The sequence below is a fragment of the Pseudomonas sp. S36 genome (genome assembly GCF_016647875.1).
Taxonomy (GTDB): domain Bacteria; phylum Pseudomonadota; class Gammaproteobacteria; order Pseudomonadales; family Pseudomonadaceae; genus Aquipseudomonas; species Aquipseudomonas parafulva.
The window spans coordinates 112,096-160,503 of sequence record NZ_JACVVG010000008.1; the positions used below are offsets into that span (position 1 = coordinate 112,096).

Here is a 48,408-nt window from a genome sequence, read left to right on the forward strand (position 1 = left end):
CAGTAGCCTTGCATGCAGGGGCGGTCAGGCCGCGTAGTTCGCGGACCATTGCTCGAGAATCGTGTGGTAGGGCGTGATGAAGTGCGCTTCGGCAAATCGCCCTTGTTCAATGGCCAGCCGGCTGCGCTCTTCGCGGTCGTACACGATGCGCGTCAGCGAGTAATCACCGTGCTCGAGGCTGGGCTGGTAAGTGGCGCCCGCCACGGCATTGGCATTGTAGATTTCAGGCCGGTAGATCTTCTGGAAGGTGTCCATCGTGCTGACGGTGCTGATCAGTTCCAGGGCGGTGTAATCGTTAAGCAGGTCCCCGGCGAAATAGAAGGCCAGCGGCGCCACACTGTTGGGCGGCATGAAGTAGCGAACGCGCAACCCCATCTTTGCAAAATAGTCATCGGTCAGGGAGTACGCGTCCTGCTGGTACTCGTAACCCAATACCGGGTGCTGGTTCTCGGTGCGACGGTAGGTGCGGCTGCTGGAGACACTCAGGCAAATAACCGGCTGTTTTTCAAAGTGCGTCCGGTAGGCATCCGATTGCAGGAAGTGTTTGAACAGCTTGCCATGCAACTCGCCGAAGTGCGCAGGGGTGCTGAATGCCTTCCGGTCGCGGTTGTGCTCCAGCAGAACGACACTGAAATCATAATCGCGCACGTAGGACGAAAAGTTATTGCCGACGACGCCTGGCAGGCGGGCCCCTGTTTGCTGGTCGACAACGGTGGTTTTAAGAATTTCGATCAGGGGCAGGGCGGTACCGCTGCGCCCGCTGCCGATCGCCATTTCGACAGAAACGATATCCAGTTCTACGCGGTAGCGGTCGGCGTTTGGGTTGTCCCAATGGGCCAGGGCATTGAAGCGGTTATTGATCATGCCCAAGGTATTGCGCAGGTTTTCCTGGCGCTGCTCACCCCGCGCCAAGTTGGCAAAGTTGGTGGTGATGCGGGTGTTTTCGCAGGGGCGATAATGTTCGTCAAAACTCACGCTTTTAAGGCTGAATGTAAACGGGGAAGTTGTCATGATCACGAGGTCCACTCAGATGCCAAGGCCTTCAAATTGAGGGGCATCTTAAAGTGGCGCATTGGCCAGGCGGAACTGAAACGATTTCAGCCCGCCTTCAATCCTGTTCATGACGTGACCGGCGCACGGTTTCAGGCCGGGGTGGCCACCTTGTTGAACCGCCGCGCCAGAAACGGCGTGATATCCAGCGGCAGGGCTTCGTCGTGGATCACTTTGTCCAGCATGACCCCTGTGATGGCCGAGGTCAGGATGCCGGTGCGGAAATGCCCGCAGGCATTGAAGTACCCCGGCATGTCGTCCACGGGGCCCAGAATCGGCAGTTCATCTGGCGAGCCTGGCCGCAGGCCGGCCCAGGTGCGCTTCAGGTTGACGTCGGCCAGTGCCGGCACGCAACGGGTTGCACCCTGCACCAGGCTGCTGATCTCCGGGAATGTGGTGGTGACGTCATAGCCCTTTTCCTCGGTGGTGCTGCCTATCAGGATTTCGCCGTTATCCTTCTGCGCCATATAGCAATCGCTGGTGGTGATGCAGCCGTTCAGCAGCTTGGGCAGGCGCTCGGTCAACACGATCTGGCCTTTCACCGGCTTCACCGGGATGGACAGCCCTGTAGCCCATTCACTCAGCTCGGCGGCCCAGGCACCGGCTGCGTTGATCAGGGTGCTGCAATGGAAATCCCCCGCCTGCGCCGTGCGCACGCCCTTGACCCGCCCACCTTGGTGCAACACGCCTGTCACCGGAGTGTTGAGGTACAGGTCGACGCCGTTCTGCCGCGCCGCTTCCATATACGCATCGCCCAGGCGATAAGGGCTCACCTGGTGGTCGCAGAGAAACTCCAGGGCGCCATTGGCCTGGTCGGTGACGGCGGGCTCCGTGTCGCGCAAGGCCTTGCGGTCCAGCCAGCGCACCTGCGCCTGCAGGTGCGGGATGTGCCGCACGATGTGCTCGGCGTACAGCTGGTCCTCGTCGTCCTGGATCACGTACTTGAGGCCAGTGCGCTCGAACTTGAAGTCCATGCCATGGCGTTCGATCAGTTCCTGGTGCAGCTGGGGGTACAGCGCATTGGACTGTAAGGCCAGGTCGAAAAAACACTGGGGCAGGATGTGCGGCGTACTCGAATCCACCGCCACTGCCGCGCCATGGGCCTGGCGCTTGGCCTGGGACGAGAGCATGCGAAAGAAGATGACCCCGCAGCCCAGGCCCACCGATTCGCCGATGGCCCACAGCCCCCCGGCCGAGGCGCGGGTGGCGTTGCCAGGGCGCTTGTCGTCGATCAGCGCAATGCGCAGGTTGCCGCGCTTTGACAGCTGGTACGCACACGAAGCGCCAATTACCCCGGCGCCGGCGATTACGATGTCGTAGGTCTTGTTCATGTCAGGCCTCCGTGCCCAAGTGCTTGAATGCGGAAAACGGGACGGGGTCCACCGGGAACCTCGGCCTTAACCAACCCACGTCGGCACGGCCGGTGGCGGCGCGCAAGCGGTCGCTGCAATAGCCCACGCACATACGACCCTGGCAGTCGCCCATGCTGACCCGGGTGCGCATTTTCAGCCCGGCCATGTCCTGCACGCCCTGCTGCAGGGCGAGGTCGATGGCATCCCGGGTGACCTGTTCGCAGCGGCAGATCACCGTGTCGGCCTGTGGCAGCTCGACTTGCGCGGGGCCCCGTGCGGTGTAGCGCTCCACCCCGGAGCGAAAGCGGCCAATGCCCGCCAGTTGCGCCAGGTAATGCTCGCGCCGCTCGATGGCCTGCTCGGCGTTGAGCACGCCGCGCTGGTGCAGAATAGACAACGCCGCTATACGCCCGGTCAGCATCGCTGCCTCACCCCCGCGGATGCCAGCCATGTCGCCGGCCAGGTGAATGTGCGGCACGTTGCTCTGCTGCCACGCGTTGCATTCAGCACGCAGGTAGCCGTCTGCGCTGTAGCCATGGGCCAGCCCCAACTGCTGGCTTAGCTGGGTGCGCGGAATGAAGCCATAACCCACTGCCAGGGTTTGCACCGACTCGCGCTGCACCCGTTTCAGGTCGGCCTGCCAGGCCTGGTCGTAGGGCGCAACGCTGACCTCGCTCAACTCCCCCTCACCACGCGCCGCCACCACGCCCCAGCCGTAGTGCATGGGGATGCCATGCAATTTGAGATAGCCCAGCATGCTCAGGCCATCGAGAAACAGCTGCGGCTTGTTCATCAGCGCCAGGGTCTCCCGGGCAATGCGGGAGAAGGCACAGGCCTCAAATACACCTGTTACTTTGGCGCCGGCTGCATGCAGTTGGCAGGCAACCAGTGGCAGCAACGGGCCGGTACCGGCAATCAACGTACGGCCCAGCGGCTTCACCACGTTGCTCTTGATCTGCAACTGCAACCCGCCCAGCAGCATCACCCCGGGCAAAGTCCAGCCCGGGAATGGCACATTGCGTTCGTGGCAGCCTGCCGCCAGTACCAGTTGTTCATAGCCCACCGGCTGCAGCTGCTCCTGCTCGTCGAGCACCATCAGGTTCTGGTTGTCGGCGCCTACCACGCGGCTGTTGAGGCGCAGGTCGATGTGCCTGGCGCAGGTGGCAAAGTCTGCGTGCAGCTTGCCCAGGGCCTTGCTGTAGCGTGCGCCCAGGTAACCCACGTCTACACCACCTCTCAGTGGCCCGCGAAACACCACCCCACCAGGGCGCGACGCTTCGTCGATAAGCACACTGCCCACCCCCTCGTTGGCCAGCTCGATGGCGGCAGCCATACCGGCCGAGCCACCGCCGACAATTACTGGGCGCATGCTCATGCCGGCACCTCGCTGCAGATCGGGTTGACCAGGGTTTCGACACGCATGCCCGGGCGTACCACGGTCTGGCAGGCGCGACGCTTGGCGCGGCCGTCGATGGCCACCAGGCAGCAATGGCATACACCCATGCCGCAGAACGCGCCACTGACCTGGCCGTGGTCGTTGCGCGCCAGCTGGCGCAAGCCCACGGCGTTGAGCACGCTGAGCACCGTTTCGCCTGGGGCTGCGTTGACGGGTGATCCGTTGATATGGAGGGTGATGGGGTCAGCCGCAAGCGGCTGGATATCGAGGGTTCGTTCCATGAAGTACTCCTGCAATCCGTGTGCATGGGGTGGCACAGAGTACGGAAGATAGTTGCAGGAAAAATTGACCTGGAGCGGTGAATTAGTTGGATTCTATTGTAGGTAAAAACATGAGGTGACAGCCGGTCAATCCGCGTGCAAGGTCAGCATCAGCCTTCGGGAAGGCTGATGCCACAAACGAACTCATCGGAACCTAACCGGTGTGATCCGTACTCCACAACGTAATCCGCACCGCGTCGGCGGACCTCCACAGTTGCGATAGCGTGGTCGGCGTACACATCCACCAAATGCCACGGATGGCGATCACGCAATACGCCCCACCCAAACACCCAGCCTTCTTTGAAAGGGTCTTTGGGCAGGTTTTTCGCAAGGCTGCGAATGGTCATGAAAGGCTCCTGATAACACCCGAACTCACGGCAGGTACAGGATGGTGTAGGACGCGTCACACTTGGGGCCGAGCACTACAGGTTTCTCGAACAGCGTAGTACCGGTCAGCCCGACGCCGTAATGTGCACCGCTGGCTTTTTCCAGGCGAGCCCACAAACCCAGGTCATGGATTTCGATACGCGTGGCCACGCGGGCATGGTGGCCGAGTTCGTACTCGATGCGCTCTACAACATCTTTGGCTTCTTCTTCTGTCATGCTGTGTGCTCCTCGCCAAACCAAGTACCGCCCACACCCAGGTGAACACCTGGCATGAGCCCTCACAATTAATTAGAGCCCAAGACAGCCGGGTTGGTTCTTTTACCCGACGGACGTGAGGTGCGCGTGCCACCCACCTTAATTTCTGAACTCTTCAAAGTAGCGCCGCCTCAATTGAGAAACATCTTGAGGCAATATTTCGATGCTCCCACACAGCCAGCAAGGTCAAGGTCCCATCACGTTTGTATTGATGCACTTTCTGGGTGGATCCCATCGCACGTGGGGCCCCACATTGCCGTTTCTTGACCGCGAACACACCTGTGTGGCGCTGAATACGCCGGGCTACGGCGATGCGCGCGACGTTACGGGTTATACGGTCGAGCAGATGGCAGACCATGTAGACCTCAGCATTCGTGAGCTCGGGCTGCAGCGTTGCATTCTTGTGGGCCATTCCATGACCGGCAAGGTAGCCGTGGTGCTGGCTTCGCGCCGGCCAGCCTACCTGCAAGGGCTGGTGCTGGTTGCGCCATCGCCACCCGGGCCACAACCGATGAGCGACAGCGACCGTGACCGGCAGCGTGCCTACGGCGCCTCCAGGGAAGAGGCAGAGGCGTTTGTTGATGAATCCAGTTTTCACCGTTTGCCCGAAGCCCTGCGCGAAGTCGCCATTGCCGATGCCCAGTCGGTGAACCTGGAGGCCTGGCGTGCCTGGGTTGACCACGGCAGCCGCGAGGACTGGCAATACCGCATCGGCACCCTGCCTTACCCAGCGCTGCTGATATGCGGCAGCGATGACGTGCAGGTCCCCGGCCCAGACGAGCAGCAGCGCACCACCTTGTCGCATTTCCCGGACCACTTGCTGCTCACGCTCCCCGGCGCAGGTCACCTGATGCCCCTGCAAACCCCGCAGGCGTTGGCCCACCCCATGCTCAAATTTGCTGAACGTATCGCTGCATCTACCCCTGAAGGAGAACGTTGATGGACTTAGGCTTGAGTAACCGTGTAGCTCTCATCAGCGGCGCCGCTGGCGGGATAGGCCTGGCAACCGCACACTTGTTGGCGGGTGAGGGTGTAAAGCTGGTATTGACGGATATGGACCCGGACAAGCTGAAAAAGACTGCAGCTGACCTGCAGGGCGAGCCCCTGCTGATTGCCGCAGACATGACTGACCAAGGGGAAGTCGACGGGCTCGTGCGCCAAGCAGAAGCCCACTTTGGCCAAGTGGATATCGTCGTGCATACCGCAGGGGTAACCGGTGCCAAGGGCGACCCGCTCGAGCTGGCGGATGCCGACTACCAAGAGGCCTGGGACACTGACTTCTTCAGCGCTGTGCGCATCGCCCGGGCAGCCATACCGGCCATGCGCAAACGGGGTTGGGGCCGCCTGGTGTGCATCACCTCGGAAAACGCCGTCCAGCCGTATTGGGAAGAGGCCGTGTACAACGTGGCCAAGGCCGCGCTGGCAGCTTTCATCAAGAACCTGTCGTACAAGGAAGCAGCCCACGGTGTGCTGTGCAATACCGTATCCCCGGCCTTCATCGAAACAGGCATGACCGACGGCATGATGAAAAAGCGTGCCGAGGAAAAGGGCGTCAGTTTCGACGAGGCGGTGAAGAGCTTCCTGGAAGAAGAACGCCCGGGCATCGTGCAACAGCGGCGTGGCCAGCCAGAGGAGGTAGCGGCAGCCATCGCCTTGCTGGTATCCGAGCGGGCCTCCTTCATCAATGGCAGCAACCTGCGGGTTGATGGCGGGTCGGTACAGAGCGTTCAGAACTGACCAGTGCCATGCAGCGGGTTGCAATGCGGCCCGCTGCGGCGCCGTGGCACAGCTCAAGGCCTCAGCCGGAAACAGGCTCGATCAGTTGGGCGCCTTCGCAGCGCACGTTACCCACACTGGCATCCACTTTGTACCAGGTAAAAGCTGAGGCTGGGCGGCCGGCGCTGTGCACGATGGCCTCTGCCCGTTGCGCTGTGGTGCGCGGATCAAGCCATTCCCTGGCCAGGGTTGGTGTAAGCACCAGCGGCTTGCGGGCGTGAATAGCCGCAAGTCCTCCATCTGCAGCCGTAGTAAGCACCACGAAACCACCACCCTGTTCAGGCCTCGCATCTGCTAGGGCGGCGAAGAACAGCGCCTCCCCGTTGGCCGCCTGTATATGGTAGGGCTGCTTGCCTTTCAACGCGCCAGGGTCGCTGAGCCACTCGAACCAGCCATTTGCCGGCGCCAAGGCGCGCCCATTGGGCCACAGCGCTTTGAAGAAAGGCGATTGCGTGACCGTTTCGGCCCGTGCATTGATGGGTCTCGGGCCCTTGCCAGTGGCCCAGGGTGGCGCCCAACCCCACGGCACATTGCTCACACTCAAGCCACCTGGCGCTTCACGTATAACCGCCGCCTGGCTGCGCGGCGCTACGTTGTAGCGGTTGATCGGCGCTTCGTCATAGCCATTGATTACCACCAGGTCCAGGGCCAGCTGGCGCAAGTAGAAGTCCATGCTCTCGTAGAGCGAATAGCGCCCGCACATGGTTAATCTCCCGTCGCTGCTGCTGGCTCGCCAGCAATGCAGGGTATTTGATCTGTATGTATATACAGTTTGTTCTGCATGCGCAGTAAAGGCCAGCGGCCGTGCAGCTATACCGACGGGCGGGTTTGCGCAACGTGGCAGAGAAGAGGGGGATGACGTGTGCGTCTGCCCTGGGTGACTGCTAGGCTGACACTACCTGTCGGTGTTTTTGGCTGAACCTCGCGTAGCAGAGCGGGTCATTATTGAAAGGGTTCGCCAGTTGTCGTGTTTTGCGTTGCCAGTTTCTGAAGGTTGGCTCGCTCAGGTCAGGCTCTTCAGGTGAATCACTGCGGCAATGGAGGCAGGCTATGGATTATTCCAGCATGGTTGAATCGTTGAACAAGATGCTCAAGGCAACAGCGGATGCGCGTGAGCGTCGCGGTGAGAGTGTCGAGGCAAAGGTTGTTGCCGAGGAACAGGCTGATAGCTGTGAAACGGAGCAACTGGAACAACTGTCGTGGAAAGCCGACAGTCGCCCCAGAATGAACCGCTTGGTAGTCGCTCGCGACGGCCGTTGTACGCCGTGAGCGCTCTGCCGCACCGGCGTTCTATGAGTTACTCATTGAACTGGATGACCATGCGGCCTTTTATCTTCCCTTCGATCATTTCTTCGAAAATCTGATTGATGTCTTCTACCGGTCGCAGGGTGACCTTCGGTTCGACCTTGCCTTCTGCAGCAAACTGGAAGGCTTCTTCCAAGTCCTGACGCGTACCGACCAGCGAACCGATTACCTGGATGCCGTCCAGTACCAAGCGTGGAATATTCAGGTTCATGGATTCTGTAGGCAAGCCCACCGCCACCAACCGCCCGCCTGCGCGCAGGGCGTCCACGGCTGAGTTGAATGCAGCCTTGGCTACAGCGGTTACAACCGCAGCGTGAGCGCCACCGGTTTTGGCCTGGATGACCTTGGCGGCGTCTTCTTCAAGCGGGTTGATGACCAGGTCTGCGCCCATCTCGCTGGCGAAGCGCAGTTGCTCCGGGTTCACGTCGATGGCGATCACCTTGGCGTTGAACACGTTCTTCGCGTACTGCAGGGCTAGGTTGCCCAGCCCACCGAGGCCGTAGATGGCGATCCATTGGCCGGGGCGAATGTTGGAGGTTTTCACGGCCTTGTAGGTGGTAACACCGGCGCAGGTAATGCTGCTGGCAGCGCCAGAATCCAGCCCGTCTGGCACCTTGACGGAGTAGTCGGCCTGCACAATGCAGGCTTCAGCCATGCCGCCGTCCACGGTGTAGCCAGCGTTCTTCACATCACGGCACAGGGTTTCGTTACCACTGGTGCAGTACTCGCAGTGGCCACAGCCTTGGTAGAACCAGGCCACACTGGCGCGGTCGCCCGGTTTGAGCGAAGTAACGCCCGGGCCCACTTCCTGAACCACTCCGATGCCTTCGTGACCCAGCACTACGCCGGTCTTGTCACCGAAGTCGCCATTTTTCACGTGCAGGTCGGTGTGGCACACGCCACAGCACTGCATTTTCAACAACGCTTCGCCGTGCTCGAGCGGGCGCAGGGTTTTCTCCACGACTTCCACGCGACGGCCTGGTGCAACAACAGCAGCTTTCATATGAACCTCCGTGTTTATCCGGTTTGGCTTGCACAACAGCGGCTAAGCATAGCCCCTGTGTGCGGCGGTAAAACTGCTACAGGTCATGGAAGCGTATGAGGGCGGCTGGTAAATCGCGCGCAAAGAAAAGCCCGCGGCAAGGAGGCGGCGGGCTGCAAGAACGTACGGAGCAGGGTCAGAATGCCAATGCAGATGTCAGTATTTCGTGAACGGCAGGTGATGAGAGCGTTCAGGCCAGCAATTGATTCGGGCGTATGCGCCGGCAGGGTCGCAGGCATAAAAGAGCCCGCCACAGTGGGCGGGCAAGATGCGCTTGGAGGGAACAGGCTCAGGTTGCAAGTGGCGAGTTAAGCCTGCATTAAGCGCTGTATATTTGACCCGTCGGCAGCCTCAGCTTATACAGGCGTGCCCATTTACACAGGAGCCCCCATGCGCGACGACGATGACCTGCACGAACCGGAGCATGATCACTTGCTCGACCACGAATTTCTTTATGAGGGCTATGAGCCGGAGGCCGATGCCCAAGGCGCTGAGGATGAACTGGATGCGCAAGCTGCGGATGATCTGGACGCTGACGAGCGCGATCACCCGGCCTGGTTTGATGATTGTGACGACGACTGACTCAACGTCCGTCTACGGAGAACCGCCCAGGGCCGCTGACAGCCAGCGATAACAGGCCGCCCATGATGGCGAGGTTTTTCAGGAACTGGGTCATGTTGGCGCTGCGTGCAGGCTCGATCATCGTCCAGAACGGGTGGCCCAGCAGTGCAGTGCCCAATACGAACAGCGCGAACAGCAACGCCAGCGGCCGGGTATAGAAGCCCAGGATCAACAGGATGCCAACCGCGAACTCCATGCAGACGGCGATGCCTGCTGCCAGGGTAGGGGCCGGGGCCCCCAGCGAAGCCATGTAGCTGACTGTGCCGTCAAAACCGGTCAGTTTGGCCCAGCCGGAAAACACGAAAAGGGTCATGAGCAAAACGCGGGAGAGCAGCAGGACGAGGTCGCGTTGACCTTCAAGCATCGAGTAGCGCATGGCGGGCTTCCAGTGGGCGGGGACAAAAACCACTGTAGCAGGTGCGCGAAACATTGCTGCGCCCAGCAAAAAGGCGCCCGTTGGGGCGCCTTTTTAATAGGGAGTGGTGCGAGTGGCGGGACTCGAACCCGCAAGGCTCACGCCGACAGATTTTAAGTCTGCTGTGTATACCAATTCCACCACACTCGCACGCTTGAAAGGGTCGCAGTGACCAGCTCGCTTCCTGGCAGAAGGGCTTCGCAATCAAGCGCGCTTTATAACCCATCGTTATAGTTGAGTCAACTCTAGCACCTATGCTCAACACAGGAGCGTTTGGTCAAATGGAGAATTGACAGGCTGTTGTCGATGGCCCACTGTAGCCCGATCACTGGATCCAAACAGTAGGGCCAGGTGTTGCGGGGCCAGGCTTCAGCGCTTGGTATGTCGTCCAGGGCGACGCCCGATTTTTCATTTTGTCCCTCCCGCTGTGCCAGTGGAGTTCTCATGGTTTCAGCCGATTGCCCGATTACCCCGGTGATACCCGCCTCGCGATATGAACAGCTGGTTCAGTCAGTGGTGGATTACGCCATCTACATGCTCGACCCTGCTGGCCATGTGGTGTCGTGGAACGCCGGCGCCGAGCGCATCAAGGGCTACACCGCCGACGAGGTGGTTGGCCGCCATTTTTCGATCTTCTTCCCCCCGCAGGATTGCGCTGACGGCCGGCCCGAGCAGTTGCTGCGCCAAGCGCTGGAAAGCGGCCGGGCGCAGGATGAGGGCTGGCGGGTGCGCAAGGACGGGACGCAGTTCTGGGCGCTGGCGGCCCTGGATGTGATCCGTGACGACGAAGGGCAGGTTGTGGGCCTGGCCAAGGTCACCCGGGATGTAACAGACCGTCGCGAGGCTGCGCTGCAGCTCGATAACGTTCGGGCACAATTGTTCGAGGCGCAGAAGCTCGAAGCGCTCGGCCAGTTGACGGGTGGCCTGGCCCACGACTTCAACAACCTGCTGACCATCATCATCAGTTCTGCGCGCATGGCGTTGACTTCAGACGACCCGGAGCGCCCCAGGCGCATGTTGCAGAACATCCTGGAGGCCGGGCAGCGTGGTACCGACCTGACCCGCCAGTTGCTCAGCTTTGCGCGCCATCGCAAACTCGATGTGGCCAGTATCGACCCCAGCAGCTTGCTGGATGCCACCCGCGGCCTGCTGGAGCATGCGCTGCCTGATGCCATTCGGCTTGAGGTGCAGGTACAACCCGACCTGCCGCTCATTGAGGTGGATGCCGGGCAGTTGCAGATGGTGCTGCTCAACCTGCTGTTCAATGCGCGGGACGCCATTGCAGGGCCGGGGCGCATCGGCTTGACGGTTGGGGTAGTGGGCTTGTCGGGGGAAGTGGAGGGCCTGCACGGCCGTTTTGTCTGCTTCCAGGTTCAGGACAGCGGTGAGGGCATCGCGGCGGACGTACTGCCGCGCATCTTCGAGCCGTTTTTCACCACCAAGGCGTTCGGCAAAGGTACTGGGTTGGGCCTTAGCCAGGTGTATGGCTTCGCCAGGCAGAGCGGCGGGGCCATCAGCGTGCACAGCGTGGCCGGGGAGGGCACGTGCATGCAGCTTTATCTGCCAACCTCTCATGGCCATACACACAGCCTTGCGCACAGGTAGCGAGCATGACACACGAACTCAAGCGGCTGGTGACGGGGATCGAAGGGCTTGATGCACTGCTCAGGGGCGGGCTGGTGGCCGGCGCGGCCTACATCGTTCAGGGGCCACCGGGTGCGGGCAAAACCATTCTGGCCAACCAGCTGGCCTGCGGCCATGTGCGTAGCGGCGGGCGGGTGCTGGTAGCCACCTTGCTTAGCGAGTCTCACGAACGGCTGTTCCAGTACTTGGGCACGCTGGATTTCTTCGACCCGGCGCTGGTGGGTGACCAGATTCAGTTCGTCAGTGCGTTCGATACCCTGGAGCAGGAAGGGCTGGACGCGGTGGTGCGGCTGCTGCGTCAGGAGATTGCCCGGCAAAAGGCCACGCTATTGGTTGTGGACGGGGTGCTCAACGCCCGCGCACGTGCTGAAAGTGCACTCGACACCAAGAAGTTCGTGTCCGCCCTCCAGGGCCATGCCGCTTTCGCAGGCTGTACGGTGCTTTTGCTGACCAGCGCGCGGATGGAAGAGGGCAGCCCGGAGCACACCATGGTCGACGGTGTGATCGAACTGGGCGAGCACATGGTGGGTAGCCGCGCCGTGCGCAGCATTCAACTGCGCAAGACGCGCGGCAGCGCTGCATTGTCCGGGCGCCATGAGTGCCTGATCGATGGCACTGGCATGCGGGTATTCCCACGGCTTGAGTCGTTGTTCAGCCACCCCAGCCAGCACGGCAGTTGTGCCCCAGGGCGTGTCAGCAGTGGTGTGCCCAGCCTGGATGACATGCTGGATGGCGGCCTGGCAGCAGCCTCTGTAACCCTGTTGATGGGCCCCTCCGGCATTGGCAAGACTTCGCTGGGCCTGGCATTTCTCAGTGCCAGCACGAAGCAGGTGCCAGGGTTGCATTTCGGTTTCTACGAACCGCCAGAACGCCTGCGCAACAAGGCGGCCTCATTGGGCTTCGATTTTCGTTCGATGGAGCAGGAGGGTAGCCTGCAGTTGTGCTGGCAGCCTACTACAGAAGGCCTGCTGGACCAATTGGGCGCACGCCTGATCGAGCAGGTAGATGCCATGGGCGCCAAGCGGGTGGTGATCGACAGCCTGGGTGCTTTCAGCCGGCTGGCCATGGAGCCCACCCGCCTCAACGCGTTTTTCCGGGCATTGACCGGCGAGCTCAGGGCGCGCGATGTGAGTGTGATGCTCACGTGGGAGATGCGCGATATTTTCGGGGCAGAAATCAGCGCCCCGGCGCCCGACCTTTCCAGCATTGTCGACAACCTCATGCTGATGCGCTTCGTGGAACTCGACTCAAGCCTGCGGCGCATGCTCTCCATACTCAAGGTGCGCGATGGGCAGCACCATACGTCCCCACACGAGCTGATAATAGGCACGCGGGGTATAAGCCTGCACAAGGCCTTCGAAGGGGCCAGCGGCATGCTTTCGGGCACGGCTGTGGCGAACCCCAGCGGATGATGGCCAGCCCATGAAAACCATCCTCATCGTCGATGACGAATACTTGATCGCCGAGATTCTGGGCTATGCCCTGGAGGATGAAGGTTTTCAGGTGAGAAAGGCCAGCAACGGGGTCAAGGCGCTTGCAGCGTTGAAGGATGCACCGGTGCAGCTGATCATTACCGATTACATGATGCCGCTGCTCAATGGGGAGGAACTGGCCCGTGCGCTGCGCAAGGACCCGGCGTGGCGCACGCTGCCGATCATTCTCATGAGCGGTGCCCAGGCCAACCAGGGCTGCCCTGATTTGTTCGCAGCCGTTTTTGACAAGCCTTTCGACATGGACCGCATGATCGCGACGGTTCGCGACCTGCTGGGCAACTGATCGGCAAGCAGGCGCGTCCATGCTGCCTGGCGTGTGCCTTGGACGTTAGTCTTCGTGCTTTTCCGGGGCTGGGCTGCCGGCCTGAATGCGCTTGAAGATCTCTTCGCGGTGAACCTGGACATCTTTGGGGGCATCGATGCCTATCCTCACCTGCATCCCCTTCACGCCCAAAATGGTGACTTTGATGTCATCGTTGATGACGATGCTCTCGCCAACCTTGCGGGTGAGTATCAGCATGTAGTTCTCCTTGGTGATAAAAAAGTCCGCTGAGCCAGTGCCCTGGCGGTGGGAGCGTGTCCCTCTTCCTTCTCATTAAAGACGCTTTCGGCGGCTAGTAATTCCCCTGGGGAGACAAAAACTGTCGCTTGTTCAGGAGGCAGGCGCCGAGGCAAACCCCTGCGGGTCTGTCGGCCAAGGTGCTCGGTGGCAAGAATAGGGGGCTTGCTGGCCAATGGGAAATTTCTTTGCATGATGGTGGGGATAGACGGGGTTAATGCTAAACCCCGAGTACCACCGGACACCTGTAGGAGCGAGCAAAGCTCGCGATGCGCCGCGCAAGCGGCGCCTAACACAGCCTCACCCCGCCTGCTGTTCCTCCAACGCCTGCAAAAACAGCAGCAGGGCAACCTCTTCCGGGTCCAGCCCCTTGCGCACCCGGTTTTTGGGCAGCGCGGCCAGGCGGCCGAGTGCGTAGTGTTCAAGCACGGCCGGGTGAATATAACAGCGCCGGCAAACGGCCGGTGTATTGCCCAAGCGCGCGGCCACCTCGCGCACGATCGACGCCACCTGGCGCTTGGCCTCGGTTTCCGGCTCCCAGGCAAGCGGCTTGAGCAGGTCAAGGGCCAGGCTGCTGCCTGCCCAGGTGCGGTAGTCCTTGGCGGTAAAGTCGGCGCCGGTGAGCGTTTGCAGAAACTGGTTCACGTCGCTTGAGCCAATGCTGTGCCGTTGGCCCTCGTCATCCAGGTACTGGAACAACGCCTGGCCCGGCAGCTCCATGCACCGTTTGAGCAGGTTGGCCAGGCGCCGGTCGCGCAGGGTGACGTCGTGTTCCACACCGCGCTTGCCGCGGAACTGAAAACGAATGGTGCTGCCTTTCACCTCTACGTGGCGGTTGCGCAGGGTGGTCAGGCCGTAGGAGCGGTTGTCGCGCATGTAGCGCTGGTTGCCGATACGGATCAAGGTGTGGTCCAGCAGGCTCACGACCAACGCCATGATCTTCTCCCGGTCCAGCCCCGGGCGGGCCAGGTGGGTTTCCAGTTGTGCCCGCAGTTTCGGCAGCACCTGGGCAAAGGCGAGCATGCGCCCGTACTTGTGCTGGTCCCGGGTTTCGCGCCATTGCGCATGGTAGCGGTACTGCTTGCGGCCCCGGGCATCGCGGCCAGTGGCTTGCAGGTGGCCCTGCGGGTCGGCGCATATCCACACATCGGTGTACGCGGGCGGTATGACCAGCGCCGCGATGCGCGCGAGGACCTCGGGGTCGCGCACGCGCTCGCCGTCAGCGTCTTGGTAGATGAAGCGGTCCCGCCAGCGGCGGCGGGTCAGGCCAGGCTGGCTGTCGTCTACGTAGTGCAGGGATGCGGGAAGCGGGCAGTCAAGCATGGGCGGCAGGCCTCGATCAGGTCACTGATCAATGGACATCAGCCGCTTGGCCGTTGCTCCATTGAAATGCTCAGCCCAGCAGCGCCACCGACTTGATCTGCGCGAACAGCAGCTGGCCGGGGTGCAGGCCGAGCTGGTGCGCCGAGTAGCGGGTAACGCGAGCCAGCAGGGCATTGCCTCCGGCGTCCAGGCTGACCAGCACATGCGCCGGGTTGTCGGCAGGGCGGGTTTCGCACACCCGTACCGGCACGCGGTTGAGGATGCTGGACGCACTGTCGGCATCCAGCGCCAGGCTGACGTCCCGGGCCTGCACCTTCACCCTCAGGGTGCTGCCCATCACGTGGGCCGGGTGGGCGAAGCGCAGCAATGGGCCGCTGCTGCCAGGCAGGCGCAGGTCGAGCAGGTCGTACTGCGGGTCATGGCCAACCACCAGCCCTTCGAACACCACGCCTGCGTCTTCGCTCTGGGCCAGCGACAGGTCAAGGCGGGCGAGGGTTTCGCCGATGGGGCCACTGGCAACCGCCTGGCCTTGTTCCAGCAGCACCAGGTGGTCTGCCAGGCGCGCCACTTCGTCCTGGGCATGGCTGACATACACCAACGGGATGTCCAGTTCATCATGCAGTCGCTCCAGGTATGGCAGGATCTCGCGCTTGCGTGGCCCGTCGAGCGCGGCCAGCGGCTCGTCCATCAGCAGTAGCCTTGGGCTGCTGAGCAGGGCGCGGGCGATACCTACCCGCTGCGCTTCGCCGCCGGACAGGGTCGCCGGCCGGCGCGCCAGCAGGTGGCCTATGCCCAGCAGCGCGCTGGCCTGCTCAAGGCTGACCTTGCGCTGCGCGGGTGCGACGCGGCGCCAGCCAAACTCCAGGTTGCCGCGTACGCTAAGGTGTGGGAACAGGCTGGCTTCCTGGAACACATAGCCCACTGGCCGCAGATGCGGCGCCACGAAATGGCCCCGGGCGCTGTCTTCCCAGACTTCGCCATTCACCTCCACGTATGCGCTGGTGGCGCGTTCAAGGCCGGCAAGGCAGCGCAGGCAACTGGTCTTGCCCGAGCCGGAGTGGCCGAACAACGCGCTGATACCGCGCCCGGGCAGGTGCAGGTTTACGTCCAGGGTAAAGTCGTCACGTGCCAGTTTCAGGCGCGCCACAATCGCTTGGGTCATGTCAGCTCCAGCCAGCCTTGCCGCGTCGCCCGGCATACAGCAGGAGCAGCACCAGGAAAGAGAACACCAGCATGGCGCCAGCCAGCCAGTGGGCTTGCGCGTAGGCCATGCCTTCGACGTGATCGAAGATCTGCACCGAGACCACGCGCGTCTTGTCAGGGATGTTGCCGCCAATCATCAGCACCACGCCAAACTCCCCCACGGTATGGGCAAAGCCGAGGATGCTGGCCGTGACGAAGCCTGGGCGCGCCAGTGGCAGCACCACATGCACGAATGTGTCCCACGGGCTGGCCCGCAGTGTGGCGGCCACTTCCAGCGGGCGCTGGCCAATGGCGCCGAAGGCATTCTGCAGGGGCTGTACCACGAACGGCATGGAATAGATCACCGAGCCGATGACCAGGCCGCTGAAGCTGAACACCACGCTGCCCAGGCCCAGTGCCGCCGTGGCCTGGCCAAGCCAGCCGTGGGGGCCTAGTGCGATGAGCAGGTAGAAGCCGATGACCGTAGGGGGCAGCACCAGTGGCAACGCCACCACCGCGCCCACGGGCCCTCGCAACCATGACCGCGTGCGGGCCAGCCACCAGGCGATCGGCGTGCCAACCACCAGCAGAATCAGGGTGGTCAGGCTGGCCAGTTTCAAGGTCAGCCAGATTGCACCCAGGTCACTGGCGTCCAGTGGCATCAGATTTCATAACCGTAGGACTTGATCACCGCAGCGGCCTTGGGGCCCTTGAGGTAGTCGACCAGCGCCTTGGCGGCCGGGTTGTCCTTGCCCTTTTCCAGAATCACCGCGTCCTGGCGGATAGGGTCGTGCATCGACGCCGGAACGATCCAGGCCGAACCGCTCTGTACCTTGCCGTCCTTGTAGATTTGCGACAGGGCCACGAAGCCCAGTTCGGCATTGCCGGTGGAGACAAACTGGAACGCCTGGGTGATGTTCTGACCTTCCACCAGTTTAGGCTTGGTGGCCTCGGTCAGGTTCAGCTTCGCCAGTACCTGAGTGGCGGCGAGGCCGTAGGGGGCGGTTTTCGGGTTGGCAATGGACAGGTGCTTGAACTGGTTTTTCTGCAGCACGTCGCCTTTTGCGTCGACGTACCCAGGCTGCGCAGACCACAGGGCCAGGGTGCCAATGGCATAGGTGAAGCGCGAGCCTGGCACGATGGCTTTTTCTTCTTCGAGCTTGGCCGGGGTGCTGTCGTCAGCCGACAGGAACACTTCGAATGGCGCGCCGTTCTTGATTTGTGCGTAGAACTGCCCGGTGGCGCCGTAGGCGGCTACCAGCTTGTGGCCGGTGTCTTTTTCGAAGTCCTGGGCAATGGCCTGAATGGGGGCGGTGAAGTTGGCTGCAACTGCAACCTGAACTTCGTCTGCCCAGGCAGCGTTGAGGGCGAACAGGCCGGCCAGTGCAGTGACCAGTTGAGACGGGCGAATACGCATCGATACAGCTCCTTGGGGTTATCGTTATAACCTCAACTATATAGCGATAGGCCATGAAGCGGGAAGAGGGTAGATAAAGCGCTGTTTAAACGCCCACCACCGCCAATGCGCGTGCGGCGATTTCACGCGTCAGCACAGCGGCCGCTTCGTGCCGGCCCAGCCGCAATGCCTGGCCGGCCCAGAGGTTGCTGAAAGCGCTGTCGCCCTGCGGGTCGGTGATTGCCCGCAAGGGCATCAATGCACCGCCGGCCAATGGGAAGCGGGGCGCCAATGCGCTCATGGGCCCCAGCTCGCGCATGATGCGGTTGTTGATGCCGCGTGCCGGGCGGCCCGTGAACAGGTTGGTCATTGCCGTGTCGCTGGCCGGGGCGGTGTCCAGCGCCTGGCGATGTGCTGGCGACACCTTGGCTTCGGGGCTGAACAGGTAGGCAGTGCCGATTTGTACCGCACACGCACCCAGCGCCAGCGCCGCCACCAGGCCGCGGTGGTCGGCAATGCCGCCTGCGGCGATCACCGGCAGGTCGACCGCATCAACCACCTGCGGCACCAGCGCGAAGGTACCGATCTGGGTGGTGATGTCCTCGCTGAGAAACATGCCCCGGTGGCCACCCGCTTCGGCGCCCATGGCAATGATGGCATCGCAACCGTGGCCCTGCAGCCACACGGCCTCTTCAACGGTGGTTGCGCTGGACAGCACCTTGGCACCCGTGGCCTTCACCCTCTGCAGGTGGGCGGCAGAGGGCAGGCCGAAGTGGAAGCTGACCACCTCCGGGCGTACCTGCTCCACCAGCTGGCAGCTTTGCTCGTCAAACGGTGCACGGTTGGACACCGGCGTTGGCGCATCGAAGTCAGCGCCCAGCTCCCGGTAGTACGGTTCGAGCGCCTGCTTCCAGCGTTGATCTGCTGCGGCATCCGGGGCGGGCGGGGTGTGGCAGAAGAAGTTGAGGTTCAATGGGCGGCCCGGGCAGGCTTGGCGAAAGGTGGCCACTTCTTGCCGTACCTGCTCGCCAGTGAGCATTGCACACGGCAAAGCCCCCAGCCCGCCTGCCTCAGCCACGGCGATCGCCATGGCCGAACCTGTCGCCCCCGCCATCGGCGCCTGCAAAATGGGCACTTCGATACCCAGCAAATCGAGGATACGGCGATCAGGCCAACGGCTCATGCAATGCTCCTTGTGGGGCGGCGGGCAGGGGGACGGCTGCGGTTGTCAGAGGGCCTTGCTGACCTGGATGTCGCTGATCTTGTCGGCGTCCTCGCCATGGATCTTGCGCAGGGCGTCCAAGGCCTGAGCCTGCGAATCATCCTGCATCAATGCGAAATCCCAGCGGCGCTGGCCGTCGAGTTTGTATTTGATCACGTACTTGATGGTCTGGGTCATGGTGGCCTTAGCTGAGTTTCGACGATGAACGGCGGATGATCTTGATCTTGTGGGTCAGGCTGGGCTTGCGCGTGACCGAGATCGGGCGCGTGGTCACCGTGTCGAGAGTGATGTTCCAGAAGCCGGTGCTGGGCACGGTGATCTTGGCTGGAAACTTGTCGAAATGCCCGCCGTGGTAAGTGTGACGGCCGCCGTTCTTGAAACTGCGGAAGTTGGCGTCGTTCATCAGGCGGATATTGCAGCGCTGGGAACACTCGACGACGACGATGTCGTCCTCGTTGAGGTGCTCGCGCTGGTGTACGAATTTCATGTGGGGCTCCGCAAAGTCTGGTTCTGCAAATGCGCAAGATACCACGATGTGCACGCACGCCGCCGCCCCGCGCAACGGGCGCGGATAAATCTGCCAAAGCAGGGAGCAAATGCGCCCGGGCACGGTCGAACAGGGCTGGTAATGGTTGAGGTGCAACAGATGAAGTGGATGGTGGCAGCGCTGACCCTGGCGTTGGCAGGTTGTGCCAGCGTGTCGGACATTGAACAGTCGCACGAGACGATGGACGTTATCTCGGGCAAGACACCCCGCGAATTCGCCGATTGCGTAAAGGTCGGGCTTGCGGATTCCCGCGGGCCGCTGGTGGAAGAAAAACGGGGTGATGGCCTGCGGCTGATCGTGCCGCAAAAATTCTCGCCAGGCGATGGCCCGGCCGCGGTGCTGGATATTGGTGAGCGGGGCAGTGGCAATGGCAGCAGCGTGAAGCTGCACGAGCGCCTGAGCAACTTCCCGTTGCGCCCAGGTGATGTGCGCAAGGCAACCACCCAGTGCATTTCAGGAAGTTGATCTAGCGCAACGGGTCGCGCTCCTTTTGCTTATATGTTTTAGGTCTAAGCATATAACAATAGAAAAGGAGATTCGCGATGACACCCTTCAAACGCGCGGTGCTCGGCAGCCTGCTGGCGCTGAGTTGGCCGGCTGCCCAGGCGGCCGATGGCCAGAAGGTATTTACCCAGGGCGGTGCCGACCCCGCCGCACTGGCGTGCATCGCCTGCCATGGTGCAGACGGCGGGGGCATGGCGGCAGCCGGCTTCCCGCGCCTGGCGGGGTTGCCGGCCGCTTACCTGAGCAAGCAATTGCGCGACTGGCGCACCGGTAGCCGCCGTCAGGCGGTGATGGAGCCGGTGGCCAAGGCCTTGACCGAGGATGAAATCAAGGCAGTCAGCACCTACCTGGCCAGCCTTCCTCAAGCGCCAGCCGGCAACCTGCGGCGCCAGCAAATTGCCAATGACCCGACCGAACGGCTGGCCCTGTACGGCGACTGGAGCCGCCAGATCCCGGGGTGCGTGCAATGCCACGGGCCGGGTGGCGCAGGGCTCGGCGAGCACTTCCCGCCACTGACCGGCCAGCCTGCCAGTTACCTGGTGGCGCAACTGGACGCATGGCGCGACGGCAGCCGCAGCAATGACCCCAACCAACTGATGGTAGGCGTGGCCAAGGCCATGACCGCTGACGAGATCAAGGCCGTGGCCGAGTTCTTCGCCCGTTCTGCCAGCCAGGAGGTCAACCCATGAAGCTGCTGATACCCGCCACGCTCCTGCTTGCCGCCGCCACCAGCCAGGCCAGCCCCGTCACCATGGAAGACCAGACCCAGCTCAACGTGCCCGATGCCCAGCGCGCGCCGCAGTTCGTACCGCCCGTCGAGGGCGAGCTGCCCGACAATGCGTTCGGCAAGATGGTGCGCGACGGGCATGCCCTGTTCGTCGACACCCGACGCCTGATGCCCGATGCGGTGGGTAACGGCATGAACTGCAGCAACTGCCACCTGGACCAGGGGCGCATGCCCCATTCAGCGCCGCTGTGGGGTGCGTACCCGATGTACCCGGCCTATCGCAAGAAGAACAACAAGGTAAACACCTATGCCGAGCGTATACAGGGCTGCTTCCAGTTCAGCATGAACGGCAGGCCGCCCGCGGCCGACAGCCCGCAGATGACCGCTTTGGCGGTGTACTCGTACTGGCTGTCGACCCAGGCGCCCACGGGGGTGGAACTGGCCGGGCGCGGTTACCCGGAGGTGCCACAACCCACGGGTGGCTACGACTTCGCCCGTGGCCAACAGGTGTACCAGGCGCAATGCGCGATTTGCCACGGTGACCAGGGCGAGGGCCAAAAAGTGGCTGGCGAGTACGTGATGCCGCCGCTGTGGGGTAAGGACTCCTACAACTGGGGCGCCGGCATGCACCGCATCAACACCGCGGCGTCGTTCATCAAGTACAACATGCCACTGGGCAAGCCCGGCAGCCTCACCGACCAGCAGGCCTGGGACGTGGCGGCCTGGATCAACCGCCATGAACGGCCCCAGGACCCGCGCCTGGTGCAAGGCTCCGTCGAGAAGACCCGGGTGAAGTTCCATGCCAATGACGGGGTCAACCTGTACGGCCAGAAGGTGGACGGTGTACTGGTCGGGCAGGGCACTGGGGGGTGACGGATCGAGCAACTGGCCTTGCCGCCGTTCAGGGGCGGGGCCGGTTGTTTTATCGCCAGTGGGCGCAGCAGGGCACATGAAAGTTGGGGCCCGCTTTGAACTATCCCGCCCGCGTTCCCTCTATTTTCCCAATGTGTGGCCGCGGGTGGGGCATTGTAAGGTGACCGCCGCCTGATTAGACTGCGCCAATCCACAGGCCCTAGCCTTTTTAAGGACGTTTATGATCAAGAAATGCTTGTTCCCGGCAGCTGGCTACGGCACCCGCTTCCTGCCTGCTACCAAAGCCATGCCCAAGGAAATGCTGCCGGTGGTCAACAAGCCACTGATCCAGTATGGCGTCGAAGAAGCGTTGGATGCAGGGCTTAGCGAAATCTCCATCGTCACCGGCCGTGGCAAGCGCGCCCTGGAAGATCACTTCGACATCAGCTACGAGCTGGAAAACCAGATCAAGGGCACTGACAAGGAGAAGTACCTGGTAGGCATCCGTCGCCTGCTGAACGAGTGCTCGTTCTCCTACACCCGTCAGACCGAAATGAAAGGCCTGGGCCACGCCATCCTCACCGGCCGCCCGCTGATCGGTGACGAGCCGTTCGCCGTGGTACTGGCCGATGACCTGTGCGTGAACCCGGAAGGTGACGGCGTACTGACCCAGATGGTCAAGCTGTACAACCAGTTCCGCTGCTCGATCGTTGCCATCCAGGAAGTCGACCCGCAGGAAACCAACAAGTACGGTGTGATCGCCGGCGACATGATCCGTGACGATATCTTCCGCGTCACCAACATGGTCGAGAAGCCAAGCCCGGAGGACGCCCCGTCCAACCTGGCCATCATCGGCCGTTACATCCTGACCCCGGACATCTTCGACATCATTGCCAACACCGAACCTGGCAAAGGTGGCGAAATCCAGATCACTGACGCGCTACTGCACCAGGCACGCAACGGTTGTGTAATCGCCTACAAGTTCAAGGGCCAGCGTTTCGACTGCGGCGGCGCCGAAGGCTACATCGACGCCACCAACTTCTGCTTCGAAAACTACTACAAAACCGGCAAGGCCTACTAAGCGGCAAGCTGCAAGCTGCAAGCTGCAAGCTACAAGCCGAGCTGCTTTTTCTTGCAGCTTGCCGCTTGAAGCTTGCAGCTTTTTTTTGGGGGGTAAAACGTGGCTTACGATTTTGATCTGTTCGTGATTGGTGCGGGTTCGGGCGGGGTGCGTGCCGCGCGCTTTGCCGCAGGCTTCGGCGCCAAGGTGGCCGTGGCCGAGAGCCGTTACCTGGGCGGCACCTGCGTCAACGTGGGGTGTGTGCCCAAGAAGCTGCTGGTGTACGGCGCGCACGTGGCCGATGAGCTGGAACAGGCAGCCGGTTACGGCTGGTCGCTAGAAGAAGGGCACTTCGACTGGGGCACGCTGATTGCCAACAAGAACCGCGAAATCGAACGCCTCAACGGCATCTACCGCAACCTGCTGGTCAACAGCGGCGTCACCTTGCTGCAGGGCCATGCGCGCATTACCGGCGCCCATGAACTGGAAGTAGAGGGCCAGCGTTATACCGCCGAGCATATCCTCATCGCCACCGGTGGCTGGCCGCAAGTGCCGGATATCCCGGGCAAGGACCTGGCGATCACCTCCAACGAAGCCTTTTACCTCAAGGACCTGCCCCGCCGCGTGCTGGTGGTGGGCGGTGGCTACATCGCCGTTGAGTTCGCCGGTATTTTCCAGGGCCTTGGCGCCGCCACCACGCTGCTGTATCGCGGCGACCTGTTCCTGCGTGGCTTCGATGGTTCGGTACGTACCCACCTCAAGGAAGAACTGGAAAAGCGCGGCCTGGACCTGCAGTTCAACGCCGATATCCAGCGTATCGACAAGCTCGAAGACGGCAGCCTGAAAGCCACGCTCAAGGATGGCCGCGAGCTGGTGGCCGACTGCGTGTTCTATGCCACCGGCCGGCGCCCCATGCTGGACAACCTGGGCCTGGAAAACACCGGCGTCGAGCTGGGTGAGCGTGGCTATGTGCGCGTGGACGACCAGTACCAGACCACCGCACCGTCGATCCTGGCCATTGGTGATGTGATCGGGCGCGTACAGCTCACCCCTGTGGCCCTGGCCGAGGGCATGGCCGTGGCGCGGCGCCTGTTCAAACCCGAGCAGTACCGGCCGGTGGATTACCAGAACATCCCCACTGCGGTCTTCAGCCAGCCCCCCATCGGGACGGTCGGGTTGACCGAGGAGCAGGCGCTGGAAGCCGGGCACAAGGTCAACATCTACGAAAGCCGCTTCCGCGCCATGAAGCTGACCCTCACCGATATTCAGGAAAAGACCTTGATGAAGCTGGTAGTGGACGCCCAGACTGACAAGGTGCTGGGTTGCCACATGGTAGGCCCGGACGCGGGGGAGATCATCCAGGGCCTGGGCGTGGCGTTGAAAGCCGGCGCCACCAAGCAGCAGTTCGACGAAACCATCGGCGTGCACCCAACCGCTGCCGAAGAGTTCGTCACCCTGCGCACCATCACCCGCTAACCAAAGCCCCCCACAAAACCCGTAGGAGCGAGCAAAGCTCGCGATTGGGGCCGCCCAGCGGCCCCCACCCCCCGTAACTTCACCAATCGATCTAACCCCCACCCCCTTCATAGCCAAAACCAATCATCAACATCATGTTTGCCAATGAGCCTTTATCGGGACCAGCGGTTAGGATTCTCTCCGTCAACTGATTCCAACCCATGAAGGAGCTACTCATGCCTATCATCAACAGCCAGGTCAAACCGTTCAACGCTACTGCCTACCACAAGGGCGAATTCGTCCAGGTCAGCGAAGCCGACCTGAAAGGCAAGTGGTCCGTGGTGTTCTTCTACCCGGCCGACTTCACCTTCGTCTGCCCGACCGAACTGGGTGACCTTGCTGACAACTACGCCGAGTTCCAGAAGCTGGGCGTGGAGATCTACGGTGTGTCCACCGACACCCACTTCACCCACAAAGCGTGGCACGACACCTCGGACACCATCGGCAAGATCCAGTACCCGCTGATCGGTGACCCGACCCACGTCATCTCCCGCAACTTCGACGTGCTGATCGAAGAAGCTGGCCTGGCAGACCGCGGTACCTTCGTGATCAACCCAGAAGGCCAGATCAAGATCGTCGAACTGAACGACGGTGGTGTTGGCCGTGATGCCGCTGAGCTGCTGCGCAAGGTCAAGGCTGCACAATACGTAGCTGCCCACCCAGGCGAAGTGTGCCCAGCCAAGTGGAAAGAAGGCGAAGCCACCCTGGCACCGTCGCTGGACCTGGTTGGCAAGATCTAAGGCCATGTGGCAACCGCGGGCGGTGTGCAGCCGCCAGAGCTGAATGCAGCACCGCCCCGTCAAACGCCCGGGCGACCTCGCCTGGGCGTTTTTGTATCCGAGTTTTGTAAAAGGAATCGCCCGTATGTTGGACGCCACGCTTAAATCGCAACTGAAAACCTACCTGGAGCGGGTCACCCAGCCGATCGAGATTGTTGCCTCCCTCGACGACGGCGCGAAGTCCCGCGAATTGCATGACCTGCTGGTGGAAATCGCCAGCCTGTCCAACCTGATTACCTTGCGCGCCGACGGCGACGACGTGCGCCGGCCTTCGTTCTCGCTGAACCGCCCCAACGGCGAGATCAGCCTGCGCTTTGCCGGCATCCCCATGGGCCACGAATTCACCTCGCTGGTGCTGGCGTTGCTGCAAGTGGGTGGCCACCCGTCCAAGGCCAGTGCTGAGGTGATCGAACAGATCCAGGCGCTGGAAGGCGAGTTCACCTTCGAAACCTACTTCTCGCTGTCCTGCCAGAACTGCCCGGACGTGGTCCAGGCGCTGAACCTGATGGCCGTGCTCAACCCCAACGTGCGGCATGTGGCTATCGACGGCGCGTTGTTCCAGGCCGAAGTGGACGCACGCCAGATCATGGCGGTGCCCAGCGTTTACCTCAACGGTGAAGTGTTCGGCCAGGGCCGCATGGGCCTGGAGGAAATCCTCGGCAAGATCGACACCGGTGCAGGTGCACGCCAGGCCGAGAAGATCAACGCCAAGCAAGCGTTCGATGTACTGGTGGTGGGCGGTGGCCCGGCTGGCGCCTCGGCTGCTATCTACGCCGCACGCAAAGGTATCCGCACCGGTGTCGCTGCCGAGCGTTTCGGGGGCCAGGTGCTCGACACCCTGGCGATCGAAAACTTCGTTTCGGTGCAGGAAACCGAAGGCCCGAAACTGGCCACTGCGCTGGAAGAGCACGTCAAGCAATACGACGTCGACATCATGAACCTGCAACGGGGCGAAGCGCTGATCCCCGCTACCGACGGCGGGCTGCACGAAGTGCGGCTGGCAGGGGGCGCATCGCTGAAGGCCAGGACCGTGATCCTGGCCACCGGTGCCCGCTGGCGCGAAATGAACGTGCCGGGCGAGCAGCAATACCGCGCCCGTGGCGTGGCCTACTGCCCGCACTGCGATGGCCCGCTGTTCAAGGGCAAGCGGGTGGCGGTGATTGGCGGCGGTAACTCGGGGGTGGAGGCGGCCATCGACCTGGCCGGTATCGTGGCCCAGGTCACGCTGATCGAATTCGACAGCCAACTGCGTGCCGATGCCGTGCTGCAGCGCAAACTGCACAGCCTGCCCAACGTGAAGGTGATCACCAGCGCGCTGACCACCGAGGTGCTGGGCGATGGTGAGAAGGTAACCGGCCTGCGCTACAAGGACCGCGTCACCGAGGCGCAGCACGAACTGGCGCTGGAAGGCATCTTCGTGCAGATCGGCCTGCTGCCCAACACCGACTGGCTCAAGGGTACCGTCGAGCTGTCGCCGCGCGGCGAGATCATCGTCGATGCCAAGGGGCAGACCAGCATCCCTGGCGTGTTTGCCGCCGGTGACGTGACCACCGTGCCGTACAAGCAGATCGTGATCGCCGTGGGCGAGGGCGCCAAGGCCTCACTGGCTGCCTTTGACCACCTGATCCGCACCTCCGCGCCGGCTTGACCCAGGCCCGCCCCCGTAAGCGGGGGCGGGTTTGCCGGTTTGGGGCCTTAAAGCCTGAGGGTGTCTATGCTTAGCTGCAAACACCCTCAGGACACCGCACCATGACCCTGATCAGCCGCGAACCCTGGTGGCTCTTGCCGCCCAAGCCCGGGCAGCAAGAGCAGGACCTGCACTGGGGCTACCTGGAAATCTACGCCGACGGCCGCACCGTGTTCGTCGACCAGCGCCCCAGTGATCGCGAACTGGCCGAGCGCAAAAGCTGCCGTAACTTCCCCGAACCTGAACAGTGAATGGCCTAGCCTTCCAGCTCGGCCAGCCGTGCCTCCAGGGCTGCAATGCGCGCTTCCAGGGCGTCGATTCGCTCCTCCGAGGCACTGGCGCCGCTGCTGCGCGTGCCGCCTTCCTGCTGACGTGCTGCCAGAATTGCCTCGGTTTCTGCCGGGTCACCCAGCGCGTGTGTGTAGCGGTCCTCACGTTGGCCCGCCTGCCGCGGCAGGTGCAGGGCCAGGCCACGGGACACCAGGCGCTCGAGCTGGTGCTGCACCTGTTCGGTGTCGTCGAATTCATGCAGGCGGTTGCTGCGGCTCAGCAGTTCGCTCAGGGTTTGCGGCCCACGCAGGAACATCAGGCCCAACAGCACCCGTTGCGCGGGCACCAGCTCCAGCGCCTTGTCCACCCGCTGCTCCCAACGGTCCGCACGGCTGCCCATCTGCAGGCGCGCCATGTCCTGCCCCTCCAGGCTGCGCAGGGCCTGGCCGACCTGGCCCTGGGTCAGGTTCATCACCGGTTCACGGCTGGTCTTCTGGTTGCAGGCCAGCAGCAGCGCGTTGAGCGTGAGCGGGTAGCTTTCCGGGCTGGTGGCCTGTTTTTCGATCAGCGCGCCCAGCACACGGATCTCGATGCTGTTGAAGCGGCCTTCGCCTGCGCTTTCGTGGTCGGACATGGCCCTGCCTCATCTGTAGGAAAAGGCCACTAGCGTAGGTAAAGCGCGCATGGGCCGCAAGGCGGCCCGGTGTTTCAGGCGCTGCGCCGTGCTTCGCCCTGGCACGCGGCGGCGGTGAACAGCACGTCGGTTGAGGAGTTGAGCGCGGTTTCGGCCGAATCCTGCAGTACGCCGATGATGAAGCCAACGGCCACCACCTGCATGGCGATTTCACTGGGGATGCCGAACAGGCTGCAGGCAAGCGGGATCAGCAGCAGCGAGCCACCGGCCACGCCTGAAGCGCCACAGGCGCAGACGGCGGCCACCACGCTTAGCAGTATGGCCGTGGGCACGTCCAGGGCAATGCCCAGCGTATGCACGGCCGCCAGCGTGAGCACCGTGATGGTGATTGCGGCGCCGGCCATGTTGATGGTCGCCCCCAGCGGGATGGAAACCGAGTAGGTGTCTTCATGAAGGCCCAGCCGCTCGGCCAAGGCCAGGTTGACCGGGATGTTGGCTGCCGAACTACGGGTGAAGAACGCCGTGATACCGCTTTCACGCAGGCACAGCAGGGTGAGTGGGTAAGGGTTGCTGCGGGTTTTCCAGAACACGATCAGCGGGTTCATCACCAGGGCCACAAACAGCATGCAGCCGATCAGCACGGCCAGCAGGTGCAGGTAACCGAGCAGGGCGTCAAGGCCCGACTGGGCCAGGGTGGAAGTGACCAGCCCGAAAATGCCCAGTGGCGCGAAGCGGATGACCATGCGCACGATCAAGGTAACGCCGTTGGACAGGTCATCCACCACGGTGCGTGTGGTGTCGCTGGCATGGCGCAAGGCAATGCCCAGGCCGATGGCCCAGGTGAGCACGCCGATGAAGTTCGCGTTCACCAAGGCACTGACGGGGTTGTCGACGGCACTGAGCAGCAGGTTTTGCAGCACCTCGGTGATGCCGCCGGGGGCGCTCAGCGTGGCCTCGCTGGTGTTCAGCACCAGATGCGACGGGAACACCATGCTGGCCAGCACGGCAACCACGGCTGCGCCGAAGGTACTGAGCAAGTACAGCCACAAAATAGGGCGAATATGGGTTTGCTGGCCGTGCCGGTGGTTGGCGATAGACGCCATCACCAGCACGAACACCAGCACCGGTGCCACCGCCTTGAGCGCGGTGACGAATACCTTGCCCAGAAATGCCAGGTCGCGCGCGACGTTGGGCGCCAGCAGGGCCAGCGCGATGCCGGCCAGCAGGCCGATGACGATCTGCGTTACCAGGCTGGTGCGGTTGATAAGGCGAACAAACGGCGTCATGTGCAGCAAAGTCCTGATACGTCAAAAGGGCGGGACTGTACCACACCCACCCACTGGCAGCGCCGTGCTGGCTACCAGTTGAACAGCTCCCGCCGCGCCCCCTCGGTAATCGCCACGATGCCCGGGTGCTTGACCTTGCGCTCCACCGAAATGGCGTAGAAGGATTCGTTCACCGCCTCGGTCTGGCCGATCAGTTGCACGCCGTACTGGCGGCACACCTCGTCGGTGATCACACTGGGTGCCACGAAGATACCGCTGCCCGATTGGCCAAACGCCTGCATCAAGGCGCTATCGTCGAACTCGCCGACGATGCGCGGCTGGATTTGCTGTTCGCCCAGCCAGCGCAGCAGGCGGCTGCGCACCACGGTTTCCTGCCCAGGTATCAGCAGCGGCGCATCCTGCAGGCAGTCAGGGAAGGGGCCGGCATGGCGCTGGGCCAGCGCCGGCGTGGCGAAGAAGCTCAGGCCGCATTCGCCCAGCTTCTGGCTATAGCCTTTGATGTCCAGGTGGTTGGGCATGGGGCTGTCGCTGATGACCAGGTCCAGGCGCTGGATAGCCAGGTCCGCCAGCAGCCGTTCCAGTTTGTCTTCACGGCAGTTGATGCGCAGCACGCCGTCCAGCTCCATGGTCGGTGCCAGCAGGCGGTAGACAATGGGCTTGGGCACCACGTCGGCCACGCCTACCCGGAACAGAATCTGCTCCTGCGGCCCTGCGCGCAGCATCGCTTCCAGCTCGCTGCCCAGCTGGAACATCTGCTCTGCGTAGGCCAGGGCCTGGCGCCCGGTTTCAGTCAGCTCCAACTGCCGGCCCACGCGCTGAAACAACTCCAGGCCGTAAGCCTGCTCGAACAGGCTGATCTGGCCGCTGATGGTTTGCGGGGTGAGGTTCAACTGCTCGCTGGCGCGCACGATGCTGCCGGTCTTGGCAACCACCCAGAAGTAGTGCAGTTGGCGATAGTTGAGCATCAGTAACATCCCGATTCGTTAAAACCGAAGTATACCCTGCAAAAATACGAATTTTACTGATGTATTGGCTTGTCTAGAATTCCGAGCTATCAGGCGCCCTGTGCGCCATGGCGGTTATACACACGCGAGGCCCCTATGCTTTATCTGAAATCCATCGGTACACCGCTGGTCATGGCCCTGGCCCTGCTGAGCCTGGCCGGTTGCGACCAGGCAGAAAAGTCCGCTCAGCAGATGCTGGACCAGGCTGCCCAATCGGCCAAGCAGGCCATCGAAGACACCAACCAGGCCGCACAGCAGGCGCTGAGCGAGGCACTGGGCACCGAAGGCCGCAAGCCCGAGGCCCCGGAGCCAAAACCCGAAACCCAGGACATTTGACCCCTAACCCCGCAGCAGGATGTGAACAATGGAATATTTGCTGGAACTTGCCGCTAGCCCCACAGCCTGGGTGGCTCTCGCCACGCTGGTGGCCATGGAAGTGGTACTGGGTATCGACAACCTGATCTTCATCTCCATCCTTACCAACAAGCTGCCCGTGGCCTACCGCTCCAAGGCGCGACGCATTGGTATCAGCATGGCGCTGATAATGCGTTTGGCGCTGCTCAGCACTGTCGCCTGGATCGTGCAGCTCACCGACCCGGTGTTCGAGGTGTTCGGCAACGCGTTCTCGTGGAAGGATGTGATTCTGATTGCCGGTGGCCTGTTCCTGTTGTGGAAAGCCACCCGGGAGATTCATGAAAACGTCGACCCGCGCGGTGCCAAGCAGGAATCCAAGGTGGGTTCAACGGTGACCCTGGGCTTTGCGGCGGCGATCTTCCAGATCTTGCTGCTGGACATCGTGTTCTCGGTCGACAGCATCATCACTGCGGTGGGCATGACCGAACACCTGCCGATCATGATCATCGCCGTGATCACTGCGGTGATCGTGATGATGGTGGCGGCCGACCCGCTGGCCAACTTCATCAATGACAACCCCACGGTGGTGATGTTGGCCCTGGGCTTCCTGATCATGATCGGCATGACGCTGATCGCCGAAGGTTTCGGTGCCCATGTGCCGAAGGGCTATGTGTATGCCGCCATGGCGTTCTCGACGGTGATCGAGATGCTGAACATCTTCGCAAGGCGGGCGCGGATGAAACGCGAAGCGTCCGAAGGCTAACCCGCGCAGGCAGGGCGCCCCAAACGCCGGTGTTCCGGCGCTTGGGGCCTTGGTGTTAACCAGTCAGTGAGCGCCGGCAGGGCGCCGGGCGGGTACCACAGGCCGGGGCTTGGCGGCGGCCTTGGGTTGCACGTGAGGGTGGGCGTGGCGACGGGCGATGCGCAGTACACCCCACAGCATGGCAGCTGCCACGCTCAGCCACATGCACACCAACATGATGATTGCCAGGGTCATGCTCATATCTGTGCCTCCATCTCTACGGCGAGCGCTTTGAACGCCAGCGTTTGCCTTCCAGACACTTGTTTAGTCTAGCCCGGCCTGTGTGACGTTCCATCGAATAACGCCCGATGGCTGCGTGAGATTATTTTCATGTGCCTGTCGGGCTGTACCGCTGCCGCTGTCCGACCTATGATCGCCAGCAGAGCCGGGCGCTGTCTGCCCGACGTTGGTACAAGCGAGTGTCCATGCCGCACCTTTCTTCCAAGCCGCTCATTGCCGCTTCACGTGGGCTGTTGTTGGCCTGCGTGATGGCCGCCACCCTGGCAGGCTGTGCCAGCACCCCCTCTGAAAGCCTCAAGGCCCTGCCGCAGCGTGTGGAAATCAGCAGCGTGCCGTTCTACCGCGGTAACGCCAACCACAGCGGGGCAATGGCCCTGGCCGCCATGCTGTCGCAACAGGGTGCCCCGATCACCCCGGGGCTGCTGGATGCGCCGCTCAACCTGCCCGAGGGCGCCGACGCGCTGGGCACGGGCATACCGCGTGTGGCGCGGGATTACGGCATGGTGGTCTACCCCTTGGACAAACGGCTGGATGCCCTGCTAGCCCAGGTGGCTGCGGGCTACCCGGTGCTGGTGCGTTACCAGGACGGTTCGGCGTGGTGGAGCGAGCCGCGTTACGCAGTGCTGATCGGCTACGACCGCTACAAGCAGCGGGTGCTGCTGCGCTCAGGTATGCAGCGGCGCCAGCTGATGGCGTTCGATGACTTTGCCGCGGCGTGGGCGAAGGAAGGGAGCTGGGCCCTGCTGGTGCAGCCGCCCAAGCAGCTGCCTGCGCAGGTAGACCGCCAGCGCTGGTTGCAGGCAGCGGATGAGCTGGCCAAAGCAGGCCAGGAACTGGCGGCCAGGCAGGCCGTGGATACCTTGAAGTAGGTTGCGCTTGAGGGTCGAAGGGCTGCCAGGCAGCCCTTGAACGCAAAAGGCCGTTAGAAGCCCAGGCGGTCGCGCAGGCTGTAGTACCAGGCGCCCATGGCGCTGAACGGCACACGCAGCAGCTGGCCACCCGGGAACGGGTAGTGCGGCAGGCCGGCAAAGGCGTCAAAACGCTCAGCCTGGCCGCGCATGGCCTCGGCCAGCACCTTGCCTGCCAGGTGCGTGTAGGTTACGCCGTGGCCCGAGCAACCTTGCGAATAGTAGATGTTGTCGCCGATGCGGCCGACCTGTGGCAAGCGCGACAGGGTCAGCAGGAAGTTGCCGGTCCAGGCGTAGTCGATTTTCACGTTCTTCAGTTGCGGGAACGCCTTGAGCATTTTCGGGCGAATGATCGCTTCGATGTTGGCCGGGTCGCGGGCACCGTACACCACGCCACCGCCGAAAATCAGGCGCTTGTCGCCGGTGAGGCGGTAGTAGTCCAGCAGGTAGTTGCAGTCTTCGACGCAGTAATCCTGCGGCAACAGCGTGCGTGCCAGCTCGTGGCCCAGGGGCTCGGTGGTGATCACCTGGGTGCCGCAGGGCATGGACTTGCTGGCCAGCTCCGGCACCAGGTTGCCCAGGTAGGCGTTGCCGGCCACGATGATGAACTTGGCGCGCACCTTGCCCTGAGGCGTGTGCACCACCGGGTTGGCACCCCGCTCGATGCGAACGGCCGGGGTTTGCTCGTAGATCACCCCGCCCAGGGACTCAACGGCTGCCGCTTCGCCCAACGCCAGGTTCAGCGGGTGAATGTGGCCGCCGCTCATGTCCAGCATGCCGCCTACATAACTGTCGCAGGTAACCACTTCGCGAATGCGCTTCTGGTCCATCAGTTCCAGTTGGGTGTGACCGTAGCGTTCCCACAGGCGCTTTTGCGATTCCAGGTGGCCCATCTGCTTGCTGGTGAGGGCCGCGAAGACGCCGCCGTCCTTCAGGTCGCACTGGATGTTGTACTTGGCCACGCGCTCGCGGATGATGCGGCCGCCTTCAAAGGCCATCTGGCCCAGCAGCTGAGCTTCGCGGGCGCCCACGGTGCGTTCGATGACGTCGATGTCGCGGCTGTAGCTGTTGACGATCTGGCCGCCGTTGCGGCCCGATGCGCCGAAGCCCACCTTGGCGGCTTCGACGATGCTCACCTTGAAGCCGTTTTCCAGCAGGAACAGGGCGCTGGACAGGCCGGTGTAGCCGGCACCGATGATGCATACATCGGTTTCCACCTCACCCTGCAGCGCCGGACGTGGCGGCACCGGGTTGGCCGAGGCGGCGTAGTAGGACTGGGGGTAGGGGGTGTTAGCCATGCTGCGAAACCTCGTGTTTTATATTTTTAACGAATGTACCGATGCTATCAATAATAATAAACACCCGCTAGTCATCCGTTGAAAATCCCAAACCCCGTGGATTACCCGTCACAGGGAATAAAGGGTTTGCAATTCAGTAGGTTAGCGCGAAAAAAAATGTTGACAGGGGTTTTGGAATGCGTAGAATGCGCACCACACGACAGGCACATAGCTCAGTTGGTTAGAGCACCACCTTGACATGGTGGGGGTCGTTGGTTCGAGTCCAATTGTGCCTACCAAATCGAAGAAGGGGTGATCCGAAAGGGTCATCCCTTTTTTCATGACCGGCAGAAAGCCAGGCCGGGTCAGCGGCAGGGCGGCGTTGGGCACGCCAAAGGTTTTGATTTTTCTGCAAAAAAAGCTTTACAGCAGTGCCGCGCATCACTAAGATGCGCACCACACGACAGGCACATAGCTCAGTTGGTTAGAGCACCACCTTGACATGGTGGGGGTCGTTGGTTCGAGTCCAATTGTGCCTACCAAATCCGAAAGGGGCGATCAGCAATGATCGCCCTTTTTGCATGTGCGCCTGACGCAGCGTGTAACGTTTGGTCGCGCTTCGGCCCGGTGCCGGGCATGGTAGACTCCGCCCCTTCGAATCTGGAGGTACACGCGTGCGCAAACTGGCTGTGGTAATGGCGGTGCTCGCCCTGGCGGGCTGTGACAACGAGGTCGAGGGCGTGCACAAGCAGGTGGCAGAACACCTGCAAAACCCCAAGACGGCCAAGTTCGGCAACGTGCGCATCGACACCCAGGGCACTATCTGCGGCCAGGTGCGCGGTAAGGACGATGCCGGGCAATACCAGGCCTACCGCAGCTATGTGGCCATCAAGCGTGACGGGCAGTACGACATCATCGTCGATGATACCGGCAGCAACCTGCGCATTCGCGAACTGTGTGGCGGTGCCGACCTGCAGCGCCGCGCCGAGGCGCTGGCCGACCAGCCTGCCCCCGAGGGGTGGGATGTAGAGGTGATTCAGGGGGCCAACATGGGTGCGCTCAGCGACATGACTGCCCGCCTGATCGAGAAGGGCATCCCGTCATCCGTGGAGTACCGCAACGGTAAGCCTGTGGTGCTGATGGGGCCGTTCCCCAGCCGTGAAGAAGCTCAGGCCCGGCGCGATGAGGTCATGGCCAAGCTGGGTACCGACTCCATCGTCATCCAGCACGGCGCCGCCCGTTAAGGGCAGCGCCAGCCACTATCGGCTGGCGCTGTACGGCCCTTCGGTGCAGGCCTTCAGGTCAACCGCCCCGACAAAGTCATTGCCCCGCCCCATCAGGCACGCTACCCGCTGGTTGCGCTGGTATTCCCAGGGTTGCGGCGGGTAGGTCTTGTTCCACGCCTCGAACAGCTGCCTGTCCTGCCGCGACAGGCGCAGGTTGTACTGCTTGCTCATGTAGAAGTAGGTGCGCGCGATCATGCCGCGGATCGACGGCCGTGGCATGACCTTTTTCGCCTTGAAGTCCACCTGGGTCAGGCACCGGCCATATTGCCCGCTTTGCTCGGGCAGCCAGCCGAAGCTGAAGTTGCTGCGGTCGCCGTTCACCTCGCCAATGCTGGGCACCAGGTTGTGCAGGTCGGCTTCAGCCCGCTTATAGGCGTCGTCATGCTGCGAGCAGGCCTTGCGCCCACCCGTTTGCCAGCACTGGCGCTGATGGCCGATCTGCCACGCCGGCACAATGTGTTCCCATTCAATGCGTGATGCGCGCTGGGCATTTTTGCGCGGGGTGTAGCCGCACGAGGCCATGTTTACCTGGTTGCCTTTGTACTTGCACCCGCAGTAGAACTCGGTGGACTGCGGGGCGTACAGCGTCCATGCCACTTTCTTGGCTTCCTGAAAGGTGCGTGGCGCGTCCGCTTGAGCCAGCGGCGCGAGGGCTGCCAGGCAGGTGGCAGCGATAAGCAAGGCTCTCATGCGCGGTCAGTCTTCCTTGGGCACGGTCCAGAAAATCTGCACGCCGCCATCGTCGCGGTAGGCGAGGGTGACGTTGTCGTTCTCGGCAATTTCTGCCAGCAAGGTGTCCCAGTCCTCCGGGGTTTCCTGTTCCAGCCGAAAGATCAACGCGGCCCGGCTGCGTTGAGCCAGGGGGTTGTTGATGATCTTCTGTATACGCATACCCAATTGTTGGTAGCTGGTCGGGGTGGCAGAGGCGGTGCTGGACACAGGCATTTCCTTGTTTTGCTGTATGCACATACAGTATTTGAGTGTAAGGAATTTCGCAACACCTTGAAGGGCGAGTTCCCCACACCGTGGCCACAGTGTTCGCGCTCTCTGCCAGGGTCTGCTGTAATGGCGGCACTCTCTGGAAATGACTCATGTATCGAATGGTTCTACGTTTCAAATCGCCCACACGCCTGGCACTGGTCTTGTTCGGTGGTTTCGGCACCTGTGCCGAAGCGCTGGCCGACGCGCCCGGCGCCATCGTCATCGACCCCATGGTGGTGACCGGGGCCTACACGCCCACCAGCACGTTCGACCTGCCGTTTTCCGTCGACACGGTGGACCTGTCCAAAGGCACGGATGGCCAGTTGGGTGTGAACCTGTCAGAGGTGCTGACCAAGGTGCCAGGGCTGGTGGTGCAGAACCGCCAGAACTATGCCCAGGACCTGCAGGTATCCTCCCGTGGTTATGGCGCCCGTTCCGCGTTCGGGGTAAGGGGCATCAAGCTGCTGAGCGATGGCATCCCCGCCAGCACGCCGGACGGCCAGGGCCAGGCGGCCACGCTGAACCTGGACGTGGCCGACCGCATCGAAGTGTTGCGCGGCCCGGCCGCCAACCTTTACGGCAGCAATGCCGGTGGCGTGATTCAGATGTTCAGCCGGGATGGTCAGGGGCCAGCCCGCGTGGGGGCGCAAACGACGGTTGGCAGCGATGGGTTCAGCAAGCATCACCTGTCTGCAGAAGGCGGCAACGCTATCGGTGGCTTTGTGCTGGATGCCTCGCGCATGGACACCGATGGCTACCGCGACCACAGTGCTGCGCGCCGTGACCAGACCTTTGCGAAGGTGCACGTGAAGCCGGACGAAGATTCACGCCTGGCCTTCATCTACAGCAGCCTGGAGCAGAACAACACCCAGGATCCGCTGGGCCAGGTGTGGTCGGCCTACAAGCATGACCCCCGTTCCACGGCAGCGGCGGCCGAGACCTACAACACCCGCAAAAGCATCGACCACCAGCAACTGGGCATGAACTACGAGCGCTACTTCGGTGAGGCCACCCTGCAGTTCAACCTGTATGCCGGCCGGCGCAGCGTGGTGCAGTACCTGTCCATCCCAAGGCAGGTGGCGTCCAACAGCCAGCGCGGTGGCGGGGTGGTGGACTTCGACCGCGAGTTCCACGGCGGCACCTTGCGCTGGGTACAGCCGGTGGCAAGCGTGCCGGGTAATTTCACCTTCACCGTGGGCGCAGACTACGACCAGAGCACCGACGACCGCCGCGGCTTCCAGAACTTCCGTGGCAGCCAGCTGGGCGTCAAAGGCGAATTGCGCCGCGACGAAAAGGACACGGCAACCAGCCTGGACCCCTATGCCCAGGCGCACTGGGAAATCGGCAACTGGACCAGCGAGCTGGGCGTGCGCTACAGCACCATGAAGATGCAGGTGGACGACCACTACCTGGCCAACGGCGATGCCAGCGGCAGCAAGCGCTACCAGAAAGCCAACCCGTCGTTGTCGGTAATGTACGCCTTCACGCCCGACCTGCGCGGCTACGTGAGTGTCGGCAAGGGCTTCGAAACCCCCACCCAGGCAGAGATGGCCTACGCGCCAGGCACCCAGGAACGCTTCAATTTTGGCTTGAGCCCGGCTACCAGCACCCAGTACGAAGTGGGCGCCAAGTACCGCATGGGCGAGCGCACCCGCCTGAATGTGGCGGCGTACGAGATACACACCGACGATGAAATCATCGTCGCCGAAGCCACCGACGGCCGTACCAGCTACCGCAACGCCGGCCGCACCCTGCGCCGAGGCATCGAAGCCAGCCTGCACAGCGACCTGAGTGACCACTGGCAGACCACCTGGGTGTACACGCGCACCGACGCCCGGTACGCCGATGATTTCAGCCAGGGCGGCAAGGTGATCGACAGCGGCAACCGCCTGCCGGGCGTGCCCCGGGACAACCTGTATGCCGAACTGGTGTGGAAGCCCGCACAGTGGGTGAGCATGGGCGTTGAAGGCCAGTACCGTAGCCAGGTGTACGTGGAGGACAGCAATACCGCCAAGGCAGCCCCCGCCTATGCGGTGTTCAACTGGCGCACCCGCTTCGAGCAGCACGCCGGGCCCTGGACATTCCACCAACTGGTGCGCCTGGACAACCTGTTCGACCGCCAGTACGTGGGCTCGGTGATCGTGGGCGACAGCAACAGCCGCTACTACGAAGCCGCGCCCGGGCGCGCGTGGTATGCCGGCGCCGGGCTGGAGTATCAGTTCAGGTAGCGAGTGGCCTCAGAACGGCACGGCAACTGTCAGCTGGCTGTACACGTTGGTGCCGTTGCCCCCGACCTGGTTGCCACCATTGCTTTCATCCTTGCGCGGCTGGTACAGGCCCACCAGCGGGCTGATGATCAGGTGCTGGTTCACGGCCCATTCCACGTACAGGTCCAGCTCACGGGCGTCGAGGTTCAGGCGGTTGCGCGTACTGACAGTATTGAAGTCGAAGTACAGCGCACCGACCGTGACGTTTTCCAGCGGGGTGGCCTTCAGCCCCACGTGGTGGATGCCGGTGTTGCTGTTGAACGGCCCGGCGTAGTTGGCAGCAACCTCACCCTGGAACCAGGTGCCGTAACCGCTCGACAGGCCGCTGAACAGCGAATCCCAGCCTGCCGAATAGCGTGTGTAGCGGTAGGTGAGCTGCGGCGCCCAGGGCGCGTCGGCAAAGGTGTAGGCGGCCTGCAGGTACCAGGCTTTTTCAGGGCCGTTGTCTTTGTCCTGCCAGGCGTATTCGAAGCCGAAGCTGGCGTTTTCGATGCCGGCGCTGCCTTCGCCGCGCAGGCTGTAGACGTTCATGCCTTCGCGGGCTTTTAGGAACTCGCTGGCCCACTGGTCGGCCACATCGATGCCGTGAATCCAGGTGAGCCCCACGGTGCCCAGTTCGTTGGTGTAGTCCAGGGTGCCGGCGCCCAGTTCGGTTTCGGCCTGGGCACGGTTATCGGACTTCAGCCACACCACACTGCCATGCAGGCCGTCCTTGCCGCCCAGGCGCAGCACGGCGGTGCGGTCAAAGGCGTGGCGTGCGGCCAGGTAAAAGGCGCCGCCACGGTTCAGGGCGCCATCGGCTGGGCCCTTGCCCAGGTTGGGGCCGTCGTCGTTGATCAGAAAACCGCTGCCCAGGCGCACCACCTGGCGGCCGGCGGAAACGTCCACGCCGTCCTTGCCCAGCACCGGGAACAGGTCGCCGGAGCGCCAGCCCAGGTAGGCTTCTTCGGTTTTGGTGGTGCGTTCGGTGCCGACGGTGTTGCCGGCCGCATCGCCGTCGCCCCAGGTGCCCGAGCTCACCCAGTTCAACGCGCCGTACAAAGTGCCATTGCCTGCCAGGCCCTGGTCGCCGCTGACGCCGTACTTGATGAAACCTTCGCGCCAGGTAGAGCCGCCGGTGGTGCCGTCATAGTTCTTGCGGCTGTTGAACATGCCCCACACGGCCAGCATGTCGGCGTTGAGGTGGGTGTCGTCATCGGCGTACAGCTCGTAGGCGGGGGCCGCCTGGCTGGCCAGCAAACCTGCCAGGGCCAGGCTGCACAGCGATTGCGGTTTGACCATTTGCACATCCCTCTTTTGTTTTTGGCTGCCTGTACGGCGCGCTTGTTATACGGGAACCGCTCGCATCTGGCGAGCGGCCATCGCAGTTGGCAGCGATGGCGTATTAGGGCGCGTTTGGGGGAGGGGTGTCTTGTGTGAGGCTGCCAGGGTGTTTGTATACGCTGGCCATAGGCGGGGAAGTTGGGGCCGCCTTGCGGCCCCCGGGCATTAGTACTCCCAGAAGATGCGCTGCAATTCCTTGCTGTCCTGGGTCTTGGTCATGGCCACCATCGCCAGAATGCGCGCCTTTTGCGGGTTCAGGTCATGCGCCACTACCCAGTCGTTCTTGTCATCCGGCTGCTCGGCATTGCGCAGCACGAAACCACCCTGGTTGACGTGGGACGAACGAATGATCTGCACGCCGTTCTTGCGTAGCTCCTGCAGCGCCGGCACCACCCGCGACGACACCGAACCGTTGCCAGTGCCTGCATGGATCAGCGCCTTGGCACCGTTTTGCGCCAGCGCCCTGTACGCCGTGTCGGTCACGTTGCCGTAGCCATAGGCGATGTCCACCTGGGGCAGGCTGCTGATCTGCTTGATGTCGAACTCCGAATCCAGGGTGTGGCGCTTGGCCGGCAGGCGGAACCAGTAGGACTTGCCTTCCACCACCATGCCCATCGGGCCCCAGGCGCTCTTGAAGGCTTCGGTCTTGATGTTCACTGCCTTGCTCACGTCACGGCCCGACTGGATCTCGTCGTTGAGGGTAACCAGTACGCCCTTGCCGCGGGACTGCTTGTCACTGGCCACGGCCACGGCGTTGTACAGGTTGAGCATGCCGTCAGCCGACATGGCGGTACCGGGGCGCATCGAGCCCACCACCACGATGGGTTTGTCGGTTTTTTCCACCAGGTTCAGGAAGTAGGCGGTTTCTTCCAGGGTGTCGGTGCCGTGGGTGATGACGATGCCATCCACGTCCTTGCTGTCGGCCAGTTCCGCCACGCGCTTGCCCAGTTTCAGCAGGTCTTCGTTGGAAATGCTTTCCGAGGCAATCTGCATCACCTGTTCGCCGCGCACGTTGGCGACATCAGCCAGTTCCGGTACGCCGGCGATCAGTTTGTCGATGCCCAGCTTGGCGGCCTGGTAGGTGGCGCTGTTGGCAGCGCTCGCGCCGGCCCCGGCAATGGTGCCGCCGGTGGCGAGGATGACCACGTTGGCCAGTTTCTGTTGGGTTTCGGCTTCCTTGGCCGAAGCGGTGGCGGGCAGGATCAGCAGCAGGGCGAGTGCGCTGGGGGCGAAGGTTTTCAATGCGGCATTCATCGTTCTTGTTCTCTCTTCCTATTGAGATGGTCGTTATGAGTCGCGCAGAGCTTCAGGCATGTTTCGTACCAGCCGCGTCTGCGCTGCGTGCGCAGGGCCTGCCCGGGTCGCGATTGGCGCGCTGTGCGCGTAATCTCACCCCGTTGCCAACCCTGTGATGTACGAGTATTCCATTCGCAATCCCGAACAAGCGTAGGAAAAGGTGTTCGGCTTTTCGGAAAAAGTCTGGATAATCGGCCATGCAGGGTTACCACCAAACGCAATTGACAAAACCAGGTCTTATTCTCATAGTTAGCCAACGCAAACGTTTGCTTTCCGATAAAAAACACAAGATTCGGAGTCATCGTCCATGAAACTGCCATTCCCCGGCCGCTTGCTGGCCATTGCCGCTGTAACCTCCCTGTCCATGGCCCTGCCGTTGTCTGCCGCCCACGCAGAAGACAAGCCCAAGGTCGCCCTGGTGATGAAGTCCCTGGCCAACGAGTTTTTCCGCACCATGGAAGACGGCGCCAAGGACTACCAGAAAGCCCACGCTGGCGAATTCGACCTGGTTGCCAACGGCATCAAGAACGAAACCGACACCGGCGAACAGATCCGCATCGTTGAACAAATGGTCAACGCCGGCGCCAAGGCGCTGGTAATTGCCCCTGCCGATTCCAAGGCACTGGTGTCGGCGGTGAAAAAAGCCATGGACCAGGGCGTGGTGGTGATCAACATCGACAACCGCCTGGACCCTGAGCTGCTCAAGAGCAAAGGCATCAGCGTGCCCTTCGTAGGCCCTGACAACCGCAAGGGCGCCCGCATGGTGGGAGACTACCTGGCCAAACAGCTCAAGGCTGGCGACCAGGTGGGCATCATCGAAGGCGTGTCTACCACCACCAACGCCCAGCAGCGCACGGCCGGCTTCAAGGATGCGATGGACGCTGCACAGATGAAGATCGTGTCGGTGCAAAGCGGCAACTGGGAAATCGACAAGGGCAATGCGGTCGCGGCCAGCATGCTCAACGAATACCCGGACCTGAAAGCCTTGCTGGCCGGCAACGACAGCATGGCCCTGGGCGCCGTGTCTGCCGTGCGCGCTGCCGGCAAGGCTGGCCAAGTGAAAGTGGTGGGCTATGACAACATCAACGCCATCAAGCCCATGATCGCCGATGGCCGCGTACTGGCCACCCTGGACCAGGCGGCCAGCCAGCAGGCGGTGTTCGGGATTCAGGCGGCGCTGAAAATGGTCAAGGGCGAGAAGCCCGATGTGGATGCCGACAACGTCATCCAGACCCCGGTCGAACTGATCACCAAACAGCCCTGATGCTGCCAGGAGAGACGGCCATGTCTGCATCGGCCCAACACGTGGTGCTGACCGCCAGCGGCCTTGGCAAAACCTACGCCCAGCCGGTGCTGGGCGAGGTCAGCCTGACCCTGCGCGCTGGCGAGGTGCTGGCCCTGACGGGTGAGAACGGCGCCGGCAAAAGCACCTTGTCCAAGCTCATCAGTGGCCTGGAAACCCCCACCACCGGGCACATGCAGTACCGTGGCCAGCCCTATGCGCCGGCCAGCCGCAGCGACGCCGAGCGCCTGGGCGTGCGCATGGTGATGCAGGAGCTGAACCTGCTGCCCACCCTGACCGTGGCCGAAAACCTGTTTCTGGACAACCTGCCCAGCCGCTTTGGCTGGGTCAACCACAAACGCCTGCGCCAACTGGCCAGCGCCGCCATGGCACAGGTGGGCCTGGATGCCATCGACCCGGATACGCCGGTTGGCGAGTTGGGCATTGGACACCAGCAGATGGTCGAGATCGCCCGCAACCTGATCGGCGACTGCCACGTGCTGATTCTGGACGAGCCCACCGCCATGCTCACGGCGCGCGAGGTGGAGCTGCTGTTCACCCAGATCGAGCGCCTGCGCCAACGTGGCGTGGCCATCGTCTACATTTCCCACCGGCTTGAAGAGCTGCAACAGGTGGCCCAGCGCATCGTGGTACTGCGCGACGGCAAGCTGGTGTGCGATGAGCCCATTCAGCGCTACACCAGCGACCAGTTGGTCAACCTGATGGTGGGGCGTGAGCTGGGCGAGCACATTGACCTGGGCCAGCGGCAGCTGGGGGCGCCGCTGCTGCAGGTGAACAACCTGAGCCGTGGCGACAAGGTGCGCGATGTGTCGTTCGAGGTGCGGGCAGGGGAGATATTTGGTATTTCCGGCCTGATCGGCGCCGGGCGTACCGAACTGCTGCGCCTGATCTACGGCGCGGACGCGGCCGACAGCGGCAGTGTTGCCCTGGGCCAGCCGCCGCAGCGGGTGAGCATCGATTCACCCAAGGCTGCGGTCAAGGCCGGCATCGCCTTGATCACCGAAGACCGCAAGGGCGAGGGCCTGCTGCTGACCCAGTCGATCAGCGCGAACATTGCCCTGGGCAACCTGGGCGCGGTTTCCACCGCCGGCGTGCTGAACGCTGATGCCGAGCGGGCCCTGGCCGAGCGGCAGATCCAGGCCATGCGCATTCGCAGCGCCGGCCCGCATCAGGTGGTGGGCGAGTTGTCGGGCGGCAACCAGCAGAAGGTGGTGATAGGCCGCTGGCTGGAGCGCGACTGCCAGGTGCTGCTGTTCGACGAGCCCACCCGCGGCATCGATGTGGGGGCCAAGTTCGACATCTATGGCCTGCTGGCAGCGCTGGCCCGCCAGGGCAAGGCGCTGGTGGTGGTGTCCAGCGACCTGCGCGAGCTGATGCTGATTTGTGACCGCATCGCCGTGTTGTCGGCCGGGCGCCTCATAGACACCTTCGAGCGCGAGCACTGGAGCCAGGACCAACTGCTGGCCGCGGCCTTTGCCGGTTATCAGAAACGTGACGCAATGCTGCACAACGCAGCTCCCAGGATGGATGCATGAAAACCACCCCGCTCGACAACCAAGGCGCTGCCCCGGCGCGCCGCAGCGGTACTTATCTGGGCCTGGGTACCTACCTGGGCCTTGCCGGCGCCTTGCTGGCGATGATCGTGCTGTTCTCGTTCCTGAGCAGCCATTTCTGGTCGTACAACACCTTCAGCACCCTGGCCAACCAGATCCCCGACCTGATGGTGCTGGCGGTGGGCATGACCTTCGTGCTGATCATCGGCGGTATCGACCTGTCAGTGGGCTCGGTGCTGGCCCTGGCGGCGTCCACGGTCAGCGTGGCCATTCTGGGGTGGGGCTGGGGCATGGTGCCCGCCGCGCTGCTGGGCATGGCGGTAGCTGCCCTGGCCGGCAGCGTGACCGGTGCCGTGACCGTGGCCTGGCGCATTCCCTCGTTCATCGTATCGCTGGGCGTGCTGGAGATGGCCCGTGGGCTGGCCTATCAGCTCACCGATTCGCGCACCGCGTACATCGGCGATACCTATGCCTGGTTTTCCAACCCTGTGGCCTTTGGCATCTCGCCTTCCTTCATCATCGCCTTGCTGGTGATCGTGCTGGCCCAACTGGTATTGACCCGTACGGTGTTCGGCCGCTACCTGATCGGCATCGGCACCAACGAAGAAGCCGTGCGCCTGGCCGGTATCGACCCGCGCCCGTATAAAGTGCTGGTGTTCGCCCTGATGGGCCTGCTGGCTGGCCTGGCGGCGCTGTTCCAGGTGTCGCGCCTGGAAGCGGCCGACCCCAACGCCGGCTCTGGCCTGGAGCTGCAGGTGATCGCCGCCGTGGTGATCGGCGGCACCAGCCTGATGGGTGGGCGCGGCTCGGTCATCAGTACGTTCTTCGGGGTGCTGATCATTTCAGTGCTGGCCGCAGGCCTGGCACAAATTGGCGCCAGTGAGCCGACCAAACGCATCATCACCGGGGCGGTCATCGTCATCGCCGTGGTGCTCGACACTTACCGCAGCCGGCGTGCAGCCCGGCGGACCTGACAACATGGCAACCATCAAAGATGTCGCAGCGCTGGCCGGTATTTCCTACACCACCGTGTCCCATGTGCTGAACAAGACCCGGCCCGTCAGCGAGCCGGTGCGGCAAAAGGTCGAAGACGCGATCCGCCAGCTGGATTACGTACCCAGCGCCGTGGCGCGCTCGCTGAAAGCGCGCAGCACCGCCACCATCGGCCTGCTGGTGCCCAACAGCGTCAACCCGTACTTTGCCGAGCTGGCCCGGGGCATCGAGGATGCCTGCGAGCGCAACGGCTACTGCGTGATCTTGTGCAACTCCGACGACAACCCGCAGAAGCAGCGCAACTACCTGCGCGTGCTGCTGGAAAAACGCATCGACGGGCTGGTGGTGGGCTCGGTAGGCCAGGACGACGACCTGCTGCAGAGCCTGGCCGGCGTGCGCACGCCGATGGTGATCGTCGACCGCGAGCTTGAAGGCGTGGATGCCGACCTGGTGCGCATCGACCACGAACAGGGCGCCTACCTGGCCACCCGGCACCTGCTGGAGCTGGGCCACCGCGATATCGCCTACATCGGCGGCCCGGCGCACACCGGGGTGACCCAACTGCGCCTGGGCGGCTTCCATCGCGCCCTGGGCGAGGCCGGTGTGCCGGTAATACCCGGCCGTGTGCAGCACTGCGACTTTACCAGCCCGGGTGGCCATGCCGCCGCCGCGGCCCTGCTCGACGGCAAGCGGCCCACGGCCATCTTCGCCGGTAACGACATGATCGGGTTTGGCGTATTGCGCGCGGCGGCTGAACGCAATATCAGCGTACCTGCCGAGCTGTCGGTGATCGGTTTTGACGATATCGAACTCAGCCGCTACGTGTATCCACCCTTGACCACGGTCGGCCAGTCCATCCGCGAACTGGGCGAGAGCGCCGCGTCGCTGCTGCTGGCGCGTATCGTTGCGCCGCGTGTTGGCCAGGCGGAGCAACGCATCGTGGCCCCGCGCATTGTGCTGCGCGAATCCACCGGGCCGCGCCCGGACTTGTTCAACGATCACCGCTAAGGAAATGTCATGAGTGCGAAGGTGGTGGTAGTCGGCAGCCTGAACATGGACCTGGTGGCGCGCGCTCAGCGCCTGCCCCGGCCCGGTGAGACGCTGGCCGGCGACCGTTTTTTTACCGCCCCGGGCGGCAAGGGTGCCAACCAGGCCGTCGCGGTGGCGCGGCTGGGCGGCAGCGTGGCCATGGTCGGCAGCGTGGGCGATGACGGCTACGGCCAGCAACTGCGGGACGGCCTGGCGGCCGAGGGTATCGATTGCCAGGGCGTGATCACCTGCCCGGGCGTGTCCAGTGGCGTGGCGCTGATTACCGTGGATGCGGCCAGCCAGAACTGCATCGTCATCATCCCGGGCGGCAACGGCTTGCTGACACCGCAGGCGGTTCAGCGCTTCGACGCGCTGCTGCAAGCCGCCGAAGTGGTGATCTGCCAGCTGGAAGTGCCGCTGGAGACGGTTGCCTGGACCCTGGCCAGGGCCCATGAGCTGGGCAAGCAGGTCATCCTCAACCCGGCGCCTGCCAGTGGCCCGCTGCCGGCATCGTGGTACCCGCACATCAACTACCTCACGCCCAACGAAAGCGAGGCCGAGGCGCTGACCGGCATACCGGTCAACGACCAGGCCAGCGCGCTACAGGCAGGTGAGCGGCTGCTGGCGCTGGGCGCTGGCAAGGTGATCATCACCCTTGGCGCGCAGGGCGCGCTGCGGGTAAGCGCCGACGGGCACCAGCACTACCCGGCGCCGGTGGTGCAGCCGCTGGACACCACGGCTGCCGGTGACACCTTCATTGGCGGCTTCGCAGCCGGCCTGGTGCGGGGGCTGGAGGAGGGCGATGCCATCGCGTTCGGCCAGCGCGCCGCGGCGTTGTCGGTGACCCGCGCCGGGGCCCAACCTTCCATTCCCCATCTGGCCGAGGTCGCGCCATGAAGAAGACGCCACTGCTGAACGTCGCCCTGTCCCGCACCATCGCGGGCATGGGGCATGGCGATATCCTGGTGATTGGCGATGCCGGCCTGCCGGTGCCCCCCGGGGTGGAGCTGATCGACCTGGCAGTCACGCCCGGCCTGCCTGACTTTGCCAGCGTTTTGCGGGTGGTGTTGAGCGAATTGCAGGTGGAGCGCCACGTGCTGGCCGAGGAGATGCAAACGGTGGTACCCCCGGCGCTGGTGGAAATCGAGCGCCTGAAAGGCAAGCTGGGCAAGCGTGAATGGCTGGACCACGAGGGCTTCAAGGTGCTGTCGCGCAGTGCCCGCGCCATCGTGCGCACCGGTGAATGCCAGCCCTACAGCAATATTGCACTGATCTCCGGGGTCACGTTCTGAGCCCTGGCTAGCCACAACCCATCGGCAACAGGAGTGCCATCATCATGCTGAAACCCCTGCTACAAGGTATCGCCTTCATGGCCGCAGCGTCGACCGTTCAAGCCGCACCCATCGACCTGATCATCGACACAGACCCCGGTGCGGACGATGTGGTGGCGCTGTTCCTGGCCATGGCGTCGCCGGATGAACTCAAGGTCCGCGCCATCACCACGGTGGCTGGCAACGTGCGGCTGGAGAAAACCTCGCGTAACGCCCGGCTGGCCCGTGAGTGGGCGGGCCGCGAGGATATCCCGGTGTATGCTGGTGCTGGCCGGCCCCTGGTGCGCGCGCCCATCTACGCTGCCGAAGTGCACGGGGAGGAGGGCATCACCGGCGTGCAGGTGCACGAGCCGGCCAAGCCCCTGGCGGCGGGCAATGCGGTGCAGTACCTGGTAGACACGTTGGGCGCTGCCAAGCCCCACAGCATCACGGTAGCGATGCTCGGCCCGCAGACCAACCTGGCACTGGCGCTGATCCAGCGCCCGGAAATTGCCCAGGGCATCAAGGAAGTGGTGGTGATGGGCGGTGCTCATTTCAACGGCGGTAACATCACGCCGGTTGCCGAATTCAACTTGTACGCAGACCCCCATGCCGCTCAAGTGGTGCTGGCCAGTGGCGTGCAGCTTACCTACCTGCCGCTGGATGTGACCCACAAGCTATTGACCAGCGAAGCGCGCCTCAAGCAACTGGCGGCCGTGAATACCCAGGCCAGCAAGCGCGTAGTAGACATACTCAATGCCTACATTACCCATGACATGCAGCTGTATGGCATGCCGGGCGGCCCGGTGCATGATGCCAGCGTGATCGCCTACCTGCTGAAGCCACAGATGTTCAGCGGCCGGCGCATTCACATGAGTGTCGACAGCCGCGAAGGGCCCACCTTCGGCCAGACGGTTGCCGACTGGTACGGCGTGCTCAAGCAACCTGCCAATGTAATGTGGGTGGAAGAGGGTGATGCCCAGGGCCTGTTCGACCTGCTGGCCGAGCGCCTGGCACGCCTCAAGTAGCGGGGCGGGGCGCGTAGCGTTCGACCACCTGGTCGATGAAGCTGCGCGCCGCTTCGCCGCCGCGGTCACGCACCAGCAGGTCGACGGCGATCAGCAGCAGTTCTTCCGGGGTGCCGGGGCTGTACGCACTCTGGCCCTCCGCCCATTTGACCTTGATGTCGGCATCGATGCTGTGGCTGCTCATGGAAGGCTCTCGCTTGCGGCCTGGACGAAAAAACGAACACCCTACCCTGGTATTCGCAGGAGGCACTATGCCTTCACTTCTTAAAGTAAATCATGACTTTGCAGGGCAAACCAAGGGGCCTTTGGTTGTAGCGGTAAAATTCGGTCACGATTATGCCGCGCCCGGCTCGGGGCGTTCAGGCAGACTTGGGCGGTTTTGCAACGAATTCCTGGTGCGATGGTCGGATCAGGCAGTTCCCATTCGATCTAGGAGGCTTCATGTTCCGTACCCGTGCTTTGTTGGCAACCCTGGCGGTGGCTGGTGTGCTGGCGGGTTGCAGCACTGGCGGTGATGCTGGTGGCACCCAGGCGCCGGCGGCACCGGCTGGCAACGACGGCCGCTGCGAGGCCAGTGGTGCCGATTTTGCCGTTGGCAAGCAAGGCAGCCCCGAGCTGCTGGAGCAGGCGCGCAAAGCCAGTGGCTCGCAAATGGCCCGTATCCTGAAGCCGCATGACGTGGTTACGCTGGAATACCGCTCCGAGCGCTTGAACCTGAACGTGGACGAGCAGGGCCGTGTTACCCGCGTGAACTGCGGTTAACCCTTAACACCTGGCTGGCTCTCAAGGCAGCCAGCAGCAACCTGTGGGAGCAACTGTCTCCCACAAAATCTCAAAGCTGGCGCAATCCACTTT

The 48,408-nt window shown here is 62.9% G+C and carries 55 protein-coding genes and 3 tRNA genes; 30 read left to right on the forward strand and 28 right to left on the reverse strand.

The genetic code is table 11. From position 1 onward, the window contains the following. Positions 1-24: 24 nt before the first annotated feature. The 6 genes from IAE36_RS06895 to IAE36_RS06920 form a co-directional block, all read right to left on the reverse strand. Complete coding sequence (locus IAE36_RS06895) at positions 25-1,011, reverse strand: DUF1852 domain-containing protein (RefSeq protein ID WP_028633412.1); 987 nt, start codon at positions 1,009-1,011, stop codon at positions 25-27. A 131-nt stretch (positions 1,012-1,142) separates the two neighbouring features. After that, complete coding sequence (hcnC, locus tag IAE36_RS06900; protein WP_201211376.1) at positions 1,143-2,381, reverse strand: cyanide-forming glycine dehydrogenase subunit HcnC; 1,239 nt, start codon at positions 2,379-2,381, stop codon at positions 1,143-1,145. 1 nt (position 2,382) lies between these two features. Then, a complete protein-coding gene (gene hcnB, locus IAE36_RS06905; protein ID WP_201211379.1) occupies positions 2,383-3,777 on the reverse strand; it encodes a cyanide-forming glycine dehydrogenase subunit HcnB in 1,395 nt (464 codons plus the stop codon). Continuing rightward, entirely contained in the window at positions 3,774-4,079 is a 306-nt protein-coding gene (locus tag IAE36_RS06910) for a (2Fe-2S)-binding protein (protein ID WP_033728003.1), read from the reverse strand. The genes hcnB and IAE36_RS06910 overlap by 4 nt, the downstream gene beginning before the upstream one ends. Before the next feature lie 149 nt (positions 4,080-4,228). Next, positions 4,229-4,465 (reverse strand): hypothetical protein, encoded by a 237-nt coding sequence (locus tag IAE36_RS06915; protein WP_201211387.1) that lies wholly within the window; start codon positions 4,463-4,465, stop codon positions 4,229-4,231. Between the two features lie 25 nt (positions 4,466-4,490). Further along, a complete protein-coding gene (locus tag IAE36_RS06920; RefSeq protein WP_033728001.1) occupies positions 4,491-4,721 on the reverse strand; it encodes a hypothetical protein in 231 nt (76 codons plus the stop codon). A 250-nt stretch (positions 4,722-4,971) separates the two neighbouring features. Here IAE36_RS06920 and IAE36_RS06925 point away from each other — a divergent pair, with 250 nt between their 5' ends. Both IAE36_RS06925 and IAE36_RS06930 read left to right on the forward strand, forming a co-directional pair. Then, complete coding sequence (locus tag IAE36_RS06925; protein WP_268933060.1) at positions 4,972-5,700, forward strand: alpha/beta fold hydrolase; 729 nt, start codon at positions 4,972-4,974, stop codon at positions 5,698-5,700. Next, positions 5,700-6,497: an SDR family NAD(P)-dependent oxidoreductase gene (locus IAE36_RS06930; protein WP_201211391.1), complete on the forward strand. Its 798-nt coding sequence runs from the start codon at positions 5,700-5,702 to the stop codon at positions 6,495-6,497. Before IAE36_RS06925 ends, IAE36_RS06930 begins: the two co-directional genes overlap by 1 nt. Before the next feature lie 61 nt (positions 6,498-6,558). On the opposite strand, the gene IAE36_RS06935 is transcribed toward IAE36_RS06930, so the two are convergent. Next, positions 6,559-7,239: an SOS response-associated peptidase gene (locus IAE36_RS06935; protein WP_201211393.1), complete on the reverse strand. Its 681-nt coding sequence runs from the start codon at positions 7,237-7,239 to the stop codon at positions 6,559-6,561. Positions 7,240-7,586: 347 nt separating this feature from the next. Here IAE36_RS06935 and IAE36_RS06940 point away from each other — a divergent pair, with 347 nt between their 5' ends. Further along, on the forward strand, positions 7,587-7,805 hold the full coding sequence (locus IAE36_RS06940; protein WP_201211395.1) for a hypothetical protein: 219 nt from the start codon (positions 7,587-7,589) through the stop codon (positions 7,803-7,805). 28 nt (positions 7,806-7,833) lie between these two features. Here the strand turns inward: IAE36_RS06940 and adhP are convergent, their stop codons facing one another. Further along, positions 7,834-8,844: an alcohol dehydrogenase AdhP gene (adhP, locus tag IAE36_RS06945; protein ID WP_201211404.1), complete on the reverse strand. Its 1,011-nt coding sequence runs from the start codon at positions 8,842-8,844 to the stop codon at positions 7,834-7,836. Between the two features lie 429 nt (positions 8,845-9,273). Here adhP and IAE36_RS06950 point away from each other — a divergent pair, with 429 nt between their 5' ends. Next, positions 9,274-9,465, forward strand: coding sequence for a hypothetical protein (locus IAE36_RS06950; RefSeq protein WP_028633402.1), 192 nt, complete (start codon positions 9,274-9,276; stop codon positions 9,463-9,465). A gap of 1 nt (position 9,466) precedes the next feature. On the opposite strand, the gene IAE36_RS06955 is transcribed toward IAE36_RS06950, so the two are convergent. Both IAE36_RS06955 and IAE36_RS06960 read right to left on the reverse strand, forming a co-directional pair. Further along, entirely contained in the window at positions 9,467-9,880 is a 414-nt protein-coding gene (locus IAE36_RS06955) for a DoxX family protein (RefSeq protein WP_201211406.1), read from the reverse strand. 104 nt (positions 9,881-9,984) lie between these two features. Then, positions 9,985-10,069, reverse strand: a tRNA-Leu gene (locus tag IAE36_RS06960). A gap of 294 nt (positions 10,070-10,363) precedes the next feature. Between IAE36_RS06960 and IAE36_RS06965 the strand changes: the two genes are divergently transcribed. The 3 genes from IAE36_RS06965 to IAE36_RS06975 are packed head-to-tail and all read left to right on the forward strand — an operon-like array spanning position 10,364 to position 13,339. Beyond that, complete coding sequence (locus IAE36_RS06965; RefSeq protein WP_201211408.1) at positions 10,364-11,524, forward strand: two-component system sensor histidine kinase NtrB; 1,161 nt, start codon at positions 10,364-10,366, stop codon at positions 11,522-11,524. Between the two features lie 5 nt (positions 11,525-11,529). Continuing rightward, a complete protein-coding gene (locus IAE36_RS06970; RefSeq protein ID WP_201211410.1) occupies positions 11,530-12,975 on the forward strand; it encodes an ATPase domain-containing protein in 1,446 nt (481 codons plus the stop codon). A 10-nt stretch (positions 12,976-12,985) separates the two neighbouring features. Further along, entirely contained in the window at positions 12,986-13,339 is a 354-nt protein-coding gene (locus tag IAE36_RS06975; protein ID WP_028633399.1) for a response regulator, read from the forward strand. A 45-nt stretch (positions 13,340-13,384) separates the two neighbouring features. Here the strand turns inward: IAE36_RS06975 and csrA are convergent, their stop codons facing one another. From csrA to IAE36_RS07015, 8 genes are all read right to left on the reverse strand, one after another. Next, entirely contained in the window at positions 13,385-13,576 is a 192-nt protein-coding gene (csrA, locus tag IAE36_RS06980; RefSeq protein ID WP_028633398.1) for a carbon storage regulator CsrA, read from the reverse strand. Between the two features lie 339 nt (positions 13,577-13,915). After that, on the reverse strand, positions 13,916-14,938 hold the full coding sequence (locus IAE36_RS06985) for a DNA topoisomerase IB (protein WP_201211412.1): 1,023 nt from the start codon (positions 14,936-14,938) through the stop codon (positions 13,916-13,918). A gap of 70 nt (positions 14,939-15,008) precedes the next feature. Beyond that, a complete protein-coding gene (modC, locus tag IAE36_RS06990) occupies positions 15,009-16,100 on the reverse strand; it encodes a molybdenum ABC transporter ATP-binding protein (RefSeq protein WP_201211421.1) in 1,092 nt (363 codons plus the stop codon). Position 16,101: 1 nt separating this feature from the next. Next, the gene (gene modB, locus IAE36_RS06995) at positions 16,102-16,782 is read right to left on the reverse strand and encodes a molybdate ABC transporter permease subunit (protein WP_028633395.1); all 681 of its coding nucleotides are present in this window, start codon (positions 16,780-16,782) and stop codon (positions 16,102-16,104) included. Further along, positions 16,782-17,537: a molybdate ABC transporter substrate-binding protein gene (modA, locus tag IAE36_RS07000; protein ID WP_201211423.1), complete on the reverse strand. Its 756-nt coding sequence runs from the start codon at positions 17,535-17,537 to the stop codon at positions 16,782-16,784. The genes modB and modA overlap by 1 nt, the downstream gene beginning before the upstream one ends. An 85-nt stretch (positions 17,538-17,622) precedes the next feature. Beyond that, positions 17,623-18,699, reverse strand: coding sequence for an NAD(P)H-dependent flavin oxidoreductase (locus IAE36_RS07005; RefSeq protein ID WP_201211424.1), 1,077 nt, complete (start codon positions 18,697-18,699; stop codon positions 17,623-17,625). 45 nt (positions 18,700-18,744) lie between these two features. After that, positions 18,745-18,915 (reverse strand): hypothetical protein, encoded by a 171-nt coding sequence (locus IAE36_RS07010; RefSeq protein WP_169338813.1) that lies wholly within the window; start codon positions 18,913-18,915, stop codon positions 18,745-18,747. 7 nt (positions 18,916-18,922) lie between these two features. After that, complete coding sequence (locus IAE36_RS07015) at positions 18,923-19,225, reverse strand: DUF1883 domain-containing protein (protein ID WP_028633392.1); 303 nt, start codon at positions 19,223-19,225, stop codon at positions 18,923-18,925. Between the two features lie 159 nt (positions 19,226-19,384). Between IAE36_RS07015 and IAE36_RS07020 the strand changes: the two genes are divergently transcribed. The 8 genes from IAE36_RS07020 to IAE36_RS07055 all read left to right on the forward strand — a co-directional run bounded on the left by IAE36_RS07020 (position 19,385) and on the right by IAE36_RS07055 (position 26,660). Then, on the forward strand, positions 19,385-19,750 hold the full coding sequence (locus IAE36_RS07020) for a hypothetical protein (protein WP_201211478.1): 366 nt from the start codon (positions 19,385-19,387) through the stop codon (positions 19,748-19,750). A gap of 77 nt (positions 19,751-19,827) precedes the next feature. Beyond that, positions 19,828-20,478, forward strand: a complete 651-nt coding sequence (locus IAE36_RS07025; RefSeq protein WP_201211426.1) for a c-type cytochrome — start codon at positions 19,828-19,830, stop codon at positions 20,476-20,478. Beyond that, complete coding sequence (locus IAE36_RS07030; protein ID WP_201211428.1) at positions 20,475-21,389, forward strand: c-type cytochrome; 915 nt, start codon at positions 20,475-20,477, stop codon at positions 21,387-21,389. The genes IAE36_RS07025 and IAE36_RS07030 overlap by 4 nt, the downstream gene beginning before the upstream one ends. 220 nt (positions 21,390-21,609) lie before the next feature. Further along, positions 21,610-22,449, forward strand: coding sequence for a UTP--glucose-1-phosphate uridylyltransferase GalU (gene galU, locus IAE36_RS07035; protein WP_028633388.1), 840 nt, complete (start codon positions 21,610-21,612; stop codon positions 22,447-22,449). Between the two features lie 99 nt (positions 22,450-22,548). Then, positions 22,549-23,904, forward strand: coding sequence for a glutathione-disulfide reductase (gene gorA / locus IAE36_RS07040; RefSeq protein WP_201211430.1), 1,356 nt, complete (start codon positions 22,549-22,551; stop codon positions 23,902-23,904). A gap of 215 nt (positions 23,905-24,119) precedes the next feature. Continuing rightward, positions 24,120-24,683, forward strand: a complete 564-nt coding sequence (ahpC, locus tag IAE36_RS07045) for an alkyl hydroperoxide reductase subunit C (RefSeq protein ID WP_004375926.1) — start codon at positions 24,120-24,122, stop codon at positions 24,681-24,683. A 124-nt stretch (positions 24,684-24,807) separates the two neighbouring features. After that, entirely contained in the window at positions 24,808-26,370 is a 1,563-nt protein-coding gene (ahpF, locus tag IAE36_RS07050) for an alkyl hydroperoxide reductase subunit F (RefSeq protein ID WP_201211432.1), read from the forward strand. Positions 26,371-26,471: 101 nt separating this feature from the next. Beyond that, a complete protein-coding gene (locus tag IAE36_RS07055) occupies positions 26,472-26,660 on the forward strand; it encodes a hypothetical protein (RefSeq protein ID WP_201211434.1) in 189 nt (62 codons plus the stop codon). Between the two features lie 5 nt (positions 26,661-26,665). Here IAE36_RS07055 and IAE36_RS07060 read toward each other — a convergent pair whose 3' ends face one another. The 3 genes from IAE36_RS07060 to nhaR form a co-directional block, all read right to left on the reverse strand. Beyond that, complete coding sequence (locus IAE36_RS07060) at positions 26,666-27,313, reverse strand: YceH family protein (protein WP_201211436.1); 648 nt, start codon at positions 27,311-27,313, stop codon at positions 26,666-26,668. 74 nt (positions 27,314-27,387) lie between these two features. Further along, entirely contained in the window at positions 27,388-28,599 is a 1,212-nt protein-coding gene (sstT, locus tag IAE36_RS07065) for a serine/threonine transporter SstT (RefSeq protein WP_060483198.1), read from the reverse strand. Positions 28,600-28,670: 71 nt separating this feature from the next. Beyond that, complete coding sequence (nhaR, locus tag IAE36_RS07070; protein WP_201211438.1) at positions 28,671-29,564, reverse strand: transcriptional activator NhaR; 894 nt, start codon at positions 29,562-29,564, stop codon at positions 28,671-28,673. Between the two features lie 135 nt (positions 29,565-29,699). On the opposite strand from nhaR, the gene IAE36_RS07075 reads away from it, so the two are divergent. After that, a complete protein-coding gene (locus IAE36_RS07075; RefSeq protein ID WP_201162332.1) occupies positions 29,700-29,939 on the forward strand; it encodes a hypothetical protein in 240 nt (79 codons plus the stop codon). 28 nt (positions 29,940-29,967) lie between these two features. After that, positions 29,968-30,720, forward strand: a complete 753-nt coding sequence (locus IAE36_RS07080; RefSeq protein WP_028633380.1) for a TerC family protein — start codon at positions 29,968-29,970, stop codon at positions 30,718-30,720. Positions 30,721-30,783: 63 nt separating this feature from the next. Here IAE36_RS07080 and IAE36_RS07085 read toward each other — a convergent pair whose 3' ends face one another. Continuing rightward, a complete protein-coding gene (locus tag IAE36_RS07085; RefSeq protein ID WP_201211440.1) occupies positions 30,784-30,960 on the reverse strand; it encodes a hypothetical protein in 177 nt (58 codons plus the stop codon). Between the two features lie 224 nt (positions 30,961-31,184). Here IAE36_RS07085 and IAE36_RS07090 point away from each other — a divergent pair, with 224 nt between their 5' ends. After that, entirely contained in the window at positions 31,185-31,868 is a 684-nt protein-coding gene (locus IAE36_RS07090) for a peptidase C39 family protein (protein ID WP_201211442.1), read from the forward strand. A 53-nt stretch (positions 31,869-31,921) separates the two neighbouring features. Here the strand turns inward: IAE36_RS07090 and IAE36_RS07095 are convergent, their stop codons facing one another. Next, the gene (locus IAE36_RS07095) at positions 31,922-33,205 is read right to left on the reverse strand and encodes an NAD(P)/FAD-dependent oxidoreductase (RefSeq protein WP_201211444.1); all 1,284 of its coding nucleotides are present in this window, start codon (positions 33,203-33,205) and stop codon (positions 31,922-31,924) included. 201 nt (positions 33,206-33,406) lie between these two features. Here IAE36_RS07095 and IAE36_RS07100 point away from each other — a divergent pair. The 3 genes from IAE36_RS07100 (at position 33,407) to IAE36_RS07110 (ending at position 34,428) form a co-directional block, all read left to right on the forward strand. Next, positions 33,407-33,483 (forward strand) — tRNA-Val (locus IAE36_RS07100). Positions 33,484-33,649: 166 nt separating this feature from the next. Then, positions 33,650-33,726, forward strand: a tRNA-Val gene (locus IAE36_RS07105). A 132-nt stretch (positions 33,727-33,858) separates the two neighbouring features. Next, the gene (locus IAE36_RS07110) at positions 33,859-34,428 is read left to right on the forward strand and encodes an SPOR domain-containing protein (RefSeq protein WP_028633377.1); all 570 of its coding nucleotides are present in this window, start codon (positions 33,859-33,861) and stop codon (positions 34,426-34,428) included. A 15-nt stretch (positions 34,429-34,443) separates the two neighbouring features. On the opposite strand, the gene IAE36_RS07115 is transcribed toward IAE36_RS07110, so the two are convergent. Both IAE36_RS07115 and IAE36_RS07120 read right to left on the reverse strand, forming a co-directional pair. Beyond that, positions 34,444-35,160, reverse strand: a complete 717-nt coding sequence (locus IAE36_RS07115; protein ID WP_201211446.1) for an endonuclease — start codon at positions 35,158-35,160, stop codon at positions 34,444-34,446. 6 nt (positions 35,161-35,166) lie between these two features. After that, entirely contained in the window at positions 35,167-35,409 is a 243-nt protein-coding gene (locus tag IAE36_RS07120; RefSeq protein ID WP_201162320.1) for a DUF1654 domain-containing protein, read from the reverse strand. 161 nt (positions 35,410-35,570) lie between these two features. On the opposite strand from IAE36_RS07120, the gene IAE36_RS07125 reads away from it, so the two are divergent. Beyond that, positions 35,571-37,679, forward strand: a complete 2,109-nt coding sequence (locus IAE36_RS07125) for a TonB-dependent receptor (RefSeq protein WP_201211480.1) — start codon at positions 35,571-35,573, stop codon at positions 37,677-37,679. 9 nt (positions 37,680-37,688) lie between these two features. Here IAE36_RS07125 and IAE36_RS07130 read toward each other — a convergent pair whose 3' ends face one another. After that, positions 37,689-38,999: a hypothetical protein gene (locus IAE36_RS07130; protein WP_201211448.1), complete on the reverse strand. Its 1,311-nt coding sequence runs from the start codon at positions 38,997-38,999 to the stop codon at positions 37,689-37,691. Between the two features lie 207 nt (positions 39,000-39,206). Then, positions 39,207-40,295 (reverse strand): asparaginase, encoded by a 1,089-nt coding sequence (locus IAE36_RS07135; protein WP_201211450.1) that lies wholly within the window; start codon positions 40,293-40,295, stop codon positions 39,207-39,209. Between the two features lie 349 nt (positions 40,296-40,644). Here IAE36_RS07135 and IAE36_RS07140 point away from each other — a divergent pair, with 349 nt between their 5' ends. The 7 genes from IAE36_RS07140 to IAE36_RS07170 are packed head-to-tail and all read left to right on the forward strand — an operon-like array spanning position 40,645 to position 47,553. Further along, the gene (locus tag IAE36_RS07140; protein ID WP_201211452.1) at positions 40,645-41,601 is read left to right on the forward strand and encodes a sugar ABC transporter substrate-binding protein; all 957 of its coding nucleotides are present in this window, start codon (positions 40,645-40,647) and stop codon (positions 41,599-41,601) included. A 20-nt stretch (positions 41,602-41,621) separates the two neighbouring features. After that, a complete protein-coding gene (locus tag IAE36_RS07145; RefSeq protein WP_201211454.1) occupies positions 41,622-43,175 on the forward strand; it encodes a sugar ABC transporter ATP-binding protein in 1,554 nt (517 codons plus the stop codon). After that, on the forward strand, positions 43,172-44,167 hold the full coding sequence (locus IAE36_RS07150) for an ABC transporter permease (protein WP_060483210.1): 996 nt from the start codon (positions 43,172-43,174) through the stop codon (positions 44,165-44,167). Before IAE36_RS07145 ends, IAE36_RS07150 begins: the two co-directional genes overlap by 4 nt. A gap of 4 nt (positions 44,168-44,171) precedes the next feature. Continuing rightward, positions 44,172-45,194, forward strand: a complete 1,023-nt coding sequence (locus tag IAE36_RS07155; protein WP_201211456.1) for a LacI family DNA-binding transcriptional regulator — start codon at positions 44,172-44,174, stop codon at positions 45,192-45,194. Positions 45,195-45,203: 9 nt separating this feature from the next. Beyond that, on the forward strand, positions 45,204-46,112 hold the full coding sequence (rbsK, locus tag IAE36_RS07160; protein WP_201211458.1) for a ribokinase: 909 nt from the start codon (positions 45,204-45,206) through the stop codon (positions 46,110-46,112). Beyond that, the gene (rbsD, locus tag IAE36_RS07165; protein ID WP_201211466.1) at positions 46,109-46,507 is read left to right on the forward strand and encodes a D-ribose pyranase; all 399 of its coding nucleotides are present in this window, start codon (positions 46,109-46,111) and stop codon (positions 46,505-46,507) included. The genes rbsK and rbsD overlap by 4 nt, the downstream gene beginning before the upstream one ends. Before the next feature lie 44 nt (positions 46,508-46,551). Then, complete coding sequence (locus IAE36_RS07170) at positions 46,552-47,553, forward strand: nucleoside hydrolase (RefSeq protein WP_201211474.1); 1,002 nt, start codon at positions 46,552-46,554, stop codon at positions 47,551-47,553. On the opposite strand, the gene IAE36_RS07175 is transcribed toward IAE36_RS07170, so the two are convergent. Next, entirely contained in the window at positions 47,546-47,737 is a 192-nt protein-coding gene (locus IAE36_RS07175) for a hypothetical protein (protein ID WP_028633364.1), read from the reverse strand. The two genes, IAE36_RS07170 and IAE36_RS07175, sit on opposite strands and share 8 nt — an antisense overlap. Positions 47,738-47,994: 257 nt before the next feature. Here IAE36_RS07175 and IAE36_RS07180 point away from each other — a divergent pair, with 257 nt between their 5' ends. Beyond that, the gene (locus tag IAE36_RS07180; RefSeq protein ID WP_028633363.1) at positions 47,995-48,315 is read left to right on the forward strand and encodes an I78 family peptidase inhibitor; all 321 of its coding nucleotides are present in this window, start codon (positions 47,995-47,997) and stop codon (positions 48,313-48,315) included. Positions 48,316-48,408 lie beyond the last annotated feature (93 nt).

Coding starts and splice junctions, on each gene's coding strand:
- IAE36_RS07010 (WP_169338813.1), bottom strand. CDS start 18,915: ATGACCCAGACCATCAAGTACGTGATCAAATACAAACTCGACGGCCAG.
- IAE36_RS07125 (WP_201211480.1), top strand. CDS start 35,571: ATGGTTCTACGTTTCAAATCGCCCACACGCCTGGCACTGGTCTTGTTC.
- IAE36_RS06915 (WP_201211387.1), bottom strand. CDS start 4,465: ATGACCATTCGCAGCCTTGCGAAAAACCTGCCCAAAGACCCTTTCAAA.
- ahpC (WP_004375926.1), top strand. CDS start 24,120: ATGCCTATCATCAACAGCCAGGTCAAACCGTTCAACGCTACTGCCTAC.
- IAE36_RS07155 (WP_201211456.1), top strand. CDS start 44,172: ATGGCAACCATCAAAGATGTCGCAGCGCTGGCCGGTATTTCCTACACC.
- IAE36_RS06895 (WP_028633412.1), bottom strand. CDS start 1,011: ATGACAACTTCCCCGTTTACATTCAGCCTTAAAAGCGTGAGTTTTGAC.
- rbsK (WP_201211458.1), top strand. CDS start 45,204: ATGAGTGCGAAGGTGGTGGTAGTCGGCAGCCTGAACATGGACCTGGTG.
- IAE36_RS07090 (WP_201211442.1), top strand. CDS start 31,185: ATGCCGCACCTTTCTTCCAAGCCGCTCATTGCCGCTTCACGTGGGCTG.
- IAE36_RS06925 (WP_268933060.1), top strand. CDS start 4,972: ATGCACTTTCTGGGTGGATCCCATCGCACGTGGGGCCCCACATTGCCG.
- IAE36_RS06955 (WP_201211406.1), bottom strand. CDS start 9,880: ATGCGCTACTCGATGCTTGAAGGTCAACGCGACCTCGTCCTGCTGCTC.
- IAE36_RS07085 (WP_201211440.1), bottom strand. CDS start 30,960: ATGAGCATGACCCTGGCAATCATCATGTTGGTGTGCATGTGGCTGAGC.
- hcnC (WP_201211376.1), bottom strand. CDS start 2,381: ATGAACAAGACCTACGACATCGTAATCGCCGGCGCCGGGGTAATTGGC.
- IAE36_RS07095 (WP_201211444.1), bottom strand. CDS start 33,205: ATGGCTAACACCCCCTACCCCCAGTCCTACTACGCCGCCTCGGCCAAC.
- IAE36_RS07115 (WP_201211446.1), bottom strand. CDS start 35,160: ATGAGAGCCTTGCTTATCGCTGCCACCTGCCTGGCAGCCCTCGCGCCG.
- IAE36_RS06965 (WP_201211408.1), top strand. CDS start 10,364: ATGGTTTCAGCCGATTGCCCGATTACCCCGGTGATACCCGCCTCGCGA.
- IAE36_RS06910 (WP_033728003.1), bottom strand. CDS start 4,079: ATGGAACGAACCCTCGATATCCAGCCGCTTGCGGCTGACCCCATCACC.
- IAE36_RS06930 (WP_201211391.1), top strand. CDS start 5,700: ATGGACTTAGGCTTGAGTAACCGTGTAGCTCTCATCAGCGGCGCCGCT.
- galU (WP_028633388.1), top strand. CDS start 21,610: ATGATCAAGAAATGCTTGTTCCCGGCAGCTGGCTACGGCACCCGCTTC.
- ahpF (WP_201211432.1), top strand. CDS start 24,808: ATGTTGGACGCCACGCTTAAATCGCAACTGAAAACCTACCTGGAGCGG.
- IAE36_RS07015 (WP_028633392.1), bottom strand. CDS start 19,225: ATGAAATTCGTACACCAGCGCGAGCACCTCAACGAGGACGACATCGTC.
- IAE36_RS06975 (WP_028633399.1), top strand. CDS start 12,986: ATGAAAACCATCCTCATCGTCGATGACGAATACTTGATCGCCGAGATT.
- IAE36_RS07170 (WP_201211474.1), top strand. CDS start 46,552: ATGCTGAAACCCCTGCTACAAGGTATCGCCTTCATGGCCGCAGCGTCG.
- csrA (WP_028633398.1), bottom strand. CDS start 13,576: ATGCTGATACTCACCCGCAAGGTTGGCGAGAGCATCGTCATCAACGAT.
- IAE36_RS07060 (WP_201211436.1), bottom strand. CDS start 27,313: ATGTCCGACCACGAAAGCGCAGGCGAAGGCCGCTTCAACAGCATCGAG.
- IAE36_RS07075 (WP_201162332.1), top strand. CDS start 29,700: ATGCTTTATCTGAAATCCATCGGTACACCGCTGGTCATGGCCCTGGCC.
- modA (WP_201211423.1), bottom strand. CDS start 17,537: ATGCGTATTCGCCCGTCTCAACTGGTCACTGCACTGGCCGGCCTGTTC.
- IAE36_RS07080 (WP_028633380.1), top strand. CDS start 29,968: ATGGAATATTTGCTGGAACTTGCCGCTAGCCCCACAGCCTGGGTGGCT.
- rbsD (WP_201211466.1), top strand. CDS start 46,109: ATGAAGAAGACGCCACTGCTGAACGTCGCCCTGTCCCGCACCATCGCG.
- nhaR (WP_201211438.1), bottom strand. CDS start 29,564: ATGCTCAACTATCGCCAACTGCACTACTTCTGGGTGGTTGCCAAGACC.
- hcnB (WP_201211379.1), bottom strand. CDS start 3,777: ATGAGCATGCGCCCAGTAATTGTCGGCGGTGGCTCGGCCGGTATGGCT.
- IAE36_RS06970 (WP_201211410.1), top strand. CDS start 11,530: ATGACACACGAACTCAAGCGGCTGGTGACGGGGATCGAAGGGCTTGAT.
- IAE36_RS06920 (WP_033728001.1), bottom strand. CDS start 4,721: ATGACAGAAGAAGAAGCCAAAGATGTTGTAGAGCGCATCGAGTACGAA.
- IAE36_RS06935 (WP_201211393.1), bottom strand. CDS start 7,239: ATGTGCGGGCGCTATTCGCTCTACGAGAGCATGGACTTCTACTTGCGC.
- adhP (WP_201211404.1), bottom strand. CDS start 8,844: ATGAAAGCTGCTGTTGTTGCACCAGGCCGTCGCGTGGAAGTCGTGGAG.
- modB (WP_028633395.1), bottom strand. CDS start 16,782: ATGCCACTGGACGCCAGTGACCTGGGTGCAATCTGGCTGACCTTGAAA.
- sstT (WP_060483198.1), bottom strand. CDS start 28,599: ATGACGCCGTTTGTTCGCCTTATCAACCGCACCAGCCTGGTAACGCAG.
- IAE36_RS07175 (WP_028633364.1), bottom strand. CDS start 47,737: ATGAGCAGCCACAGCATCGATGCCGACATCAAGGTCAAATGGGCGGAG.
- IAE36_RS07055 (WP_201211434.1), top strand. CDS start 26,472: ATGACCCTGATCAGCCGCGAACCCTGGTGGCTCTTGCCGCCCAAGCCC.
- IAE36_RS07180 (WP_028633363.1), top strand. CDS start 47,995: ATGTTCCGTACCCGTGCTTTGTTGGCAACCCTGGCGGTGGCTGGTGTG.
- IAE36_RS06985 (WP_201211412.1), bottom strand. CDS start 14,938: ATGCTTGACTGCCCGCTTCCCGCATCCCTGCACTACGTAGACGACAGC.
- IAE36_RS07150 (WP_060483210.1), top strand. CDS start 43,172: ATGAAAACCACCCCGCTCGACAACCAAGGCGCTGCCCCGGCGCGCCGC.
- IAE36_RS07020 (WP_201211478.1), top strand. CDS start 19,385: ATGAAGTGGATGGTGGCAGCGCTGACCCTGGCGTTGGCAGGTTGTGCC.
- IAE36_RS07030 (WP_201211428.1), top strand. CDS start 20,475: ATGAAGCTGCTGATACCCGCCACGCTCCTGCTTGCCGCCGCCACCAGC.
- IAE36_RS06940 (WP_201211395.1), top strand. CDS start 7,587: ATGGATTATTCCAGCATGGTTGAATCGTTGAACAAGATGCTCAAGGCA.
- IAE36_RS07140 (WP_201211452.1), top strand. CDS start 40,645: ATGAAACTGCCATTCCCCGGCCGCTTGCTGGCCATTGCCGCTGTAACC.
- IAE36_RS06950 (WP_028633402.1), top strand. CDS start 9,274: ATGCGCGACGACGATGACCTGCACGAACCGGAGCATGATCACTTGCTC.
- IAE36_RS07135 (WP_201211450.1), bottom strand. CDS start 40,295: ATGAATGCCGCATTGAAAACCTTCGCCCCCAGCGCACTCGCCCTGCTG.
- IAE36_RS07025 (WP_201211426.1), top strand. CDS start 19,828: ATGACACCCTTCAAACGCGCGGTGCTCGGCAGCCTGCTGGCGCTGAGT.
- IAE36_RS07130 (WP_201211448.1), bottom strand. CDS start 38,999: ATGGTCAAACCGCAATCGCTGTGCAGCCTGGCCCTGGCAGGTTTGCTG.
- IAE36_RS07145 (WP_201211454.1), top strand. CDS start 41,622: ATGTCTGCATCGGCCCAACACGTGGTGCTGACCGCCAGCGGCCTTGGC.
- modC (WP_201211421.1), bottom strand. CDS start 16,100: ATGACCCAAGCGATTGTGGCGCGCCTGAAACTGGCACGTGACGACTTT.
- IAE36_RS07005 (WP_201211424.1), bottom strand. CDS start 18,699: ATGAGCCGTTGGCCTGATCGCCGTATCCTCGATTTGCTGGGTATCGAA.